41 protein-coding genes (2 of these 41 cut by a window edge) are annotated in these 57,671 nt (G+C 31.9%); 3 read left to right on the top strand and 38 right to left on the bottom strand.

Features of this window, described 5'->3' with window-relative positions; genetic code table 11:
• On the bottom strand, positions 1–920 hold the 5' portion of the coding sequence (locus ACJJVY_RS10265) for a GntR family transcriptional regulator (RefSeq protein WP_405607835.1). It extends 97 nt beyond the left edge of the window; the window shows 920 of its 1,017 coding nt (coding positions 1–920); the start codon lies at positions 918–920; its stop codon lies off the left edge, out of view.
• Between the two features lie 896 nt (positions 921–1,816).
• Here ACJJVY_RS10265 and ACJJVY_RS10260 point away from each other — a divergent pair.
• Together ACJJVY_RS10260 and ACJJVY_RS10255 are read left to right on the top strand one after the other, a co-directional pair.
• On the top strand, positions 1,817–5,068 hold the full coding sequence (locus ACJJVY_RS10260; protein ID WP_405607832.1) for a SusC/RagA family TonB-linked outer membrane protein: 3,252 nt from the start codon (positions 1,817–1,819) through the stop codon (positions 5,066–5,068).
• 31 nt (positions 5,069–5,099) lie between these two features.
• Positions 5,100–7,007, top strand: coding sequence for a RagB/SusD family nutrient uptake outer membrane protein (locus ACJJVY_RS10255; RefSeq protein WP_405607829.1), 1,908 nt, complete (start codon positions 5,100–5,102; stop codon positions 7,005–7,007).
• Positions 7,008–7,787: 780 nt separating this feature from the next.
• Here the strand turns inward: ACJJVY_RS10255 and ACJJVY_RS10250 are convergent.
• The 26 genes from ACJJVY_RS10250 to ACJJVY_RS10125 all read right to left on the bottom strand — a co-directional run bounded on the left by ACJJVY_RS10250 (position 7,788) and on the right by ACJJVY_RS10125 (position 37,117).
• The gene (locus ACJJVY_RS10250) at positions 7,788–9,086 is read right to left on the bottom strand and encodes a TRAP transporter large permease (RefSeq protein ID WP_405607826.1); all 1,299 of its coding nucleotides are present in this window, start codon (positions 9,084–9,086) and stop codon (positions 7,788–7,790) included.
• A gap of 5 nt (positions 9,087–9,091) precedes the next feature.
• The gene (locus ACJJVY_RS10245) at positions 9,092–9,562 is read right to left on the bottom strand and encodes a TRAP transporter small permease (protein ID WP_405607823.1); all 471 of its coding nucleotides are present in this window, start codon (positions 9,560–9,562) and stop codon (positions 9,092–9,094) included.
• Entirely contained in the window at positions 9,562–10,548 is a 987-nt protein-coding gene (locus ACJJVY_RS10240; protein ID WP_405607820.1) for a TRAP transporter substrate-binding protein, read from the bottom strand. The genes ACJJVY_RS10245 and ACJJVY_RS10240 overlap by 1 nt, the downstream gene beginning before the upstream one ends.
• Positions 10,549–11,065: 517 nt before the next feature.
• Positions 11,066–13,450: a GumC family protein gene (locus ACJJVY_RS10235; protein WP_405607817.1), complete on the bottom strand. Its 2,385-nt coding sequence runs from the start codon at positions 13,448–13,450 to the stop codon at positions 11,066–11,068.
• A gap of 24 nt (positions 13,451–13,474) precedes the next feature.
• Positions 13,475–14,293, bottom strand: a complete 819-nt coding sequence (locus ACJJVY_RS10230; RefSeq protein ID WP_405607815.1) for a polysaccharide biosynthesis/export family protein — start codon at positions 14,291–14,293, stop codon at positions 13,475–13,477.
• Positions 14,277–15,668, bottom strand: coding sequence for an undecaprenyl-phosphate glucose phosphotransferase (locus ACJJVY_RS10225; protein ID WP_405607813.1), 1,392 nt, complete (start codon positions 15,666–15,668; stop codon positions 14,277–14,279). The genes ACJJVY_RS10230 and ACJJVY_RS10225 overlap by 17 nt, the downstream gene beginning before the upstream one ends.
• A gap of 40 nt (positions 15,669–15,708) precedes the next feature.
• Positions 15,709–16,479 carry a glycosyltransferase family 2 protein gene (locus ACJJVY_RS10220; protein WP_405607811.1) on the bottom strand — a complete coding sequence of 257 codons (771 nt, stop codon included), beginning with the start codon at positions 16,477–16,479 and terminating at the stop codon, positions 15,709–15,711.
• 91 nt (positions 16,480–16,570) lie between these two features.
• Positions 16,571–17,710, bottom strand: a complete 1,140-nt coding sequence (locus ACJJVY_RS10215) for an acyltransferase family protein (RefSeq protein ID WP_405607808.1) — start codon at positions 17,708–17,710, stop codon at positions 16,571–16,573.
• Positions 17,711–17,736: 26 nt separating this feature from the next.
• Complete coding sequence (locus ACJJVY_RS10210; protein ID WP_405607805.1) at positions 17,737–18,627, bottom strand: glycosyltransferase family 2 protein; 891 nt, start codon at positions 18,625–18,627, stop codon at positions 17,737–17,739.
• Positions 18,628–18,630: 3 nt separating this feature from the next.
• Positions 18,631–19,641 (bottom strand): acyltransferase family protein, encoded by a 1,011-nt coding sequence (locus ACJJVY_RS10205; protein ID WP_405607802.1) that lies wholly within the window; start codon positions 19,639–19,641, stop codon positions 18,631–18,633.
• Complete coding sequence (locus ACJJVY_RS10200) at positions 19,634–20,194, bottom strand: putative colanic acid biosynthesis acetyltransferase (protein ID WP_405607799.1); 561 nt, start codon at positions 20,192–20,194, stop codon at positions 19,634–19,636. The genes ACJJVY_RS10205 and ACJJVY_RS10200 overlap by 8 nt, the downstream gene beginning before the upstream one ends.
• A 19-nt stretch (positions 20,195–20,213) precedes the next feature.
• On the bottom strand, positions 20,214–21,353 hold the full coding sequence (locus ACJJVY_RS10195) for a polysaccharide pyruvyl transferase family protein (RefSeq protein WP_405607796.1): 1,140 nt from the start codon (positions 21,351–21,353) through the stop codon (positions 20,214–20,216).
• A gap of 228 nt (positions 21,354–21,581) precedes the next feature.
• Positions 21,582–22,634 carry an acyltransferase gene (locus ACJJVY_RS10190; protein WP_405607793.1) on the bottom strand — a complete coding sequence of 351 codons (1,053 nt, stop codon included), beginning with the start codon at positions 22,632–22,634 and terminating at the stop codon, positions 21,582–21,584.
• Between the two features lie 6 nt (positions 22,635–22,640).
• A complete protein-coding gene (locus ACJJVY_RS10185; RefSeq protein ID WP_405607790.1) occupies positions 22,641–23,798 on the bottom strand; it encodes a glycosyltransferase in 1,158 nt (385 codons plus the stop codon).
• Complete coding sequence (locus tag ACJJVY_RS10180; RefSeq protein ID WP_405607787.1) at positions 23,798–24,592, bottom strand: hypothetical protein; 795 nt, start codon at positions 24,590–24,592, stop codon at positions 23,798–23,800. The genes ACJJVY_RS10185 and ACJJVY_RS10180 overlap by 1 nt, the downstream gene beginning before the upstream one ends.
• A 1-nt stretch (position 24,593) precedes the next feature.
• On the bottom strand, positions 24,594–25,556 hold the full coding sequence (locus ACJJVY_RS10175) for a glycosyltransferase family 4 protein (RefSeq protein WP_405607784.1): 963 nt from the start codon (positions 25,554–25,556) through the stop codon (positions 24,594–24,596).
• A gap of 102 nt (positions 25,557–25,658) precedes the next feature.
• Positions 25,659–27,197, bottom strand: a complete 1,539-nt coding sequence (locus ACJJVY_RS10170) for a hypothetical protein (protein ID WP_405607781.1) — start codon at positions 27,195–27,197, stop codon at positions 25,659–25,661.
• Positions 27,190–28,230, bottom strand: coding sequence for a glycosyltransferase (locus ACJJVY_RS10165; RefSeq protein WP_405607778.1), 1,041 nt, complete (start codon positions 28,228–28,230; stop codon positions 27,190–27,192). Before ACJJVY_RS10165 ends, ACJJVY_RS10170 begins: the two co-directional genes overlap by 8 nt.
• A gap of 5 nt (positions 28,231–28,235) precedes the next feature.
• Positions 28,236–28,844 carry a hypothetical protein gene (locus tag ACJJVY_RS10160; RefSeq protein WP_405607775.1) on the bottom strand — a complete coding sequence of 203 codons (609 nt, stop codon included), beginning with the start codon at positions 28,842–28,844 and terminating at the stop codon, positions 28,236–28,238.
• A 212-nt stretch (positions 28,845–29,056) separates the two neighbouring features.
• Entirely contained in the window at positions 29,057–30,208 is a 1,152-nt protein-coding gene (locus tag ACJJVY_RS10155; RefSeq protein ID WP_405607772.1) for a glycosyltransferase family 4 protein, read from the bottom strand.
• The gene (locus ACJJVY_RS10150) at positions 30,205–31,578 is read right to left on the bottom strand and encodes a lipopolysaccharide biosynthesis protein (RefSeq protein WP_405607769.1); all 1,374 of its coding nucleotides are present in this window, start codon (positions 31,576–31,578) and stop codon (positions 30,205–30,207) included. The genes ACJJVY_RS10155 and ACJJVY_RS10150 overlap by 4 nt, the downstream gene beginning before the upstream one ends.
• A gap of 12 nt (positions 31,579–31,590) precedes the next feature.
• Positions 31,591–32,223: an HAD family hydrolase gene (locus ACJJVY_RS10145; protein ID WP_405607766.1), complete on the bottom strand. Its 633-nt coding sequence runs from the start codon at positions 32,221–32,223 to the stop codon at positions 31,591–31,593.
• The gene (locus tag ACJJVY_RS10140) at positions 32,213–32,902 is read right to left on the bottom strand and encodes a cytidylyltransferase domain-containing protein (RefSeq protein ID WP_405607763.1); all 690 of its coding nucleotides are present in this window, start codon (positions 32,900–32,902) and stop codon (positions 32,213–32,215) included. Before ACJJVY_RS10140 ends, ACJJVY_RS10145 begins: the two co-directional genes overlap by 11 nt.
• A 70-nt stretch (positions 32,903–32,972) precedes the next feature.
• Positions 32,973–33,740 carry an HpcH/HpaI aldolase/citrate lyase family protein gene (locus tag ACJJVY_RS10135; protein ID WP_405607760.1) on the bottom strand — a complete coding sequence of 256 codons (768 nt, stop codon included), beginning with the start codon at positions 33,738–33,740 and terminating at the stop codon, positions 32,973–32,975.
• A gap of 60 nt (positions 33,741–33,800) precedes the next feature.
• A complete protein-coding gene (locus ACJJVY_RS10130; protein WP_405607757.1) occupies positions 33,801–35,342 on the bottom strand; it encodes an aldolase catalytic domain-containing protein in 1,542 nt (513 codons plus the stop codon).
• A gap of 452 nt (positions 35,343–35,794) precedes the next feature.
• On the bottom strand, positions 35,795–37,117 hold the full coding sequence (locus ACJJVY_RS10125) for a UDP-glucose dehydrogenase family protein (protein WP_405607754.1): 1,323 nt from the start codon (positions 37,115–37,117) through the stop codon (positions 35,795–35,797).
• Positions 37,118–37,911: 794 nt separating this feature from the next.
• On the opposite strand from ACJJVY_RS10125, the gene ACJJVY_RS10120 reads away from it, so the two are divergent.
• Positions 37,912–38,295, top strand: coding sequence for a DNA-binding protein (locus tag ACJJVY_RS10120; RefSeq protein WP_405607751.1), 384 nt, complete (start codon positions 37,912–37,914; stop codon positions 38,293–38,295).
• Between the two features lie 948 nt (positions 38,296–39,243).
• Here ACJJVY_RS10120 and ACJJVY_RS10115 read toward each other — a convergent pair.
• From ACJJVY_RS10115 to ACJJVY_RS10065, 11 genes are all read right to left on the bottom strand, one after another.
• The gene (locus ACJJVY_RS10115) at positions 39,244–39,549 is read right to left on the bottom strand and encodes a GIY-YIG nuclease family protein (protein WP_405607748.1); all 306 of its coding nucleotides are present in this window, start codon (positions 39,547–39,549) and stop codon (positions 39,244–39,246) included.
• Positions 39,550–39,921: 372 nt separating this feature from the next.
• Positions 39,922–40,851 (bottom strand): phosphatase PAP2 family protein, encoded by a 930-nt coding sequence (locus tag ACJJVY_RS10110; RefSeq protein ID WP_405607745.1) that lies wholly within the window; start codon positions 40,849–40,851, stop codon positions 39,922–39,924.
• Positions 40,852–42,219: 1,368 nt separating this feature from the next.
• A complete protein-coding gene (locus ACJJVY_RS10105) occupies positions 42,220–43,635 on the bottom strand; it encodes an MFS transporter (protein ID WP_405607742.1) in 1,416 nt (471 codons plus the stop codon).
• Between the two features lie 6 nt (positions 43,636–43,641).
• Positions 43,642–45,093 (bottom strand): glycoside hydrolase family 30 protein, encoded by a 1,452-nt coding sequence (locus tag ACJJVY_RS10100; RefSeq protein ID WP_405611638.1) that lies wholly within the window; start codon positions 45,091–45,093, stop codon positions 43,642–43,644.
• A 53-nt stretch (positions 45,094–45,146) separates the two neighbouring features.
• Entirely contained in the window at positions 45,147–46,424 is a 1,278-nt protein-coding gene (locus ACJJVY_RS10095; protein ID WP_405607739.1) for a glycosyl hydrolase family 17, read from the bottom strand.
• An 88-nt stretch (positions 46,425–46,512) separates the two neighbouring features.
• The gene (locus ACJJVY_RS10090) at positions 46,513–48,054 is read right to left on the bottom strand and encodes a glycoside hydrolase family 30 protein (RefSeq protein ID WP_405607736.1); all 1,542 of its coding nucleotides are present in this window, start codon (positions 48,052–48,054) and stop codon (positions 46,513–46,515) included.
• A 117-nt stretch (positions 48,055–48,171) separates the two neighbouring features.
• Positions 48,172–51,630 (bottom strand): hypothetical protein, encoded by a 3,459-nt coding sequence (locus tag ACJJVY_RS10085; protein ID WP_405607733.1) that lies wholly within the window; start codon positions 51,628–51,630, stop codon positions 48,172–48,174.
• A gap of 90 nt (positions 51,631–51,720) precedes the next feature.
• A complete protein-coding gene (locus tag ACJJVY_RS10080) occupies positions 51,721–53,025 on the bottom strand; it encodes a glycoside hydrolase family 2 TIM barrel-domain containing protein (protein ID WP_405607730.1) in 1,305 nt (434 codons plus the stop codon).
• A gap of 78 nt (positions 53,026–53,103) precedes the next feature.
• A complete protein-coding gene (locus ACJJVY_RS10075) occupies positions 53,104–54,792 on the bottom strand; it encodes a family 16 glycosylhydrolase (RefSeq protein ID WP_405607727.1) in 1,689 nt (562 codons plus the stop codon).
• Positions 54,793–54,802: 10 nt separating this feature from the next.
• Positions 54,803–56,830, bottom strand: a complete 2,028-nt coding sequence (locus ACJJVY_RS10070; RefSeq protein ID WP_405607724.1) for a PKD domain protein — start codon at positions 56,828–56,830, stop codon at positions 54,803–54,805.
• 17 nt (positions 56,831–56,847) lie between these two features.
• Positions 56,848–57,671, bottom strand: the 3' portion of a protein-coding gene (locus tag ACJJVY_RS10065) for a RagB/SusD family nutrient uptake outer membrane protein (protein ID WP_405607721.1). Its footprint extends 679 nt past the window's final position; the window shows 824 of its 1,503 coding nt (coding positions 680–1,503); its start codon lies off the right edge, out of view — the gene reads right to left on this strand; it ends in the stop codon at positions 56,848–56,850.

Below are 57,671 nucleotides of genomic sequence, written 5' to 3'. Positions count from 1 at the left end.
AAATCTGTAGAAACTACGGTAATCCCTTTGTAGATAAATTTTTTCATAGGAGTTTCGTTATAAGAAAGTATGCCTACTTCTTTTCCTGGTTCTAAATTATTATCCTTACACTTTTCTAAAAATAGACCTAAAAAACGATCGCTTGTACTTATATATGCATACTCTTTTTGAATCTTAAAATCTTTTAAATCTCTAATCGTCTTACTTTCAATATTAAAATCTCTGCAAAATCTTATAAAAAATTCTAAAGTTTCTTTTGGGTGATCTGAGTAATTAGGGTAAACAAAAACAAGTTCTTTGTATTTTTTAAACAGATGAAGGCTCTCTTTTAAAACATTATAAAAAGCATTACCAAAATCTTGAAAAACATAATTATTAGTAGGTCTAGCATAAATGTTCCAATCAATTAATAAGAGTTTGTCATTAGGAATCTTAGTTAGAATATTTGGAATACTTTCATTTTCAAAGTTCATTATTACATACTTGTAATATTTACCAATACTATTGTTAACTATGGTTTTAAAATTATCGATATTGTAATGATGAAATTGAAGATCTACAATGATATTATTTGATATATTATTCACAAAAGAATGATACAACACCTCTTTATATGCTTTAAAAGTGTCCAATACTAGTAACACCCTTTTTGTTTCATTGGCTACATAATACCCTTTATTGGGTACTGATTCTATCACTCCGTTTTCTTTTAAAATTGAATAGGCTTTAAATACCGTATCCCTTGATAATGCATTTGCTTTACAAATTTTATTCACAGAAGGCAAAACATCTCCTCTCTGTAATACATTTTCTGCTATGGCATTATTAATCGCATTTACCAATTGTTGATATTTGGGAATATCACTTTCATGATGAATATCGAAGAAAGTTTCATTTTTACCTATACTGTTCTGTTCCATTCTGTAAATTTAAAAAACAAAGATGATAAAACAAACTATTTTCTACTTTTTAAAAATTAATTCACACTTATAAAACACCAAAATATAACAACTACACAATATTTAAGTATTTATTTTAATAAATAAATAATTTAAACTCACTTATCAACTGATTTCATAAATTTATATTTCATAAATTTTATCTTTATAATTAAGAAAAGTAAGCTTAAAATCTTGGTGTATTTCAAATACAAGTATAATAACTATTATCAATTCTCTAAATAACTTATAATTCAAACACTATAAAATATTGTTCTTTTGATAAATATATAGAGGATTTTAATTCTCGTAATCAAAAAAAGAGATGGACTGGTTATTATAGCCAATTTTATATGTACATTCTTTTATTTATCAACTTTTATATTTATTACAAGGTATTTTTTAAGAGATATTATTAAGACTGGTATTTTAGATCCTTAATAAAAATCAAAAGAATTCTTATTTATTGGTAATAATCAAACCTTATTAAAGTATTTATTCAATATACCTTATAGATTTAAAAAAGTAACTATTTAACTATAAGAACTTTAATACAAAAACCACAACACTCTTCTATTAATTATCTATAGAAACAAATTTTCTTCTGTTTTAAAAAGAAAAAATAGACTCTTTTTAAAGATTAAATAAATATGTATAATTTTAAGTTAAAAAAAGATTACATTCATTGTATTTTTAATAAAAAAAAAGAATAAAAAAACCATATTAATGATTTAACAGGGAGAAAATTATTAAATGAACGATATTTTATGAGGTTTGAATATTAATTTATAACCTCTTCTTTTAATAATTTTTAACATTGTTTAACGATTTGGACACAAACAAATCAATGAAACATAATTAACTAAAAAAATAATTTTATGACTAAACTAAGACAATGTCAGATGAATCTGAAAATTTTTGCAAGTTTATTTTGGATAGTGGGCTTTGTATTTTGCGGCTCTTTTGCAGAATTGCACGCAGCCACTCCAACTTATTCTATAGATAACAATCAAAATAGAACAATAACCGGACAAGTTTTAGCGGCAGACGACAATTCTCCTCTACCTGGTGTTAATATCATAGTAGAAGGTAAATCTATTGGGGCAACTACTGATTTTGATGGACAATATAGTATTAATGTACCGGAAGGAGCAACCTTAGTATTCTCTTATTTAGGCTTTGTCACTAAAAAAGTTCTTGTAGGTAATAAAAATGTTATTAACGTATCATTAGTATACGACTCTACGACTTTAGATGAAATCGTTGTAGTTGGATTCGGTACTGCTAAAAAAGAAACATTATCTGGTTCTGTAGCTCAAGTAAAAGGAGATGAAATTCTTAGAAGTAAAGGTACTTCTAATGCAGCTTTAGCCTTACAAGGAGAAGTTGCTGGTGTCGTTGTTACACGTACCTCATCTCGTCCTGGTAACGATGGATCTAGTATTCAAATTAGAGGAGATATTTCTGTAAATAATATTAGCCCTCTTATTTTATTAGATGGTTTAGAAATTCCTCAATGGCAACTTGCCACCATTAATGCGAATGATATAGAAAGTTATTCTGTTTTAAAAGATGGTGCAGCCGCAATATTTGGTACCAAAGCAGCCGGTGGTGTTATTTTGGTAACCACTAAAAAAGGTAAAAGTGGTAAAATGAAAGTAGATTACAAAAGTGAAGTTCAATTTAATATACCAGGAGACATGCCGGTTGCTGGTATACAAGAATGGGCAGATATTTGGTTATTAGCAGGAGCAAATGATACTTTTGAATATCAAGATGTAAATGGAGGCACGCAACAATCTACAGCTACCTATCGTTTTTTTACGGAAGATGAAACTAGATTAATCTCTAACGGAACTTTCCCTATGGTACCAGAATCTTATATTTGGTGGGATGGTAAAGAACACCGTTTTGCAGATGCAAACCAATACGATGCTGTTTATGGTACCACTGTTTCAGAAAGACATAACTTGTCTCTATCTGGAGGAAATGAGAATACTACTTATAGAACTTCTTTTGGTTATGCTAACGAACGTTCTCCTATTAAATTTGTTTATGATGGTGTAAAACGTTATAATTTTAGAACAAATTTAACACATAAAGTAAACGATTTAATTAAGACAGAATTTAATGTTTCTTATGATAATCGAGTGGTTAATGAACCAACGCAAGGTGTAGGTGACGGAGTACAAGATATGTATGTTTTTCCTTTATACAACGATCAAGGTCAATACTATGATATCTTTGGAGGAAACAACTTATTAGCGAAATTAGATGAAGGTGGTAGAACTATTAATACGGAACAAATATTTAGATTAGGAGGTAAAATAACTTTAGATTTAGATAAATTTGTAAAAGGTTTAAACTTTTCTTACTTCGGTAATATGAGTTCTCGTAATGGTCATAAAATGACAAGAAATACTTCTATTACAATGTATGATTGGGAAGGTAATGTATCATACACACCAACTACATTAGCTAGTTCTGGCGTTAAATATGAAGATTCTGATCGTTTTTTCCAAAATCATGTATTTCAAGGAAACTATAACTTCTCTATCGACAAACACAACTTTGGTATTTTAGCAGGTATGACTGCAGAACAAGATCAACGTAATAATTATAGTATGTCTAGAACTAATATGTTATCTGATGAATTAGATGATATTAGTACAGGAGACATCACAACGCAAACTACAGACGGATCTAGTTATGCTGTTGGGTTGATGTCTTACATTGGTAAATTTAATTATGATTATGATGGAATTTATTTATTAGAACTTTTAGGACGTAGAGATGGATCTTCTCGTTTACACCCAGATTATAGATGGGCAAATTTCTTTAGTGGTTCTACAGGTATAAATCTTCATAAATTAAAGTTTATTGAAAATTTAAATTTCTTTGATAATTTAAAAATACGTGCATCTTATGGTGAAACAGGTTCTGTAACAGGTATTGGAGCCTATGATTATTTATCTAGTATTGGAACGGGTTCTACAATATTTGGAGCAGACCCTTCATTAGCAAATACTTCTTGGATTAGTGGTTTAACAACTACAGAACGTTCTTGGGAACGTGTTCAAAACACCAATTTTGGTTTAGATTTTACATTTTTAGACAGAAGGTTAAGTGGTTCTTTAGATATTTTTCATAGAGAAAATAACGACATGTTAGTTTCTGTAACCTATCCTCAATTATTAGGAGCAGGAGCCCCTAAAACAAATAGTGGGAATTTTAAAAGTGATGGTTTTGAATTCGGTTTAAACTGGAAAGATAACATTGGTGAATTGAAGTATAATCTAGGTGTAATGTTTTGGGATAGTAGAAGTGAAGTTTCTAAAATGGAAGGATCAACTGCAATCTCTTATGGTGTAAATGGTGTTGTTGAAGGCAAACCTTTAAATGCAATCTACACATATAAAACAGATGGATTGCTACAAAATGAAAGCGAAGTATTAGAATATTACAACCAAGTAGGTTTTGACAATACCTCTAACCAAGCAGTTATGAAGTCTGGAACATTATTACCTGCATATACAAGTGCTAACCGTTTAACACCTGGTAGTGTAAGACGTGTAGATGCAGATGGTGATGGTAAAATAACTACAGATGACCTTGTATATTATGGAGATGCTAGTGCACACAATAATTATAGTTTTAGACTTGGTTTAGAGTATAAAGGATTTGATTTTAGCGCATTTTTTCAAGGTGTAGGACAACAATACATTGTTAGAGACGGTGCTTTGGCCTACCCTATGAGAAGTTGGTGGACCAACCAAAACCCTACCTACCTTACTTCTTCATGGACACCAACAAATACTGGTGCTTCTAACCCTGCTATCTCTTATAACGGATCTAGAAATAATTGGAATTATAGACATATTAACGATATAAACGTTATTAAAGCATCTTATTTACGTGCTAAAATATTGTCTTTAGGATATAGTTTACCTTCTAATTTAATTGATAAAATAGGAGTAGATAGGTTACGTTTATCAGTTACAGGAAATGATTTATTTGTAATAGATAACATTAAAGATGGTTTTGATCCAGAAAAAGGAAGTGCAGCCAGTCAAGGAGCAACAGTTCCTTATACTTCTACGATGTTGTTTGGCTTAGAACTTTCATTTTAATAATTAATTAATATATAGAAATATTCAACATATGAAAATTAGAAATATAAAAATAGTAAGTCTTTCTCTTGCTTTAATAGCATTAGCTTTTACAAGCTGCCAAGAGCAATACTTAGACCAAGAACCTCAAGATTCAGTTACAGAAGCTGTATATTTTGAGACACCAGAACATTTTGAAAATGCTGCAAACAATCTATATTCAAGGTTAGGTTTTGACTATGAAGGAGACCAAGATTCTCAAGGTGATACTTCTTCAGATTTATCAGGAAATTTAGGAGGTTCTCCATCTTATTCTTCTGGAAACATCACTACACCTGCCACAGATAATATATGGTCTAATAATTACACATATATGCGTGCAGCAAATCAAATCATCGAAAAAGCAGTTGATTATACTGGAGAAATTAGCGAAATTCAAGTTTCTATAGGAACTGCTTATTTCTTTAGAGCTTGGCATCATTATAACTTATTAACACGTTTTGGAGGCGTGCCTCTTGCAAATATTGCTTTTGATGTAGATTCTCCAGAATTGTATGCGGCAAGAAATAGTCGTTATGAAGTTGCTTCTCTAATTTTTTCTGATTTAGAAGCAGCCATCTCAAGATTACCATCAGCAGTCTCTATGGGTACAGCAGATCAAGGAAAATTATCGTTAGAAGCTGCAAAAGCTTTTAAAGCACGTGTATTACTTTACGAAGCTACTTGGGAAAAATATGTAGGTACTAGTACAGATGGAGATGGTGTTAGTGAAGGTGCAGGTTCTGCAAAGCCTAGCGATTATCCTAGTGTACAAAGTATGTTAACAGATGCTAAACAATATTCTATAGAGGTGATGAATAGCGGAGCCTTTGAATTATGGGATCATAGAGCGGAATTAGGTGAAGATCATTTATATTATCTATACAATTTAGAAGATGGGGGTTCTAATCCTGCTGGCTTAAGTAAAGCCAATAATAAAGAGTTTATTTTTCAAACTGTTTATGATTACTCTTTAAGACAAATTCGTAAAAACTTAACACATGCAAAAGGAGTGACTCCTTCTCGTAAAATGATGGATATGTATTTGTGTGAAGATGGTTTACCAGTACAATATTCAAGTGTTTTTGAAGGGTATGACACCATGACTTCAGAATTTGAAAATCGTGATTATCGTTTAAAAAGTTTTGTACATACTCCTTTAAGAGAATACTGGGGTTGGGGAGCAAATACCAATGGTGGTGGTGCCCAATACGATGCAGATTTTGCAACGAGCGGTGTTGTTTTCGACTATAGATATGTACCTCAATTATTGTCTCCAGGAGCGGGACGTAATATTGGTTACTTAGGGCGCAAGTTTGCCACAGAATATCGTTTACGTGAAACTAGAGAAGAATCGTTTAATTACCCACAAATACGTTTAGCAGAAGTGATGTTAATTTATGCAGAGTCTACAGTAGAATTAGGCAATGGTACTATTTCTGATGCTGATCTTGATATTTCTATCAATAAAATTAGAGCACGTGCTAATGTAGCACCTCTTACAAATGCTTTAATTGCTCCATATTCAGACTTAACAATGTTAGGTGAAATAAGAAGAGAAAGAGCTATCGAATTGGAAGGAGAAAATTTCAGATTTGATGATTTAAAACGTTGGGCAATTGCAGAGGTAGAATTAAACCAGGATTTATGTGTTGTGTATATAGAAGGTACAGAATATGAAACAGCAGATAACCCTAAAAATCCAGGTACTACTATCTATAATGCTGATGCATTTCCTTTAGGTTTAACAACAACGGAACAACAAGTATCTTCTTATGCAGGTATTGCTACAACTAAAGCAGGGGCCTTAATATTAGACCCTGCAGGAAATAGAAACTTTGCACTAAAAAACTATTTAGATGCAATACCAACAAATCAAATAGGTCTTAATGAGAGCTTGTTACAAAATCCTGGATGGTAAAAACGATTATTTAATTTGATTTGATTTTTTAAGTAGTAGTTAATTTCAGCTGCAGATATTTTTATCTGCAGCTATTTTTTTTACTCAAATTCATTCCTTCATAAAAATTCTTTAGTAACAAACAGAATAATTCCTACCTTAAGAAAGGTATTAAATTAATAAATTACAGATTTTTTAGACCAGCAAAAATTAGAATTATTATCCACGAAAATAGTAACAACATCATCATCTTTAAAACAAATAAGAGTGTGATAGAACTCTTTTCTTTACCTATTGAACGCTGATCGTTTGCATTAAAAAAACAATACTATAGAAGGCTTATTTTAAAATACAGGAATAGTTATAAGTCTTTATACATAAAGTGTATAAGTGTGATTTTACAATGAACAGTCATTAAGAAAATCACCATTTAAATTACAGTTTTGTAATTAAAAAGCAATGATATATAGAAACATTTTGTTTTTAAAAAAGAAGTAATTTTTAACTCTATACCTAACCTAATAACTTAAAAGTATACTTCTTTAACCATTATAAAGACTAAATTAAATGTTAGCAAGCATAACTTAAAACTGTATAGATAACTAATTTAGAAGCAACGATTCTCATCCTCAATACAACTGTATGAATTTAAATCACCTCTATTATAAAATTCATTAGAATTGACATCATTTTATCAAAATACACAACAGGTATTTGAATGAACATTAAAACATTGTTCTACAAAAAACCCAGTATATTTTAACAAAAGATACTGAGGTCATTTAATAGAAACAAATCAAACTATATCAAATCAAACTGTCTGGGCAACCATAAAGTCAGTTCCGGAAAATAGGTAATTATCAACAATACCGCTATCAATATTAAAAATAAAGGCAAAAGTGGTTTGATTACTTGCTGAATCTTTAAATCTGCCACACTACACCCCACAAAGAGTACGGAACCAACAGGAGGAGTACAAAGTCCAATGCACAAATTCATAATCATAATAATTCCAAAATGTACCGGGTGCATCCCCAATTCAGTCACTATCGGTAAAAAAATCGGTGTAAAGATTAAAACAGCTGGAGTGATGTCCATAAAAACACCTACAAATAATAAGATTAAATTGATGATGATTAAGATAACGATCGGATTGTCACTAATTGCCAATAAAGTACTACTAATTTCTTGCGGAATGTTTTCATAACTCATTACCCAAGACATGGCAATCGAAGTTGCTATTAAAAACAATACAATGGCCGAGGTTTTTATAGTTTCTATCAAAATTGGAGAAAGATCTTTTAACGTAATCTCTTTATACACAAAACCCAATACCAAGGTATACACCACCGCAATGGCAGAAGCTTCTGTTGCTGTAAAAATACCCGCAACAATTCCGCCAATCACCAGTACCAGCAGCATCAAACTAGGGAAAGCCGCTATAAAACGTTTTAAAAACTCTTTAAAAGAAACCAACTTATCTGTCGGATATTTTTTAATGATGGCATAAATTAAAGCCACTAACATTAAAGCAAGTCCCATTAACAAACCAGGCACATAACCTGCTATAAATAAGGCAGCGATGGAAACGCCACCACTTGCCAAAGAATATACAATTAATACATTACTTGGCGGAATGATCAATCCCGTAGTGGCACTGGTTATATTTACAGCAGCACTAAACGATTTGTCATAACCATCTTTTTCCATCATTGGGTTCATAAACCCTCCAATGGCAGAAGCTGCAGCAACTGCCGAACCAGAAATGGCACCAAACAACATACAAGAAATAATATTTACAAAAGCCAAACCTCCAGGAAGTGGTCCTACAATGGCCTTTGCAAAATTGATTAACCGGACGGCAATTCCTCCTCTGTTCATAATTTGTCCTGCCAAAATAAAAAAGGGTATCGCAGAAAGTGTAAAACTATCTAACGAAGTTGCCATTCTTTGCGCTAAGGTTGTTACCGTAGGTAAAAACGGCATTGAGCTCAATAAAGTTAATAAAGCTGCCAAACCAACAGCATAAGCAATAGGAACTCTTAGTGATAAGAAAATTAAAAAGCTAGTTACCAAAATTAATACTTCTACTAAATTCATCTCTTTTATACTTTATTTAATTTTCTTTTATGAATCAAGGTGTCTATGGTATAATAGCAAATTAGACTTCCAGAGATAGGAACCACTAAATACACCAATCCCAAAGGGATTTCTAACGTTGCTGATGTTTGTCCGAATTGAAAACTTAATTGACACAACCGAATGCCTCCAATTACCATCACTATAAAAGCAAAAGTAAAAGTAGCTACGTACACAATGCCATCAAACAAATCTTGTTTTTTTGCCACTATAGGTTCTGGTATCAAATCAATGGCCAGATGTAAATATTTTCCTGTGGCGTAAGCCGCTCCTAATAATCCAACCCAAATTAAAGAAAAACTAGAAATTTCATCCGTAATCGTACTTGGTGATTTTAAAACAAACCGAGAAAACACTTGCCAAACAACACTTAATAACATCATTCCTAAAATAAAAAGCATTAATTTTTCTAAAACGGTATCTATTTTTGCCCTCATTATTTTATATTTTTTATAGATTTAATCAAAGATTTCATTTCTTCATCATCCGCAAACATTTCTAAAACACCTTGTGTTTGTGTTTCAAATGGTTTTTTCTCTGGATAAAAAATTTCAACTCCTGCTGTTTTTACAGCTTCTAAAGATTCCTTTTCTGATGCCGCCCATAATTGTCTTTGTGCAATGGTACTTTCTGCCACTGCTTCTTTTAACCAACCTTTTTCTTCTTCGTTTAAACGACTCCAAGTATCGGTACCGATTAATAAAACATCGGGGATAGAAGTATGTTCATCTAAAGAAAAAAACTTACAAACCTCATAATGTTTAGACGAATAAAAACTCGGTGGATTGTTTTCTGCGCCATCCACCACTCCTTGTTGCAAAGCAGTATATAGTTCTCCCCAAGAAATTGGTGTTGGCGATCCTCCTAAATCATTTACCATAGCAACTGCCATGTTACTTTTTTGAACTCTTATTTTCTTTCCTTTTAAGTCTATAGGTAGTTTAATCGGATTTTCTTTCATGTAAAAGCTTCTACTACCAGCGTCATAGAACGTTAACCCTCTTAATCGAAATTTTTCTCCTTTTAATAAGAGTTCTTGTCCTATTTCACTATCAAAAACACTAAAAAAATGTTTCTTATCTCTAAACATGTAAGGCACACTAAACACCTTGTATTCTGGTATAAAATTCTCTAAAACCGCTGCAGAAACTTTGGTAATGTCTAAACTCCCAATTTGTAAGAGTTCTAAACATTCTCGTTCTCCACCTAATTGACTACTTGGGTAAATAGTTACCGTTAATTTTCCGCCCGATTTCTCTTTCAATCTTTCACCTAAAATTAACATGGCTTTGTGCACCGGGTGTTGGGTATCTAAGGCATGGGCCAGCTTTAAAACTTTGGTTTCTTCTTCGGATTTACATCCTGATAAAAACAAGAAAACTATAATAACAAAAGTTGGAAAGAGAGGATTCTTTTTTATCATTTTATACTGATTTATATTTTGTAATTCATCAACGAATCAATGGTTTTATAGACTTAAAATCATTATAACTTCAACTCTATTTCAAAATGTAAATCTAGAAAATCAAGCTCTGTATTATATATAAAATATAATCCATTCTGTATAAGATATAACCCATTTTAAAAAATAAGAAAATAACAAATACTATAACATTCAGTATTTATTTTTGAAATACATTTTTTATGATAAAAAAATTTGAGTTGAAAAAACAAGTCTTAATGTTATTTAAAAATAAATTTTATTTATTTCTCAAATGTTTAACTATTTAAAAAAAAAAAAGAAATTTTTAAGTATGATACTTTTTAAATGAATTCTATCTATTCATTTCAATGATAATCTAGTTATATTTAAATATTACTATACTTTATAATAGTAATTACTCTTCTATTTAGAAATAATGACAAAAAAAAAGAAGAAATTACAAATGTAATTTCTTCTTTTTTTTACTCTTTTTTAAATATAATTTATAAAAAAGCTTTTATTTCTTAAACAGTTTCTTCCACCAAGGTAATACTTCTTCTACATCATCACCATAGCCTCCTTGGTTACCATAACCATAACCATAACCATAACCATAACCATAACCATAACCACGTTGTATGTCTACATCATTCAATAAGACCGCCATATTTGGCAAACGCTTGTCTTCATAAATTTTTGCAGGAATGTCTAACAATCTTTTGTGGGTATAATCTGCCCTTACCGTATATACAAACAAATCCGCATCTTTTCCTAATAACATGGTATCGGTTACCAGTTTTACAGGAGCTGTATCTACTACCACATAATCATAATGTTCTTTACCATAAGCCAAAAGGTCTTCAAAACGTCCATTACTTAAAAGCTCTGCAGGATTCGGAGCAATGATTCCCGAGTGTAAAATATCCACATTAATATCCTCTAAATGATGGATCAATTCGGGGATCTGTATGGAATCATCGGTTAAATAATGGGTAATTCCTTTCCCTAGTTTTACGTCTAAATATTCTTCCAAACGTGGCTTTCTTATATCTGCCCCAATCAACAATACCTTTTTCTTGTCCGCAAGTGCCAGTACCGAAGACAAGTTTACGGCAATAAAGGTCTTTCCTTCTCCAGGTACGGTAGAGGTTACAAAAATCAGTTTTCCCACCCCTTCTTTGCCTTTTGGGATCATAAAGTCTAAGTTGGTACGTAGCATCCTGAAGGATTCTGCAATCCCAGATCGATCATTTTTGCTGACTACTACTTTTTGTTCATTTGAACCTCTAGGAATCTCTCCCAAATAAGGTGCTTTTACCACGGCTTCTACATCTTTATTCCCTTGTACCTTATTGTCTAATAAAAACATTAGATAAATAACACCAAAAGGAATTAAAAAACCTAATACTAAAGCCACTAGATACACCATTTTTCTTCTGGGACTCACCGGAGCACTACCTGCTTGGGCTGCATCCAACAATTTGGCATTGGCTACATTTAAAGACATAGAAATGGCATTTTCCTCTCTCTTCTGTAATAAGTACAAATACAAAGTTTCAATGATTTCTTGTTGACGTTGTATGTCTCTGTACTCTCTCTCCTGAGTAGGTACCGAGATCATTTTAGAACTTGACAACTGCTCCGCTTTTTGTGCATCCTTTAAAGAGATTTGCAAAGAAGATTGTAAATTCACCAAACTTTGGGTAATACTAGCACGCAATTGAGCAATTTGCGAATTTAAGTTTTGTACCACAGGGTTTTTAGTACTAGAACCTTTTAAGATTCGGTTGCGTTCTAAAATCAATTCGTTGTATTGGGCACTGTTGGCATTTACAGAACCATCTTGCAAGCCCAAATTGGCAGGAATCAAATTGTCCTCATTTTCTCTAATATAATCTGCTACATATTGGGTCAAACGCAATTGGGTATTCAGTTCGGTGATTTTCTTTTCTAACTCAGCATTATTTTCGAGAGCCAAAGTAGCTACAGAAGAAATGTCGGTCAAACTATTGGTTGCCTTAAACTCTTCAACTCCCTTGTCTACATCATTCAAATCTTTTTCAATTACCGCCAAACGCTCGTTGATAAACTTTTTGGTATTGTTTCCTACCAAATTTTTATCTGCCACTGCGTTTTCATTATACTGCTGTACCAATTTGTTTAAAATAGCTATGGCCTTTGCTCGGTTCTCGGCAGTTAAACTTAATTCTATGATACTAGAACCATCATATTTTATAGAGACTCCTAGTTTCCCTCTTAATCCATTGACTACATTTTTTAATGAGCTAATTTTCACTTTAACCCCTCCATCTTTTTTTAAGGGTAATTCATCTCTTGGGGTGATCGTGATATCTCCAAAGGCTGTGCTAATTTTTTCACCAAATAAATGTATGGAACTACTCCCATCTCCTAAAATCATGGTAAACTGGGTAGGAGTTTCTGTTACAATGGTAAAAATTGTACTTACATCATATATCTGCTCTTTGTTTGCAAACACCACATTATAAGGAGGCTTTTCATCATAAATTTCTACATCTCGGACATTTCCTTTGTGATGAAAAGTCATATTAATTCCCAAATCTTTAACCACCGTTTCCATCAAAGAATAAGATTTTAAAATCCCAATTTCGTTTTCAATGGAATTTTTATTATCTCCCATCAAGCCCAAGTCTTCAAAAGCCGACAATTCATTAGACAGTCCGCCACTATCCTCATCATCAATCAAAATGGAAGACGCTACTTGGTATTGGTTGGGTGTATATCTCAAGTACATATACCCTCCTAAAGAGGCAATAAGGATACATAGTACAAACCATTTCCAATAATACAGGTACTTGCCCAATATTTCTTGTAAATTGATTGACTCTTCTTCTTCAAATAGGTGACTGTTTTCTTGTTGCATAATTAAACTAAGATTAATTGGCTTTTAAAATAAAATAGCAATGATGGATAATAAGGATGATATCGCTGAAAAAATAATACTGGTATTGGCCCCTACTACCGATGAATTTATCTGCGCCTTGTTCGGTTCTACATAAATCACATCATTTTGAGATAAATAATAGTAAGGCGAATTAAACAATTCTTTGTTGGTCAAATCAATTGGAATAAAAATACGTTTACCATCTTTTTCTCTAACTAATGTAATGTTTTTTCTATTTGCTTTGATGGTCAAATCCCCTGCCAAACCTAAAGCTTCTACCACAGTAATCCGTTGGTTGGACACCGTAAAAGCTCCCGGTCTATTTACCTCTCCAACTACGGTTACCTTAAAGTTGACCGTACGAATATTAACGATGGGGTCTGCAATATATTCTTTGAGTTTTTTTATCAATAACAAACTCAATTCATTATTGGTCATCCCCTCCACTTTTAGAGTTCCTAAAATAGGAAAGTTAATTTCTCCTTGAGCATTCACTAGATAAGGTATCGGCTTTAAATTTCCTAACGAATTTCCTAAAATAGGACTTTCATAAATATTAAATGGTAAGACAGCTTCGGAATTGGTTGCCGACACATAGATGGTAATCATGTCGTCTTTTTGAATGGTCGGTTCATAATTTTGCAAGTCATTGTTAATGACAGACCATTCTCTTTCCCCGAAATACACCATCTTTTTCTTAGAAACACAAGAAGTGATTCCTAAGGAAACCAAGATTAAGAATAGGTAAGCGTACTTCATTTGTTTTTTTGTTTTTTTGATTTGATTCATGCTGCTAAATTTTGTTTTAAAATGCGTTTTCATCTTTTTTAAAGAACATGGAAAAAGCGGTATTAAAGATAATCTTTATGTCTAACATAAAGCTCCAATTTTCTAAATACCAAATATCAGCTTCGGCTCGGTTTGCCATGTCACTTACTTCTTTGGTTTCTCCTCTGTATCCATTTATTTGTGCCCAACCGGTAACACCTGGTTTTGCAAAATGTCGTACCATAAATTTGTCTACCAACCCTCGGTATTCTTCCGTATGTTTTAACATATGGGGTCTGGGTCCTACCAACGACATGTTGTTGAACAATACATTTAAAATCTGTGGCAACTCGTCAATACTAGTTCTGCGCATAAAGGCCCCAAAAGGGGTTACCCTTTTGTCTCCTTTGGTAGCTTGTTTGGCATCGCTTTCTGTATTTACCACCATGCTTCTAAATTTTAAACAAGAGAAAGGTTCGTCATCTTTCCCCGTTCTTAACTGTTTAAAAAACACAGGGCCTTTACTGGTCAATTTAATGATGATGGCAATGATAGGAAATAACCATGAAAAAATCAGTAAAATCACTCCCAAAGAAAAGACAATGTCAAAAACCCGTTTGATTACCCGATTGGATAATTTGTTCAAAGGTTCGTTACGCAACTTCATTACTGGGATGTTGTGTACATAATCAATGGTAAATACCTGTGATAAGTATTCCGAAAACTCTGGAATGATGCGGACCCGGATCATATTATTATCCGCATATCGAAATAAATCATTGATCAACTTGCTTTGTGTATAGGGCAAACTGATGATGATTTCATCTAATTTTTGCTGGTCTAAAAACTCTGTCACATCTGCCAGTTTTCCCTTGTAAAATTCTTTAAAGTCTGGCGTTACCTTGGCATCGGTCAATACCCCTTTTATTTGAAAACCATAGCTTTTGTTCTTATATATTTTTTCTATGAGCTTAGTTACATTCTCATTCATCCCAATGATCACTATGCTATTGTTTCTATTCCCTTTTTTTCGGGTATGCTTTAACCAATACATCACAAACATGCGAAAAGCCGTCATACTCATCACAAAGAAAAGTAATACCAACAATACAAATTTTCTAGAAAACTCATATTCGGTGACTATAAAGAACAAACCCGTACTGATAAAAAAGAAGATTAAAAAGGCTTTTAAATTTTTTGCCACCACTTTGTGCATTTGTATGATTCTTGGCACATCATACAAACCTTGTTTCAATCCTATAATAGCCCACAATAAAGACCAAGATAAAAACAACAAGACAAACTCTAGCTTTAAGGAAATTAGTAAATTGAACATGCTTAATTTGGCAACAACAAAGCAACTCAATAGCAATGTGATGTCTACCAGCAGTAGCATCAAGGATATTTTTTTATTTTTTGGCTTAAACATTTTCTTTTACTCTTTTAGGGGATATACAGCGTCTTATGGTTTATGTACTGCTTTTGATTGAATACATTTTAGGGATCAAGTATTGTGGTACTTTTCTCGCGATTTTGCTGGCTAAAGTAAAAAATCCTAACAACTTATGCTTCTTTATGATGGTAAAATCTTCCGAAGACTTCTTTTTTTGCAAACTAGCGGTGGTACTTTTCCCCCCCAAACGCATTTTTACTACCCATTCATTTAAAAAGTACTTTTTAATCGCGGTGTTTTTAAACCATCTTAAGGAAATTTCATAATCACTGGCAATTCGGTAAGACTCATCATATAAACCATATTCTTCAAAAATAGTCTTGGTAGTATAAATGGTGGTGTGCAAAGGAATCCATCCAAAATTTAAAAAGCGTTTTTTATAAGGTTTCGCTTTGTAAATACGTTTTACATTTTTTATATCCGCTCTTTCTACATATAATCCGTTGGCATAGACCAAATCTGCTTTACTTTGCAAAAAAGCTTCAGCTATTTTTGCCACCGAAGTAGTTTCATAAAACAAATCATCTGAATGCAAAATCCCAATAACATCACCTGTTGCTACATTAATCCCTTTATTTAAGGCATTGTACAACCCTTTGTCTTTTTCAGACAAATAATATCCTAGTTGCGGAATATAAGGTTGGATCTTATCTTGGGTGCCATCTGTAGAGCCACCATCGATGATGATGTGTTCGATATCATTATAAGTTTGACTCAATACAGATTCTATACAGCTTTCTATACAAACTGCATTGTTATATACAATAGTGATTATGGATACTTTCATTTAATATTTTGTTTGGTCAAAGTTATTTTACTATTAAAATCATCTTTATTATCAAAGGTACATTTTAATAATATTATTACCCACTATAAAATTATTTCGTTATTTTTTGCTTAATGTACTTTTTTACTTTATCAGTATTTCTTTCAAATAAATACCAAAAGAAATAACTAAAAACAATTAATACAATTGAAATGGTACTAAATTCAATGAAACTATTTAAAGATAAAACTTGCATATTATCTTTGTAAAATAATGCAAAAATTAACATCAACAAGGGAAAATGAATTACATATAAAGTGAAAGAAATATTAGACAACCATATAGAAAACTTAGAAAGGTATTTATTTTCAATAATAAAAAAACTTGAATCTTTTATAGAAAAAATGAATATACTAAAACAAACACCAATAAATAAATCATTAGATATTAAAGAAACACCTGCAAAATAATCTTTTTTAGAAACGACTATAGAAATTAAGAAAAGTATCATAGAAAATAAAATTATAAGATTGCTAATGGATTTATTTCTGATTTTAATATTACTTTGATACAATGCAAAAACTAGAACTCCCATTAACCAAATTAAATACCCTTCAAGTTTATCATATATCATTATAGAAAAACCTATTAATAAAAAAAATGATAAAACTCTAATATAAAAATTATAAGTTGATTTATTTTTTAAAACAATAAACATTAAAGGAAATAGAATATAATACCAAAATTCGTTTGCCAAACTCCATAAAGGACTATTACTACCATAAACAGGAGTATATATCGTTTGAAAAAAGAATATGTTTGCAATAAATGTTTTTATGGACAAAGAGTAAGATTCTTTAGGACCACTATTCAATATTTTTAAGTAAGTTCCTTCAATAATATCAGGTGATAAGAAATCAACTAAAAGATCTAAACCTAATGTAAAGATAAGAGCAGGTATTAAAACAACCCATAACCTTGTAAGTCTAGACAGTAAATAATCAGAAAATTTAAATATTCTTCTCTTATTTATAACTGCTCCTCCTACAAAAAAACCACTCAAAACAAAGAAAATCATAACTGCCTGATGCCCTAAACCTGTAAAAAAATAAAATATTTTTGTACTTATATTTCCTGTACCTTTTAACTCTGAATAATCAATAAACATCGTATTTCTAAGATGACTAAACATTACTACGAGCGCACTTACACCTCTAATTAAATCAAATAATACATTTCTCTTAGTTACCATTTAAAAATATTTTAATAATTTATTTTCTAATTGAAATAGGTTTCTTTGAGATAAGCTTTGATAGCTGTTTCATCTTTGTTAAAACGTCTATTTAATTCATACAATTTGGCATCTACTAAATAACGATACCAAAAGCCTTGCAATACATGCCATATAAATCCAGGTTTCCCGTCTAAAAATCCCAAACGAAAGATATAGCGATAGACAAAGTTAAGAAAAGGACGGACAAATAAAGGAATATTGGCATATTTCATTTTCATAAACCTTTTACGTTGCTCGCTCGTTCCAAAAATCTTCGATTCTACTTCTTTTTGAGATCCCAATTGGTATTTGATGCTTAACATGTCTACCATTTCTCTGGTTGCATAATGGTTGTGCTTATCTGTCCACCAAGTAAAATCATTCAAATTGGCATCAATTTGGCAACCTTCTACTTGTATGGTTTCACCATGTGATAAAATAATATGTTCGTCCATCCAACGGTTTTCACAACTTCCTACTTGATGTCTAAAAATTTTTAAATTCCAGCGAGGTGCCCAAGTGCCGTATTGTAATAACCTATCTAAAAAGACAATCCCCCTGCGTACATAAATCCCTGTTACCTCTTTACCTACCGTTGGTAATTGTTGTTTTAAATTGGCGATCAAAGCTTCATCGGCATATTCATCGGCATCAATACGCCAAACCCAATCAGAAGTAATGTTACAATTTTCTAAGGCCCAATTAAATTGAGTGGCATAGTTGACCCATGGATTTTGAAAAACCTTGGTTCCTAATTCTTTGGCAATCTCAACAGTATTGTCTTTGCTAAAGGAATCGATGATATAAATTTCATCAACTAAATCTTTTAAAGAAGTAATGCAACGAGCAATATGCTGTTCTTCGTTATACGTTAATATTATTGCTGCTAAACTCATAAACTAAATTTTAATGATGTCTTTACCACCTACAAAATGAGGTAAAAAACGATTTAAAAAATTAATAATAAATATTTCTATAACAACTATACACAATAAATTAATAATTAATGCAGAAACATTATTTAAGAAAGAAAATTGATTTAAAATTAATTTAAAGAGCACTATTAAAACTTGATGAGTTCCTAATATAATAAGGGAATTTTTACCAAGAAAATTAATAATTTTTATTTTATTAATTTTTACACATATTAAAAAATGGCTAAAAATACCTATAATAGCTGTTAACACAATAACAAAATAATTACCATCAATATAATTTTTCATTAACAAAAGCTCATCATCAAAAATAAAAATAGAAACAATAAACAAAGCATAAAAAATTAACAATAAATAAGTTTGGCTATACTTATTTATAATTGTGTCTATATTATTTTTTAAAATAGTTCCTAAATAAAAGAATAAAATAACAGTTAAAGATGAATCTATAAAATAAGGTAAATCTATTTTATTTACTCCTAAATAATAACCAATTAATGAGAGGCTTATAACCACTAAAAATTTTAAAACTTCATTTTTGATTAGAAAAATCAGATACATTAAAAAATAAGCATTTGTTAGGCATGCCAAAAACCACAAAGCTCCAGAATATGTAAAATATTCATTTCCGTTAAATAAATCTAAAAGAGAAGCATAAGAGAATTCATCTACAAGTGGGCTTGATGAGAAAAAATAAGAAGCTAAAAAACCTACAAAATAATTTAAAAGATAAAAGAAAAGTAATGGAATAATTAATCTATTTACTTTATTCCAAAAAAACAATTTAAAAGATTTTTTTGTTGAAAAGAAGAGTCCAGATACAAAAAAAAACAATTGCATAAAAAATGGACCAACATACATTCTAATAATATCTGATAAACCATAAAATATACCCAAATGATAAATTACAACCAATAAAATAGTAATCCCTTTTAGTAAATCAACACCTTCAATTCTATTTTTATTTTCAGCCATTTTTCAGAACTCTTTTTTTAATTAATTTTGCTGGATTTCCTCCTACTACAGTCCAATCTTCTACATTTTTAAATACCGCTGCTTTAGCCCCAACTATAGCACCTTCTTTTATAGTAACCCCAGGCCCTATAAAAGCACCTGCTGCTACCCAAACGTTATTTGCTATATGTATGGGAGCTAAAAAAAGTTCGTTCTTTACAGAAGTAAAATCGTGGCTAGATGCACATAAATAACTTTTTTGAGAAATTGTGGTGTTGGCTTCTATGGTAATATGCCCTTGATTGTAACAATCTACATTAGGGCCTAAACATGCATAATCACCCATGGTAAGATTCCATGGAGCCCATATTTTTACATTGGCATTTACCATGGCTTTCCAACTTACATTAGCCCCAAAACAACGCAATACAAATACGCGCCATTTTTTAAACAATCTAGGTTTAAAAGGTTTAAAGAAAAATATGGAACACAACATCCACAAAACCCTAGAAATTTTATTCTTTAGAGAAAATTTATGCCGTGTTGTTGTATTGTTTATATTAGATTCTTCCATAATAATTAGTCTCCTAAATTTATTTGTTGATAGCGTTTGTCAAAAAGTTTAAGGATTTTTGTCTTTGTCTTTCTAGTTCTTCTGATGGAAAGGTAAAATCGATCTCTAATGCATCTGTTGGAAAAGGACTTCCTTCTTTAACTAACCTATTTTCTAAGCCCACCATTTTTAATAAATTCTCTTGCCTAGCATTGTTGTTTTTTGTTGCTGGTGCAATTGTATAAAATGGTTTTTCGAATATTAAAGAAAACACCGAACCATGAAAAGAATTGGTTAAAACAAAAGAAGCTCCCGCATATAAGCCTAAAAACTCTGAAGGACCTGCATCTACTATGTTTAGGATCGTTGGGTCTTTTTCTACATTTACAGAATTAAAACATACTCTAATAATTTTATAACCTGTTTGTTTTTGAATTTCTTTGGCTAAGTTTGTAATGTAGGGTGAATACGTTAAAATATACATTAGAATGTATGGCTCTTTACTTTCATATTTAACCATTTTAGATTCCCATTCAGTCTTGGTTAAAAGCAAAGTTGGATCTACTACTTGAGTAGCCTCTCTACCTGTAATCTCTTTGATTAAATCGACCCCCGATCCTTCTCTACAAGAAATTGTATCTAGGCTCTCAAAACATTTTTTATAAGTGGGATAAAAATCCTTATTTAGACTACCTACACCAAAACTAGAAGCAAAAGAGATTCTTTTCTTATCTTTAGGAGCAAATGTTAAAAAATAAGGTTCTATAGAAGTTCTAGTATTCGGGTTCCATACTTGATCACTTCCTACAATAAACACATCATAGTCTAAATTTGCATTGTACAATTCTGAAATACTTTTATAAGGCTTAGAAATATTGGTGTTTTCTGCATGAAATTTATCAAAGCGTTCTTTTCTTATTTTAGTATTTGCTGCATGGGTTACTTTATTGTATTTATCTATCCATTTTAAAGCAATACCTTTCATGTTGGTAATTGTATCTATTTTTACAATGGGTTTCGATTTTTTTTCTGGCTTATAATCTTTATGCTTATAGTACAGGTAATTGATAATTTCATTATCATATCCCATATCTCGCAACTTTATATTTAAGGCAGAGGCTTGCAATTCTGCTCCGTAATTATTTACATTTAGTATGGTGATGATTCCTATTTTTTTCATTTTTTAGTTTTTTTTTTAAATAAATTTTTAGAAATATATTTTATTTGTTTTTATCAATTAATACCTTATTACCTTTTTTTATGTATTGTTTTCATAAAATCCTTAAACCTGACAATTTTCCATACTTAATTGTTTTAATTGTTTGATTATCTAATTTTTTCTTCCACAATCAATTATATTCTGTTTATCTTAATTAATAAGTTTATAAAACTTATTTTTTGACAATTACTACCTGCCACCTGCGGCATAACCATATGCTCTAGGCAATATTTTTTTAAAAATTAAACCAACTATTGTTCCTGTAAAGAAAAATAACCAAGGTGATAATAAATAAGAAATTAAATAACCCAAACTATTTTTACCTATAAGAAATACGATAATCTTTCTTACAACATTTAATGAAGGTTCATGAAAAAGGTAAATAAAAAAAGTAAATGAAGTGGCGTAAACCAAATAGCGATGTGATTCTAAGTTAAAATCATCAGGAACCAATACATCATACGCATACCAAATAGCCATTACTCCTATAAAAATAATAGGGATTTTTAAAGACAGCCACCCTACCCATGTTATGGTACATAATTGTACTATACATAAAATCAAAAATAATAGTATTACTATAATCTTTCTTACGGAGCTACTTCTATCCAAAACTTTAAAAGTTGTTAATGGCAATGCCCCCCCCAATGCAAACCAAAATAATGCATAAACCTGAGGAGTTTTGGAAAAATAAAAAGCCAATATTGCAACCAAAGGTACCCAATACCAACGCAAATACTTAAATGCAAAATACCAAATTGGGGCAGTTAGTACTAATAAGATTAAATCGCGTAAAAACCATAAATGAAAAGCTAATGGTGTACCACTTCCTGAGTTTATAAACGTTTTGTATAACATAACCTTAGGAGACTCTTTAAAGAATTCAGAAAGATTACTATTCATAAACTGAGAGACTCCAGGAACATATCTTAAAATAAAAAAAACAGAAACAAAAAAAAGACAACCAATTAAATAAGGAATTACCAAGGATTTAAACCTCTTTTTCATTTTATCAAAAACACTTTGGATATTTTTTGCCGTAAAATAGAATAAGTAACCAGAGATTACATAAAATAAAGGTACCGCACATCTCCCTAACATCTTACCCAAAGCACGTTGCACATAAAAATTAATGCCCATTCCTGCAATTTCATCTAGATGAAAACCTGAATGTATGTACAATACCAACAAAATCAATACAAATGAAATTACTTTAATCTTTTCGCTTAATTTTTTATCCATGATAGGCTACCTTTTAATTGCTTTTACAAATTGTTTCGACACCTCTTTTACATCAAAATATTTTTGATATACTTTTAAAGTTTCTTCAGCATAATTTTCCTTAGCAACATTATTAAGTCTAAACCATTTACTTAATAGCTCGTAAGCTCCTTTTTTAGTATCTACTTCTACCATGCCTACATTTCCATTCTTAATCTCTCTCCAAATATTCACTTTATCAGAAATTAAAACTGGAGTTCCGCAAGAAATCGCTTCTACCACCGCAAAACCAAAATTTTCTTGATGACTTGTTAAAACAAATGCTTCTGCTTTGTAAAAAGCACCCCAACGTGCATCTCCAGACAACATTCCCGGAAAATAAATATGTTTAGAACCCTTTGCCTTTTCAAAAACCATCTGACCATACTCTGTCTCACCCCCTGGTCCAGCAATAATTAACTGCGGCAATACAGAATGTTCTTTTTCTAATTTTATATAGGCATCTATTAAAAGGTCTACGCCTTTTTTTGGGTGAATACGACTTAAAAATAACCAAAAAGGGTTTTCATTCCATTCGGGTACTTTGGCTTTTAATGCCTTTTCCATCTCAATGGTTTCTTTAGGAGGTACATCTACCCCTAAACCAACTACTTTTTCAGAATTAGGTCGATATCCTTTAAACGTGGTTCTTGCCAGTTGCTTCTCTTCTTCACATGTAAACAACAAACCCTCCGCGCTGTTTACCAAATTACGTTCTACAACCTCCCAAAACACCCTATTTCTAATCGCTTTTAATTTTCGCTCTTTGGCTTTTTGAAAATAAGGATCTAGCATCCCGTGCGGCATTACATAATAAGGTACTTGTGTTGCTTTAGCTGCTTTACAGACAGCAAAACTTTGATATTGCCATAAACCATGAACTATTAATAAATCATAGTTTTTTACGTGTTTTTTTAACCAAGGCATTAATGCTTTACTATAACTCCATCCTGTTCTGTTATCTTCAAGAGCTATTACAGTAAAAGGATCTTCTTTAAGATAGGAAGCATCTTTAGGATCTAGACACAGAACGCTATTGATAATGTCTGATTTTAAAATTTTCATCCCATCAATAATATCTCTTACTGCTTTACAAACCCCTCCGGTTTCTGGGTTCATGCTCCCTATTACATGTAATACTTTCATTACTTTGATGCTTTTACAGATTCTTCTATAGTCTTCCTTGGAAACATATCTAACAAGCCTCCCTCTGTTAAATTTATAATTTCTACTCCCTTTTTCTTAGAACTTTCTGCTAATCTTTGTAAATCTCTTAAATGCCTACTATGCATTAACAAGTCTAATACATAATTTTTACTAGTTTTTGTGTTGTTCTCTTCGTTAGCGCCGTAAAAATGGCTTTGATGATTGATTAGTTCGTAAGCTAACCCATTGGCATCAAATCCAGTAAAATAAATTTGTTTATAACCGCAAAACATGGCTGCTTTAAAACAATATCCAGATACCCCTATACAATTTAAAGGCGTATTTGATAACATCCAAAGAAATTTTACACCTCTCTTCTTATAAGGCTTTAGTTTTTCTAAATGAAACCAATTTACAGGCATTATAAAAATAACTTCGGGTGTCATTTCCAAAATTTCATCTAACCATGTAATTGGCCAAACTCCAGATTTTAGCTTGGGATCTACAAATACATGAAATTTAGGTTGTAACTCTTTATATAATTCATGTTTAAACCCTCTGTTTACAAACATTAGATCTTTTCCTTTTAACAAGGATAAATTTTGTTTTTTTAAAGAAGGACCATTCAAAACAACATATACTTCATCTCCTTTATCTATATTTTGATATGTTTTTTTCATCGATTTTACAATTCTTTGTTTTCCAAATGAAAATCGATTTTTTACAGCCACTAAACCATTGATTCCTTGTATGATAAAATCATCTTTTTGAATCATTAAATCCCAAAATCCCATATTATATATTATCTAAATCTTTTGTTAATTGTTTGTATAAATTTACATATTTATCTGCAACTGTGGTCACCGAAAAACGTTTTAAATTAGCATTTCCCTTTTCTAAGAGATTTTTTCTAAACTCTGTCTTTGTCTTTAATTTTTGCAATGCCTTTTTAATTTCATCTATACTTGTTGGGTTCACTAACAAAGCCCCTTCACCCGCCACATCATTCATAGGCAATATATTACTTGTAATTACCGGACGCCCTACTTGCTGTGCCTCAAGAATGGGAACTCCAAATCCTTCATGTTCAGAAGCAAAAAATACAAGATCACAATCACAATAACATTGATATACTTCTCCCCTAGTTAAATTGTATCGAAACTCGTAAGTAATATTTGCTTCATCCAATTGTCTTTTTAACTCTGCAGTAGGCTTACGCAAAAGCAACAAACGAAAAGGAGTACCTTGTACCGCTTTTATTAACCTAGGTAAGTTTTTTACCGAACTTCCTCCAATTTGTAATACTAACGGCTGTTCTTCATTAAAATCTTTTTTATTAGGTTTAAAATCGGTACTAGCTGGATTGGGGATTACTTTTATCTTTTTTGCTTCAATTTGGCAGGTATCAATCAACTTTTGTTTGGTGAATTCTGAAATGGTAGTAACATATGCCACTTTTTTTAATGGCCATTGCAACCATAAATATTTTATAATTAATTTACGTATCCCGGTTAAATTACGTTCATACCTACCAATATCATGTACAGTTAAAATCGTTTTATTTCCTTTTAAAAATAAGGCAATGGTATGAATATCTCCTGTTATGTGATTGATGCTCCCTTGAAATTTACGCGCTTTCAAAAAACTACGATAACGTTTCCATTCAGGAGTACAAACATATTCTTGTTTTTCAACCTCTTTTGGTAGCAACTGAAAAAGTTGTTCAAACACCATTTCTATACTAAAAACTCCATCCATTTTTGGACGAAAAAAATAAGTTAGCTTCATTCTTTATTTATTATTTTCTTCTCATCTAAGTTTTATAAAAGTAGCTAAGCTAGATTCTATTTTTGTTTTAATTTATTTTTTAAATAGCACTTTTTGTATTAAACCCACAATAGTTAATACAATTAAATAAGTGATAATACCCTGCCAATATCTTCTAATACAATACCCCAAGTCTACAATCATACCGTTCGCATTACGAAACATTCCTAAAAAAACAAATACATTCATCAAACCAAAAGCAGAATAAATTACCTTCTTCCCTTTAAAATATAGAAAAGTGTTTAGTAAGAAAAACACACATATATTTAATATAAATTGAAAAGGGAAATACCAATATCCAAAGGTTGCCAAACCATCACCTACATGACTAGTTACCACTAAACTCCCCAAACTACCACCTGACAACAAATCTCCTCTACTAAAACGATAATCATTTTTATTATAGTTAATGTTTAAAAATTTTAAGACAGGGTTAGGGAGAATTAATATTAATTGAATCCAAAAATGTTCTTGCATTACAGGGTCTCCATAACCTCTTCTATCTGCATGGTATATAGTTTCATCTGTTATACGCAAATTGGCATAACGGTTTAACATAAAATTATCAATATAAGCTTCCGTCCACCCTTGAGTATAATTTTCAACACTTCTTGTTTTTTTGCTCCTATCTGTTTTAATTTTTTGCATCAAACTCTTATTTTGATAAGTAGCAATGGTTTGTTGAAACAATTCTACTTTTGAAACGCTCGATCTCCCCCCTCTTGTATACAACATCGCATAAGACAAGTCTGACAGCATATTTAAACCAAATACTAAAAATAACATCAAGATGAAAAACTTTCGAGGAGAAATAATTTCCTTTATCTGAATATTGTTTTTTACCGCATGTAAAAAGAATAAAAGCCCAAAGATAGCAATAGGAGTAATCATGGCAGCCCTACTATTAGAGGCTATATTTATCAAAAATACTATCGTAAGATAAATCCATACTTTATTTGTTTTTCTATATTTAGGCAGGCCAGTTAAATCAAGAAAAAGCAATACCATAGGGGCGTATAATAAGTACTTAACTCCATCTAAAAACTTTCCACCCACATCCCCATATTCTGCACCTCCTGTGCTAAAGGTATATAAACGTACTGCAAAGCCTATAAAACCTAAAAACCAAATGGTTTGTACTTTAATTTTAAAAAAATCAAATTTAAACAAGAGTTTCTGTAGGGTACTGTTCTTAACCCGCTGTTTGGGGTTGCAAACCAAATAATAAGCCAATGAACTTAAAATAAACACCAAAGATTCATAAATAAACGTTTCATAAGGCCTTTCAAAACCAACAGAAATTGGATTGCCTTCTGTTAAAGTAGCCAATAATGGCAAATACCTATACATAAACATCGATAGATACATAAAAAAAGCAAATGGAGACCTTAGTATATATTTTTGTTTTAAAAAATAACGAAATATCAAATAACTTAAAAGCGTCATTAAACACCCAAACAGATTGGGTAAAGATGGAAACATGAGTATTTCCAAAGGTATGGCTATCATCAATAAAATACCCAACCACTTACTAAGTTGTTCTAATATATATATTTTTTGTTTCTTAATCATTCTTACCCAATGCAATATTTAACATTTTTGCCACTGTTTTTTCATTAGAATAGCCAGATGTTTGACAGCGTTTCCATCCCGCTTCTGATATAGTTAAACGTTCTTTTTCATTTTCTAAATAGTAAACACATTGTTGTAACAACTCTTCGTTAGAATTAAAAAAAACGGCTTCTTCTTTTTCTTTAAACAACATCTGATGTTCTTCAGTTCTTTCGGCCATCATAAAACCTTTACATGCAGGTATTTCTACAGAACGTGTCGTTTGTTGATCGAAATTAATTTTACGCAGAAAGCATAAAGATATTTTTAATGCTTGCAGAGCTTTGGAATAATCTTCTGAATAAACTCCAGGTACAATTTCTAAATGAGGACTATAATCTTTGTAATCATTCCATTTACCTCCTCCAAAAACTTTTACAGGCACTCCATGGTCTACCAAATATAAAATACTTTTACAACGCTCTTCTTCCCAGGTACCTATAAAACCAATATCACCTCCTAGCCTTTTAATATCTTCTTTAGATAAACTTCTAGGATAATGAAAAGCTGCCTCATAACTATTATTAACAAACTGTATACTTTTAGCTCCTAAACTTTTCATGTCTTCTAAAATGTATGATTTGTTAGTAAAAATATAATCATACAATGGTATACATTCTAAATAATTTTGACTTTGGTTATGCCTCAATGCCATGTTGTCTGGAGAGTAACTAACTATTTTAGTTTTTGGAGAGTTTTTTTTAATAAAGTTTAAAGTGCCTTTATTAATGACAATTCCCTTGTCTATCCATATTACATCGTAATAATTTTCTTTAATTTTTTTTAGAATGTTTTTATTAGCCAATACTCCATCTGGTAATTTAATTGGTAATCCTAATTGAAATAAATGGTAGGCTATTTTAAAAAATAAAGATGTAGCTCCTTTAGATGTTTCAACCCTATCTACTTTGTCTGCGTATTTTTCTAATGCCCAGTTTCTGTGCAAACAGGTATTGCTTTCTCCTCTGAAAGTTCCTACTGAAAGTATTTTCATAACATCTATTTATCTAACTGTAAAAAAGACAACTTTATATCTTCTTTCCAACTCTCTGGGATATTAGTCCCTCCTTCTTCGAAAAAATGTGCCAATCGTTTCTCTAAATCAATATCATATATACGTCTGATATTTTTTACAACTAATTTAGCTGGTTGTCCTGCCAAAACTGGATAGGGTTCATCTATTCTTGTATAATTTTTATTTAAAATAGAAGAGGCTGCAGCAATAGTAAAATCTCCTGTTATGGTTCCTTTAGAGATGGTTGTTCTATTACCAATCCAATTATAATCACCAATTATAATCCTCTTTTCCCTAGGTTTTGTTATTTCTCTATCAAGGTCATAAGTGTAGTGAAAATCAGAATCAATTAATTGAGATTCAAATGCGATTCTACTTGACTTCCCAACACTTATACTGTTGATGCAAATTACCTTAACACCACTCCCAAAAAAGACACCTTCTCTTAGACTTAGTGTTGCTTGAACACCTATTCTAATTAAAAAATTATTACTAAGCTGACAAGGTCCGTAGAATATTAATTTTGAACTTGGATCCATAACGATTAATGAAGCCCCTTTAGTAGTGCCTAAATATTCTTTATTACTTCCCATTTTTATCATGCCTTTAGAAATTTCACAATTCCGAAACTCCACCGTACCTTTTAAAAAATAAAAATCTACTTTACCATATAAATAAATAGGTAATTTTAGAGCTTCCTTGAAAGGTAAGACCTTAAAATTAAATATAATCGTCTTTACTATGTTTAATTTTGTAAAATGCCAATGATAAATTAGTTTATCTATTATAGTCATAATTAAGAATTTTATAGTGATTTAATTAATGTTTCAAAATGGTCACCAAATTCATCCCATCCTCCAAGTGAAGCAACCCTTCTTTGTCCCATTATTCCCATTTGTTCACGAAGGTCAGGATTGTCAGTAAGTTTTTCAAAACTTAGTGTTAGTGCTTTTGAATCTCGAATAGGCACGATAAAGCCTTCTTTTCCATCTTCAAACAGATCTACAGAACCAGAATTTGGTGTGGCTATTACAGGACAACCAGATGCCAATGCTTCGCTTAACACAATACCAAAACCATCTTCTATAGAAGGCATTACAAATGCAGTGGCACTATTATAATAATCTATCAAAGTGGCATTTGGTACTGTTCCTTTGAACACAACATTATCTAAATTTTGTCCATTTAGTAAGGATTTTAATTCATGGGACATTACCCCTATAACTATAAATTCTTTGTTAGGATGTTTGAATTTTTGGAACGCTTCTAACGCGTACATAAATCCTTTTCGTAGAGAAATACCCCCTACCCATAAAAGTCTAAAAACATCAGTATCAGGTGTAGATTTTTTATAAAAACGGTCTAAACGTCCTCCGTAAGGAATTTTCATCATTTTTTCTTCAGGAATTCCCATTTTTATAAATGATTGTAGTGCATATTCTGAAGGAACTGTAATTTTATCTGCTTGTTCGTATTCAGAGGTTACATAATCTTTAATTTTAGGATTAATTCCTTTCCACTTGAATCCCCAACGATCATATTCATCTGCCAAAATATCATTTTGATAGATAATATGTGTAGAACCTCTTTGGCATATGTGTTTACCTCCTAAACTTTGCATCTTTTTACCACAATTTAAACCGCTACCAGACATAGAGATTAAATAACCTGGTTCTTTTATACGCGATGTAACATGATTGTCTAAAGTAGTAGAAGTTTTATATTCCCATAGATTATTTAACCATTCGTATTTACTTAGTCCAAATTTTCTACGTCCCATGTATGGAGTAATAACATAAGGAAAAGTTTTAATTTTGTCCTTAGGTATTCCTAATTCATCTTTTAGTTTACTCTTAGGATAACCAGAATAAATTTCATTTAACAATCCTTTTTTTTCCAATTGTCTAGCCAAATGAAAAAATTGAAATCTTGATTTTACAACTAATGTAGCCTTCATGCAATTTTTTTTATTTTTTTAAGAAAAGTTCCAAATATTTCTTTAATATCTTCCCAACCATGTGTAAATAAATCCCATGCGTTTATATTTAATAATTTACATACACGAGGCATTATTAATACAGCCATTAAAACATCTAACGTTACACTACCAATAGCAGCTCCTGTAAGACCAATGTAACTTGATGCAAAATAGGTTACTATCACCGATATAGCGGCACAAACCACCCCTAGTATTGCAAATTGGTATGGTTTATTAACCGCTTTGTATGCTACACTTGCTGTCCACCAAAATGCATTAAATAAAATACCAATTACAAATATATACCACATTAATGGAGGTAGGTCTAATTCATTATGAGTCCAAATTTTATAAAACCACAACCCAAAAAACGCCAAAAAAAGAGCCCCCACAAAGGCCACTAACAAAGAACTAAAAATTGCTACTCTAAAAATTTTCTGTGCTTTTTTAATATTTCCTGCTCCAATTTCAAATTGCAATTCTGGAAATATACTAGAACTAATGATATTTAACAATTGATTTACAGACCTACTTAAAGTACGTACGGTGTTAAAAACAGCAACAGCTTCTGGTCCTAAAACAATACGAATAGCAAAAGTACTCCCTTGAAAATACAATGCTTGCCATACCGGAGACATTAGATAGCCCAAACCTTTGTTAGTAATTACTTTTAACTCTTGTTTATCTCTCTGTCCTTGGTGTGTTTTAAACAAGCCAATAACACTTCTTCCTTTGATGAAATAAAAGATATTAAAACAAAAAATTACTATTAACTGAGATAAAGCAAAACCAACAATACCATAACCTAACAACAACACCAACAAACCAGCACCAATATTTAATGCGGCTCTTATTGTTAATAAATTAATACTTAAAGCAGCTTTTTGGGCAGCTCTGTAATAAGATTCTATAAGTTGAGAATAAAAAGCAAGTAAACGTGCTAAAATTAAAATAGAAACAGCCCAAATAGCATCTTCTTTCTGAATTAAAGACTTTTCAAACACATTAAACTCACCTAAAATTACAATTGCAGCAATACTTATTAACACTGCAAGAGTAATCATAATTGTGATTATAAATATTCCGCTTTTGCTAATATTAGCAGCTTTTTGCTTATCGCCAGAGGCATATGCCAATACAAAACTATTGGCTGCAGCTGTTCCAAAACCCAAGTCTGAAAAAGCAATAACACTAGGTATAATGGTAAGTGTTAACCACTCTCCATAATAAGCTGCTCCCCAAGCCGTAATAAAAAAGGGAACTAAAAACAATTGCTGTAAAACTTTTATCCCCTTTTGGAATACAGTAGCAATACCATTTTTTAAAATATTTTTTTTAACTTTTGACATATAACGTCAATATTATTTTATATAATTAAATCCCTCTAACTTTTCAATATACCCATTACCAATGCCTTTTAATTGTAAATTATTGTATCCATAAAATTCAATTTCATTAAATTCAGCAGCATCATAATCATTCATAGAGTCTCCAATTAAACAGGTAGAAGCTTTGTTATAATTATGCTTTTCTAACAGTGTTTCTACCAACTGTTTTTTGGGAGTAGGAGATCCATGTATGGATATAAAATATGAAGATAAACCAAGTTCTTTACATAAAAACCTTAACTCTTCTCCATCAGACCCTGAAACAATATGAAAATGATACTTTTGATAATTTGATTTGATAAATGATACAGCATCTAATATTAGATTTTTAGGGTTTGTTAATTCCTTTTTCATTAACACAGAAAATTTTTCTGCATAAAGCATTACTTTTTCTTCTGTAATACTTTCACCCAAAATATTTTCATAAAAATATCTGATTTTCACATATCTAGACAGTCCTCCATTAGCACGATGGTACTTTAGTAATTCTGCAACTTGTTCAGTATCAAAATCTTTAAAAATTTCTTCGAAACCCCAATCTCGAACTGGCATAGAATCTAAAATGACACCATCAAAATCCCACAATATATTTTTATTAGTTATCATCTAACTTATACTTTAATTTATAAACCATTTCTGCTAATAGAAAATCATCTGGCCAATCTACATCAATTTTTTCATAACCTTCTGATTGTAATAAAAAAGGTTTTACTCCAATTCTATCTTTTAACTCAATATAATTAGTTCTACTGCTGATAAAAAAACCACTATTTAATTCGTAAAGTGGTGGTAAAGTTTGTGTTCTTGGCCATTTTTCAACAGCTCTATCGTAATTATAAGCTTGTCCATTTTCGCCCCATAAAAAAGTTTGAATTTTATTTACTGTCATTAAACTATCAAAACCTTGGTCTAAGTTTTCATAGTATTTTTTAATTCCTCTATTTATTGAATCTGAGGTTATAAACGGAGAAGTAACATGCGTCCATAATATGTGTTCATCCTCGATAATTGTTGGTACATAATCTACTACATCATCTGTACTAGTTGAAGACTGTGCTAAATGATCTGGACGAACATCTATTACAATTTTCTTATGATTCATAGACTCTGCGATATCTATCACTTTTTGATCATTTGTAGAAACAACAATTTTATCTACTAAAGATGCTTTCGTTAAGCTCTCTAATTTAACTTGTAATAAGCCTCCTTCAACTCCAGCAAACTCTTTTGTGTTTTTGTTTGGGATTCTTTGACTACCTGCTCTACATGGTAAAAATACGGTCATAATAATGTGATATTTGTTTACTTTATAACAAAAAAAAATGTCTTAGATTTTTTATTATTGATTATATATTCTATTTCTTATTTAACTCAGTTACCACCTTTTTAAATGCATCTAAAACAATACCCACATCTACTGCATAAGAAATATATTGTACCCCTATTTCTTTCCACATCTTTGCATCTTCAAAAGATTCTGTAAAAGTACCTATCATTTTTCCATTTTCCTGTGCAATACTTATTGCTTTTTTCATTGTTTCTATAACTTTAGGGTGATTTATTTCACCAGGAACACCACATGATTGCGATAAATCATAACATCCTATAAAAATAATATCGATTCCTTCTACTTGAACAATTTCTTTCAAGTTTTCTATACCTTTTAAACCTTCAATATGAATAATGGTGGCTATAGAATTGTTTGAATTTTTAAAATAATCTGCACTACTTATATTGGTATATTCAGCAGCACGAACGTATCTACACATTCCCCTATTTCCTATCGGATAAAATTTGGTACACTCAACTACCTTTTGAGCATCTTTTACCGTTGATACTTGTGGCACTTGAATACATTTTACACCTATATCTAACAATCGTAAAATAAGTGTTTCATTATTTTCCGTTACACGAACTACAGGTACAATTCCCTTAGCTTCAGCTGCTCTTATCATATTTTGTACCGAAGCAATATCATGTGGCCCATGTTCCATATCAATAATAATAAAATCAAAGCCGCTTAAAGCAGCTAGTTCTATCATTGTAGGATCTTGCATTTTACAAAAAGGTCCATAAACATAATTTTGCTTAGTTATTTTTTCGATAAGAATGTTCTTTTTCATATTTTATTTTAAAACTCGTCAATAGGCAACGTCTTATTTATTTATCTGATACCTCGTTATCTATATTAAACTATAAATAGAGGATACATTTACATTTTTATACTTAGTTGGTGTTAAAAATTCTATTTGAACACCTTCCATATTCATAATATCATCTAATATAATTTGATTTTCTCTTGCCATTACAAATTGATTTTGATTTAAACTTAAATCATATCCATCAAAACCAATATAGTACAAATGAGTCACCCCTAAATCAATGGCTATTTGAGTTGCTATAGCCATAGGTGATTCTGTATCTAAATCAGTAAAAGTAATTCTTTCCAACTCTTTTGATACTTTTATTATACTATCAGGGATAGTTGTTCCCATTTTACGAGGAAAAGGAGGATACACACAAACTTGTGTTACTTTAGAAAAATCTCCAATTTGTTTTAATAACTTCTCACTTTCAAAACCTACCAAACCATAATACTGGTCACAGTCAATATCTAAATATTCTGTTACTTGGCGTGTACCAGCATGAATTAAACATGCATCTTGCCCTGATTCTTCAAAAAATTTCTTTACAGCCGTTTTGTGTTCTTTGGCAGTTTTACCCCCTCCTAAAATTATAGCTTTACTATATTTAGTTTCTTTTTTTAATGTAGTTAACTTTAAATTATCTGCTACCTCTTGTTTTTTATTATTTAATGCATTGATAATACTTCCCAAAGGATAACGATTCATCCCTACCCATTCCATCACTTGTTTTTGAGGTAAAGATTTAGCACCAGAAAACATATAAGGCAAACTTGTACCCCATTGATAATGCTTACGCATCTCTTCAAATTCACTAACTACATTACTTAACTCATTGTATGCAATTGGCATGTTTTCTGCACTCTCTAAATAGGTAAGTAGTAACTCAGTTTTTAAATTACCTGCTCCACGTCCCATACCAGTAATTGTTGCATCTAAAATCTCACATCCAGCCTCTTTTGCCGTAATAGTATTAATAAGCGCCATTTCTAAATTATCATGCCCATGGAAACCAATTGGCACATTTGTTTTACTACGTACCAAAGCGATAGTATCCTTTACATCTTGTGGCAGTACCCCACCATAAGAATCTACCATATAAAAATAATCAATCACATCATCTACACCTACCAGCGCATCTAAAAAAGAAGGATCTAACTTCCAATTAGACATGTACATTACATTAAACGCCACTTCAAAACCAGCTGCTTTTACTGTTTTTGCTAATTCAATTGCACGAACCATATTTTTAGGATCAATTGCCATACGCACCATAGTAACATAAGGCTTACAAGGATCTAACAATCCTTCGTCTATATGCGAAGACCTAATGTCTTTTTCGTTTAAGATAATAACTAACTTTTTATTAGGCATTAAACTTTTTAAGCGTTTTAAAACATATTCTGGACAATAAAAGTACTCTCCTAAATACCCTTTCATTGCCATACTACGATATCCTACCTCAACATAATCAATTGGTAAAGCCTCCATTGCAGCAGCATACTCAGCCACTAAAGCTTCATCAAAATCCCAATTAGTATAATAACCTCCATCTCTTAGTGTACAATCTAATAATTTCATTTTTATATTTTTTTTTAAAAAAATTTTATGAATAAATACCTACTCTTATTGCAATAAAAACAATTTACTCTGCCTTCTTTATAATTTCATGACCTACTTTTAGCAAGTCCACATCCTTTCTCATCAATTTCAAATCACCTTTCGTCATACTTCTCAATTCCAGCTTTTAAAGCACTATCTATCATTTTTTTTTGATTTTAAACCCCTTTATAAAAAACTGATAAAGGTAATCGTCATTCACTAAAAAAGCTCCAACTCCTGCTACTGTTTTTTATGACTGCTGACTTTTTTCTTCAAAAAAGCAGCAATTGCTTCTTAACTCTTTAAATCTAACCTTTACTGGTTTTACCTACTAAATTCGTATATCGTTTCTTTTCTAAAGTTCGTCACACATCAGAACCAACCATACTACGGTGATCTGCTATGTAGATTTTTAATTTTTTATCCAGTATTTATTTTCCTATTTGAAAGTACTCAAAACCTTGCTCTTCTAAATTAAAAGCATTGTATTGGTTTCTACCATCAAAAATAACAGGACTCTTTAATTGTTGTTTGATTTCAACAAAATCTGGAGATCTAAACTCTTTCCATTCCGTTAACAATATTAATGCATCTGCATCTTGTAAAACTTCATATTTAGAACCATAGTAAGTAATATTTTTAGCCTCTTTTAAGTAAAACTCTTGTGCTTCTTCAATTGCTTTTGGATCATAGGCTTTTACTTTTGCGCCTCTTTTTTCTAATTCTTTTACGATATAAATGGCAGGTGCTTCTCTCATATCATCTGTACCTGGTTTAAAAGCCAATCCCCATAAACCAAAAGTCATTCCTGTTAAGTCTTCACCAAATCTTTTTACAATTTTATGGGCAATGACTAACTTTTGGGCATCATTCACATTCTCAACAGATTCTATTAAACCTGCTTTGTAACCATGCTCTTCTGCAATTTTCTTTAAAGCTTTTACATCTTTAGGAAAACAAGACCCTCCATAACCTGCTCCTGGATAAATAAAACTGTAACCAATTCTTTTGTCTGAACCAATACCGATTCTAACCATATTGGCATCGGCACCTACACGTTCGCAAATGTTTGCTATCTCATTCATAAATGAAATTTTTGTTGCTAACATCGTGTTTGCTGCATATTTTGTCATTTCCGCAGAACGGATGTCCATAGTAATAAAACGATCGTGAGTTCTAAAAAATGGTGAATATAGTTGTTTCATTTTATCAAAGGCATACTCAGAATCTGCCCCGATAACAACTCTATCTGGCTTCATAAAATCATCAATGGCTGCCCCTTCTTTTAAAAACTCTGGATTGGAAACTACATCAAACTCAAATTCAACACCTCTTTCATCTAATGCAGCCTGAATTGTGGCTTTTACTTTGTCTGCTGTACCAATAGGAACTGTCGATTTATCTACAACAATTAACCTCTTTTGCATCGTTTCTCCAATAGATTTTGCAACTGCTAAAACATATTGTAAATCTGCAGAACCATCATCTCCCATAGGAGTCCCTACAGCAATAAAAACAATCTCTGCGTCCGCAATAGCTTCTGACAAATTAGTTGTAAAAAATAAATTTTTATTCTTTACATTTTTCAACACCATTTGCTCTAATCCTGGTTCAAAAATAGGTATAATACCTTCTTCTAACTTTTGAATCTTTTTCTGGTCTATATCTACACAAGTTACTTTATTTCCCATCTCCGAAAAACAAGTTCCTGACACTAAACCTACATACCCTGAACCTACTACAGCAATATTCATATCTTTTTTAATTTATTTATTTCTTATTTCCGATTTTTATTTAATAAGCAACGTCATCCACTGACTACCAGTACTTTATTTTTACATAAAGGCTTTCAAAGAGATCAACATATTCCCCCTCTTCTTTTCTATTTCTAAAACGACTACTTAACACCTAAAGATAGATATCAATCCCTCTAGAATCACACGTTATCATTGAAACAAATGTACACTTTTCAAATTAACATCCAAATCATTTGTGCTTAAAAACATTAGCAAGTTTTTAATAGAAAGTTAACAATTTATTAAGAGAATATAGCTTTCACCACGACGAAAACAACCTAAAAAACTGAAAACAAGACAATTACGATAAACAACTGTTATTACTAAACAATTCTATCCTAAAAAGTTTAAAAATAAAAAGGCCCTATAAAAAACCCTTTTCTCACTATCTTTTTCAAAACTTTCAGAACAATTATAGGTATTTATACCTAGTAGCACCCCCTACTCTAAACAGATCATTTTTTTTTAAAAGATTCTTCTTCAAAGAAGTGTACAGAATTGTATCCCGAAAAAAATAATTGTATAAAAATTACCAACAAATTACCAAATCTTTACTAAATTAAATTTAAATAAAAAATAAAAAAATCTTTTTTAACACAGACACAAACATAAACCATTGTAAATCAATGTTTTTTAGATTTATTTACAAATTATGTTGAAAGCTTTTTAATAACTAATAAAGTAAATAACACATTTAATACCTAATTTTGTAACCATTGCTTCAACGAAGAAGCATGTTAATATTTTATAATATGATTTATATTAAATCAATAGAACGTAGAAATCCGCAGGACGTTGACGCGGATAACAAGTATTATGCCAAAGCAATCTCTCAAGGAGTGATAGATTTTGAACGTTTGGCTTATTTAGTTTCTAACCAATGTACGGTTCGAGAATCGGATTGCTATGCAGTGCTCCGTGCCCTAGAACACAACATTATTGATGAGCTTAAACAAGGCAAGGTAGTGCAGTTAGGGGGCATTGGTAATTTACAGATGGGTGTTAAATCGAATGGAGAAATACTCTCTGAAGATGTTAGTAGCAACTCTGTTAAAAATGCACACATGAATTTTAGAGCTGGCACTAAATTACGAGAGATGCTAGGCATTTTAAAATACAAATTAATAACAGGTTAGGACCCCTAATTATTGAATTGTATCTTTAAGAAAATCCCGAACTGTTCCCGCAGTTTGGGTTTTTTTATGCCCTAAAATCACGTTTATTTATTAGTATAAATGTTGTAATCTATTAAATAGATGCTACAAACTCTATTAATAATTGATTAAAACTATTAAATACATCCGACAAAGCATTTAATAAATCTCAATACGACTCTTTTTGTGGTTCTGGCGGATTTCTTTTCGCCAAAAGCCCTACTTTTTTGACCCTTTCTGTTGATTTACAGCACTAAAACCTTTCTCTAAAAACCGAATTTATCAACAAAAACAGCTAATTATAAACAATTTGGGTACTTGTAAGGCACTTTCCTTTCATTACTACCTGCAAACCGCATACATATAGGTATAAAAAAACTCAATAACAGACGGTTAGGACCCCTAATTATTGAGCTGTATGTTAAGAAAATCCCGATCAGTTCCCGCCAATCGCAATCTAATACGTTGTAAAAATACTACTTAGTTTCTTTAAAATCTCATAATTTTTATTTTTTTTTATCCAAAATTTCACCATCGCTAATGAGGTCGAGATCCTTTTGATATAGCTTCCTACACTTCTCGAGGCTGTTCTTCTATTTTGTAATTAAGTGAGATTGTTAATGCTTTCTAACCTTCTCGACTCCGCTCGAAGACCATCGTATTCTGTTGGGATTGTTAGTACTCAAAAACTCTTCTTGGATTTGATTGGATTTCTCACTGGAACTGGTGATCGAGCGGAGTCGAGATCCTTTTTATATTACTTCCTACACTTATCGAGGCTGTTTTTCTATTTTGGAGTTAAGTGAAATTGTTAATGCTTTTTATGCTTCTCAACTTCGCTCGAAGACCCTAGCCTTGTGTTGTGTTAATACTTGAAAATCCTTCTTAACTTTGTGCTAGTGCATATATATGACTTATAGTTAAGTTTATCTACTTCTTCTTTTTAAAATGGGTCTCATTTTTGCATTCGGAAAGTATTGGTAGTAATTCCCAGTTATTTTCAATCATGGCCTTTTTCTTTGCATGTGACCATTTTTTAATTTTCTTCTCATAATAAAAGGCATCTGCAATATTTAAAAAGGACTTTTCAAAAACCAATTTTACGGGTAGTCTTGTTTTTGTATAATTGGCTCCCATACTTGACTGATGCTCTGAAAACCGTTTCTCCAAATACCTTGTACTTCCAGTGTAGTAAGTTCCATCCGAACATAATAATATATATAAATAACCTGCCATTTAATGAGAAAGATACGTTTTTTTTGCTTCTCGACTCCGCTCGAAGACCGCTATTCAATATTGCTAAGGAGAAGATTTAAAAGTTTTCTTTTTAAATACCATCAAAATTAATAACATCTCTTAACAAAATTAGATGAATATAACGGTAATCGAGCTACCTGCACTGAGCAGAGTCGAAGTGGAGTCGAGATCCTTTACTTTACTAGAATGTAAAACTTAAAAGAGATCTCTGGAGTACCTCGACTTGTCATTTGGATATCTTGTTCTTATTTTTGATTATTGGTAATAAAAGGTATGGTACATAGCTTCTTACTGCCTAAAACTGTAATTCTTGTATGAGTTCCACTAGTTTTGTATAAAAAAATTATAAATTTAAAAAGTAGCTACAATCCTTAACCCTGTAAATTCAGAAGATATTCTCGGAATATAGTTCAAAGAAAATTCAGTTTCTTTTTTCTTTAAAAGCCCTCTTGCTTTCCAACTACTTCTAACAATAGAACGTCCTATTAAAGTTCCTAAAATTCCTCCCGCAACCATATCACTTATCCAATGTTCGTGGCTTTTAATGTCTGATAAAAACGTAATGGCCATAATACCGTAAGGAATCCAGTAATTATCAAACTCCATTTGTATTACTTTGGCAATGGCAAAATACCCTGTAGCATGCATTGATGGCAAAGACGTACCATAAGGTCCACTTAATATATAAGTACCATTTCTACTGTTGAAAAAATCCCAGTTGTTATTTGTAAAAGTCCCAGTATCTTCTGCTCCCAATGGTCTAACTGGTCTATTTCTACCAAAAATTGTTTTTAAAGTAATCTGTGAAATAATCGTAGAGTATGCAATTGCTTTAAAGGAGTTTACTGCCGCAAACTGTCCTTTTTCTTTATTTGCAAACAAAGAACCTACATAAATACCTATAATGGGATAGGTTAAATAAGTATTTTCTCCATTAATCCACATATTTTTTGAATTTCTTAAAAAAATAGGTGTAATTGTTGGTAAAGTATAATCAATCTTTGGCTCAACGTGTTGCTGATAGAATTTTGTGGTTATTTTATCAGTAGCAATCAAACCTAAAATACCTGCTACATAATACCCTGTTTTTTTCCAATCATCAGAAAATTCTTTTCCTAAATACACAAAATCACTAGGAATTGTATTAAAACTTGTTTTAAAAACATGACCCGCCGTTTGTAAATGATTTCGTTCTGTAGGTTGATCTGCCCCTGGTTCTTGTGCTAACAGTGCTAAGGAAAAGGCAAGGAAAGTACTTAGTAATAACTGTTTCAGTTTCATAGTTTGGTTGTTAGGGTTGGTTGTTGGTGCTAAAAATACAATTATTACTTTATATTTTTTAGCTAAAGTGGTAATTTTTAAAGAGTTGTTTTGAGCTGGTGCTTTTTACGCTATTTGATTTTTATGACTTTGTAGGGTTTTAGAATTGGAGAGAAATGATTATTAGCATATAAAGCTTCTCGACTCCGCTCGAAGACCATCTCTTTGTGAGTAGGTACTGAAATTGTGAAAATTATTAATGCTTGCAGTGCTTCTCGACTCCGCTCGAAGACCCTAGCCTTGTGTTGGGCTTGTTAATACTCAAAAATTCTTCTTGGATTTAATTGGTTTTTGCTCTGCAATGGTGATCGAGGTGCCAGCGTTGAGTGGTGATCGAACGGAGTCGAGATCCATTGTTTTACTTGATAATTTAAAGAGATGTCTCGAGTATCTCGACATGACATTCGGAGTTTTTTTTGTAGGTATATCTAAAAAGTTCTCGATACAATTTTTCGTACCTCTAAATTACTCGAATTGACAGATAGGATTGTTCTATTTAAATATAACAGAACACCTATAATACCTCTTAAAGAAATTGACTTAACACGACGGTGATTGAGCGGCGTCGAGATCCTTTACTTTACTTGACAAGATAACTTAAAGAGGTGTTTCTAGTACATCTACATGACATTCGGAAGTTTTTTGTAGGTATATCTAAAAAGTTCTCAATACAATTTTTCGTACCTCTAAATTACTCGAACTGACGGATAGGATTATTCTATTTAAATATAACAGAACACCTATAATACCTCTTAAAGAAATTGGCTTAACACGACGGTGATTGAGCGGAGTCGAGATCCTTTACTTTACTTGACCAGATAACTTAAAGAGGTGTTTCTAGTACATCTACATGACATTCGGAGTTTTTTTTGCAGATATATCTAAAAAGTTCTCGATACAATTTTTCGTACCTCCAAATTACTCGAACTGACAGATAGGATTGTTATATGATAGGGTATAAAAAACAAAACAATAGAGATCGAAGTACCTGTGCTGAGCGGAGTCGAAGTGTCTGTATCGAGCCTGTAGAAGTGGAGGAGGAATCTTAGGGTTATTACTCCCTACCCTTCTCGACTCCGCTCGTAGACCATCTTTTTGTGGGTGGGTAATGAAATTTTGAAAATGTTAATGCTTGCCATAATTCTCAACTCCGCTCGAAGACCTTAACTCTATGTGGGCTTTGGAATTGGAGGATTTGGTTATATATTACCTACCTTTCTCGAGGTCACTCTAAGACCATTTTTGTGTGTTAGAATTGTTAAGTTCAAATAACAGACTTTACTGTGTGTTTTTTTTAAATTAACTAACAAAAATAAAAGAGTTAGTACTTTATGGTTTTCTTCTTTTTTCTAATTGGTTACTTACTGCTTCGGCTTTTTCTTCGGTAAGATCGTAGCTTTTCATGATCCACATGGCCGCTAGGGTTCCTAAAATGGGTAAACCTGAGTAAAATAATCTTATCCCCGTTATAGATGCTTCCGAGTTTACAGTGTCTGGCACAAAACCAACCAACCCCATAATTGCCCCCGTTAACAAACCTGCAATGGCAAAACCAAATTTTACCATCCACCAATAAATGGCACCAAAAACCCCTTCTCTACGTTTGCCGGTATTTAGTTCATCAATATCAATCACATCCGAAGTCATAGACATCATTAAGGTAAACAAGCTTCCGATACCAAAAGAGAAAAAAGGCAATGCAAATAGAAATAAGTAAGGTTTACCGGGTACAAATAAAAACCAAAGTAGGATGTAGCCAAAAACCGAAATTCCTTGCGAAACCATAAAGGCTTTCTTTTTCCCCATTTCTTTAGACAATTTTGCCACCACTGGTATCACTAAAAAAGTAGTTGCCAAAGCACCTACACTCCCTAAAAGCGTTGGCCAAAGTCCGGCTGCCGCGGCATCTCCAGCAAATAAGTAATAGACAACAATAAAAAAAGAAAAACCCGCTACCACATTAAATGCATTGTAAATTAAAAAAGTAGCAAAACAGAGTTTTTTAAACTGTTCTATTTTAAAGGCTTCTTTAAAATTAGCAATGATTTCTTTAAAACTGCCTCCAATGGTTTTTAAGGTCAACGGACGCAAGTTTTCATCGTTTTTGGTAGATTTGCTTTTGATAAAAACCGCAGGAACTATCGCCAAAATCGCAAAGACCGTACCTACCCATATCCCTAAGGTTCTGGTGGTTTCTGTAGTAGTACCAAACCAACCATCATCATACATTACCACCCAAAACCAAGGTGCAATTACCCAAGCCCATTGCCCAATCCATTGCGCCACCGCCATAATACTCGTACGTTCATGAAAGTCATCACTCATCTCATAACCCATGGCTACATAAGGCACCGAAAAAATAGTGAGCCCTAAATAAAATGCCAAAGACAAAACTAAAAAATAGATAAAATTATAATTGAGTCCGTTTGCGATATATAATTGCCACAAAAAAGCAAAAGAAACCCCCATAATAATGGCGCCTAAAAACACATATTGTCTACGCCTACCCCAAACAGATTTTGTATTGTCTGAGATAAACCCCATAATAGGATCTGTTATGGAATCGAAAATACGAGGTAGAAAAAATAAAATTGCCCACATCCAAGTTGGAAAGCCATAATTTTGAACCAAAACCACCATAAATATACTTAGTGCAGCCGGAAACATTTGATTGGAAAGCATACCAATACCAAAGGCTACTTTTTGACCAAACGATACTTTAGATGAAGAACCTACCTGAGACATGATTTTTTATTTTTTTGTTGAAATTAAGATGGTTTGCAATGCTTGTGCATCAATATTTATCAATGTTTCTTTTTTATCCAACTGTATTTTAAAGTTCTTTTTTATTTTTCCTTCATTAAAAACGATTACTGCAATGGTGCCATCAGTATTTTCTGCGGCTGTTACTTGCAACTCTTTATCCGAATTTTCGATTCCAATTACTTTTGCTTCTGGTCTTATGTACTTGCTAAAATGTGCCATTGTATAGTACAATGGTGTAAAATAAACTTCGTCTTTGGCAGGATCTACAATTACTGGAGCCACACACCAATTCTCGAACCAATTAGGCCCTCCTTGGGTATCTAAAACCATGTTCCAATCTACCCAACCGTCTACCCAATTGTTTAAACAACCAATAATATCTCTTGCATATCGGTTTACTGGCGCATATTTTGGGTGCAAATGTTTGTCTTCTTCTGGTGCCCAATCATAGCCCCAATCTGTGGCTTTCTTTTGCCAATACCAAGCGTCATTATTCCATTCTGGAACTTGAGAATCGATACAGCCTTCGGTTTCTATTAAATACTTTTCTGGTGCTTTATCATGTGCATATTGCAACGCTTCTGGAAAAACTTCAAAAGTACTTTCATACCAATGGATTGCTGTACCATCAAAATATTTTGAGGAAGCTTCATCTCGATACATCTCGTCTACCCATTCTTTTAAACCTTCTCTATTTTGGTCATATCCTAAAATAATTTTATCTCCATAACCGTCTTTTTCTAATTTCGGCCCTAAGTGAAACTCTACAAAATCCGTCATTTCTTTTGGAGAAAAATGCATGCTTTCCCAATTATTACCATTTCCGTGTGGTTCATTTTCTACCGTAAAACCCCAAATATCAATTCCTTCTTTGTCATAAGCATCTATGTATTTAGAAAAAAATAATGCCCAGGTATCGTAATACTTTGGTAATAATTTACCGCCAACCCACTCATTATTATCTTTCATCCACGGAGCAGCTGTCCAGGGAGAAGCAAATATTTTAAATCCATCTTTAGACGCGTTCATAGCATCTTTAATCATCGGGATTAAATCATCCATATCATCTTTAATGGTAAAATGCGCTAGGTTTACATCCTCTACTACTGGAGAATATGAATACTGATTCAAAGAAAAATCACACGAGTTCATGTGCGTTCTTGTTAATGAGTAATTTGCGCCTTCTTCTGAGAAATATGCCTGAATAATGGTATCTCTATTTTTCTGACTCAATTTATTTAATAAATAAGCAGATGATTCTGTAAATGCACCACCAAAACCTGTAATTGTTTGAAAAGTTTTTTTAGGATTTAGTGTTATGGTAGCTGCATTTTCAACAGGAACAAAATCTGTAATTTGGGTTAACTTATTCCCTGCTTCCGAAGTTTCATAAACCTCTACAGATAATTTATTATCCTTTTGATTACAACTAATCATCACTACTAAAAATAGCGTGTAAAAAAAATAGTTTGTTTTCATTTTTATTATTTTTATCTATTATACTCTGTATTCGGAACCAAAACATCATTCATTAATACGTCTTTATCTCCATTATATGTTTTTGTAATTGACTTTCCTCCTCTTGTTAATCCGTTAAAAACCCCTTTGTCAACTAAATTCCAAATTGGGAATTTTGCTTCTCCTTTTAAAGTGATCAATCCAAAGTGATTTTCCGATCCATTTGGGTTTTCTACATCTTTCCATTGTTCATCAAAAGCTTCAAAATAAAAGCAAGAAATCCCTTCTTTATTCGTCCATTCTCTAAGATGATTGTAATACAACCCTTGCTTATATTCATCACTAGCCCTAGAACCGTTTACGCCATAATATCCGTTAGAAATAGTTGACCAACCTGTTTCACCAATATGAATAGGTTTGTTTACTCCCAAACTTTCCATATAGCTTTTTACAGCATTATATTGCTTTATGGCAAAATTTTTAGACCTTAACATGGCTGCATCAATTTTTTCTTTGTCTGATAAATGAAACTCATTATCGGGTACTTTCCAAAATTCTGAATTGTGGTGAGAATTATGATATGGATATGTATGTGTTGAAATATAATCTACCGCCTTTATTAAATCTTCTAAATCTTTAGTGTGATACAAAGAATCTCCGCCACCCCAACAAGAAAAATCATCTGAACTTGTAATCCAAACATCTTTAGACAACTCTCCCTTTTTCTTTAAATTCTGAAGATAATTTACCCATTTTAAAATCACATTCGGTTGCACAAAATAACTTGCCGCCCATTTTACCATTGCTTCATTACCAACAGCTATTACTTTTACAATGTCTGGGTATTTATTTGCCAAGGCTACAGCTCTTGCTATTTCTCCTTCATTTTCTGGACTTTCAAGATTATGATTTGGCTCTTTCTCTGTCCATGCATTTAAACAATCTATCCAAGCACCCAACATTACATACATTTCAAAATTGGCATCTTCTTTTTTAAGTTGATGGATGGCTTCTAAAACATTGGCAGCATGTGGCAATTTTGGTTGTACGTTATAAGTTCTTAAAATACGAATCCCCATTGCATGCATCAACTTTAAATCTTCTTTTAGTTGAAGAATTGTTGGCTGATTATCTTCTCTTGATTTTCCTCGATAGCCACCATAAGAAATGGCCAAATAATCCGGATTCCCTAAAATTTCTGCAGCAGTTATATTTTTTTCTACTGCTGGTTTAGTTTCTTTTTTAGAATTGCAACTCACACCAAAAGACAATACAATTATTGCAATACCTATATTTAAAATTGATTTCATTTTTTGATGATTAAATGTTGTTTATACATAAATAATTTGAACACCGATTTGTATATGAATCTGTATTTAGACAATTATATTTAGTTTTTTACTTACTACGTAAATGAATCGTTTGAACAGACCTAGGTGCAATTCTAGATGTAAAAGTCTTTGTTTCTAATGCAATCGATACTTCTTTAATTTCTTCATTTTTGTTAAAAATAACAACAGCAATTGAACCATCAGTATTTTTAGCAGCAGTGTATATCAATCCATCTACCTCTTCTCCTTTTACACCTATTCTATGTGCATTAGGGCGAATGAACTTACTAAAGTGACTAAGCAAGTAATAAAGTGGCGTGTATATTACCTCATCAGTAACAGGATTAATAAGTACCGGAGCACTATTAAAGTTGTCGTAAGGATTTGGTTGTCCTTTGTTACTCAAAATACTACACCATTCAATGTATCCTTGAGTTCCATGATTTAAATCTGTAATAATATCGTAAGCATAGGTTTCAAAAGGCACAAAAGTACCTGCATAGTCTGTACTTGCTCTCCAATATTGCCCAATCGGATCATTAGCGTCAATATCGATACTGGATTCCGTATGAATCATCCCTTTGTTTGGCCAAGTTTTTTCTAACTCAGCTAATTCATTTGCATACCAGTTATTTTCTTTTAATTCAGAATTTGTATACCAATGAAAAGCAGTTCCCCAAGCATATTTAGATGCTTTTGGATCTCGGTAGGTTGCTGCAACATAGTCGTTCATTGTCGATTTATTATGATCATAAATCAATACGCGTAATCCAGCATCCAAATCATCAAGCTTAAGATGGCCATCTTTTACAAGTTGAGGACCAAGATGGTCTCTTAAAAAGTCTCTACCTTGTTCAGGAGTAAACCCATTACTATCCCATGCTGCATCATGAGCATGTAGTGGTTCATTCTGTGGTGTTAGCCCCCAAAGAGTAATCCCTTTTTCTTTATAAGCACTTACATATTTTGATAAATATTTAGCCCACAGACCATAATATTTAGGAAGCAAGGTACCATTCGTCATTTTAGCTGTTTCTCCTGTTTTCATCCACGATGGAGGACTCCAAGGCGAAGCAATAATTTTAAAATCTGCACCAGGAATGCTAGATGCTTCTAAAATCATTGGGATAAGATCATAATTTGGATCTATCAATTCAATACCACGTACCTGATCATTTTCATCACCAGAAAACCCTTTTACATCTTCTTGAATACTGAATGTTGAAAGATCTTCATCTCCCTCTTCAATGTATGTGTAGTGGTTGTTTGAATAATCACTACTATTAATATGAGTTCGTGTAAGGGTGAATCCTGCACCTTCAGTTGGACTGAACATTTTAGTTAATACTTCTTTACGTAATTCTACAGGGATAGTAGCCAAATTCCATGCAGATGATTCTGTAAATGAAGCTCCAAAACCGTAATACTTTTGAAATTCTTGATTAGGAAGAAGTTCTATTGTTACTTTTTTTACTTTGGAAGAAGTTGTCTTAGCAACATCACTTACTATTAATTTTAGGTTGTCTCCAGCTTGAGATGTTTGATACACATCTGATACGTACTCTTGATAAGCACTTTTTTGTGAGCAGCTCACAAGTACAATAGACATAACCAGAAATTGTAACCAAGTAATCTTTAGAAAATTCGATTGATTACTCCCTCCTTTATAATTTTCTCTTTTCTTTTTGAAATTAAATATGGTCATTCTTTTCTATATTTCTTTAAATTATTTTTTAACAGCAACTTCTATACGGTCTATTTCACCTGTTCTATCAAACATCTTTTTTGAAATACTTTTATCAAGAATTAAGTTTTCTGTTGTTACTGTTTCTCCATTAATAAAAAATATTTTCACGCTTTCTTCTTCCGATTTTTTATAGATCACTGGTACTTGACAATACGTAAAACAAAGAGAACCTTCTTCCAATTTAATTACCTTAGATTCTTTATTTATTGCTAAATATTTAAAATCTTTAGAACTCTCTATAAATTCACTTGCTCTTAAAAGTCTTGGATTAAAATTGATTTTTCCGTCTTTTACAAAAACACCTAACTCACCAATTCTACTTAAAACATCTTCTTTTACCTGACCCGTCATTCCTGGCTGTTGCGCTCCTTTACCCCCAGGTGTATGAGAATAAGGATCGGTTGGAAATGCACCATACAATTTCGGTGATTTATGTACACCAATTCCGGCTTGTATTTCGTAATAGTGATCTAACAATTGACCAATTAAAGCGTCGTCTTCCTTATTTTTAATTGCCAACAAGCAATTTTCTTGTACGGCTAATAATAATTTAGAAACCATGTGCCAGTATATAGACCCTAAACCTTCGTAACCAAAGAAAGTTCCCGAACGACCTGTAAACGCTTTGTGATTAAAGACTTCTTCGAAGATATTTAGCAACAAATCTGATTCTTTTTCAACCAATTCTGCATATCTTTTAGGTAAAGTCTCTAAGGTTTTTAATAAGCTATTTGCATTATTGAAATTTGCATTGAAATGAAATTTCCCTAAAACGTCTTTAGTAATGATTTGACTATTTTTATCACCCAATAACTTTAACAATAATTCAGAACTTTCTACAGAAGCTTTCGGAATTATATTTTTTTCATCAAAACGTGGTAAATCTTTATTTGGATATAAAATATAACTGTATTGATCTTCTCTAAACAGCGCACTAGCTTTCATACCGTCTAACACTTTTAACGTTTCTTTAGGCGATAAATAACCAGCACTTAAAACGGCCACTTGTCCTTCTAACATTTCCGACAGATAAGAAATAGATACTTCTGTATCCTTTTCTATCGTCATTAAATTATAAGCGTGGTATAAATTATCTGTTCGTTTGTTGGCTTTAATGGTATGCTCTAAATACGCTTTTGTAATGGTAAAAAAGTCTAAAAGTGCTTCTTTTTTTAACGCTGTTTTGTCGCTAGAAAATCCGTTTTGATAAATAGAAGTTCTAAATTTACTTGCCGCTTCACCTAAACCATCTAAAACAGTTTTTCTTTCTGTATCTGAAACTTTACCTGATAATATATTTTTATTCTGATGAAAGGTGGTAACAACTTCATTAAAAAATGTTACCAATTCTGATGAAACCTCAACTTCTTCTGCAGAGGATTTTATCACTACTTTTTCGAAGAAATTAATAAAACGATTTAAGTAATTTAAAGTAACCATAGAAACTCCGTTACCCACCAAAGCATTGTTAGCATCATTCCATTCTGGTCTTTGTGTATTCATCCAAATACCCCCTTCAGGGATAAAGTTAGATACCTTAGCCAAAACGGTTGCTAATAATTTTTCGATTAAATTTACTGTATAAATAGCGTCGTTTTTAGTAGTTAACAAAGCACCATCTACACCTACAATTCCTCTTCTTTCTTCTATACTTGTTTGCGCTTCAAAATCAAAATCAATCGTATCTTTTGGATTCTTTAAAATACTTTGATAGTCTTTTATTTTATAAGGCACATTTGCGTACACAAAAACAGCCTCAGAAAAACGTTTTTCTAATTGATTTGGATAATGATTCTCTATAAATTCTAAAAATTTTAATAAGTAAATTATTTGATGATCTCCCCAATAACCAATGTAAGACCAAGGATCATTTTCTTCAATTACTTCCCAGTCAAAACCACCTTTGGTTACTCTGTAAGGATTGTATCCATCAAAAGTAGTTGCATTTAAGAATTTATGAATCATGCTTTCTATAAACGCAGGATAAGAATGTGCTAAAGTTTCCCAATTTTGAAAAATATCTCGCCAATTCCCCTCGTAATCTAAAATTTTAGAACCATCAATTTCATTTTTAGTATTGATAGAAAACTTGTTCCAAGGTCTACTAGGGTCTCCATGTCTTCTACTAAATTTTAATGGTAAATATTCAAAACACAGTCTTTTAAAGTTTTTATCGGCATCCTTTTCTGCAATTTCTAAAATGGTATTTAGCGTAAATAATGTTGGTAAAGTCCCTAAAACAGTTTCTTTATTCTTGAAAACATTTTTATTTGCTGCACTTATGTATTTTAAAAAATCTTCTTTTTCTATCTTATAATCATCATCAAAAGTACCACCCCTCATTAAATTAAAAAGTGTATTTGCAAAATGTCTTGTATTTATTAAAGAATCATTAGATACCTGTACACCATCGGCAGCACCCGTTAAAGCAATTAAGTTTTTAGTACCAGCCTCTATATTCTTTAGAATGTCTTCTAATAAATTTTCCTCTTTTTTAATCGCTTTAGAAAGCGCTTGAATATCACTAATTGTTTGATTTACGTTGGCTATAAAACACCAATCTTTAGACCCCTTGCTTTCTAAAACAAGATCTGCACTTATAAAATAAGCTCCTTTTTCTGCCTTTACATCTTCTTCTTGATAAATTGCTAACCCTCTCCTAAAATTATCTAATTGCAATGATGACAATAAATAAGTTGGATTTTTAATCCCTAAAGACCAAACAATGTTTGATTTTAAAGCTTCACTTGGTTCTGCTTTATCAACAATAATTGCACTTAAAGCGTAAATACCTAAACCAACTTCTTTTTGTAATTCGCTCTTTTTATAGGCATCTACTAAATTACTATAAGAGTTTTGCAAATCTGTAGTTATATCTGAAGGAATAATATTTTGCAATCCATCTAAAAAAGTAATCTCCACTTTTTCTAGTGAATTATTCACTAAAGTAGATTTTTTCACAAAACCATATTGATCAGAAGAACTCCATTGATATCTAAAAGTGATCTCTAAATCTTCATTAATTTCTTCGAAAATGACCTTATTACCAAAACTGTTTTTATACAAATTTTGTTTTGTTTGATATAAACCAATTTGCCTATGAGAAAAAGGTTCCCATAAATAAGTTTTTCCGTTTTTAGTTACCTGAAAAATAGATTTACTCCCTGTTGTATCTGTAGATTCTGTAATTTTATCATCTGTGTAATAAGGGAATAATGAATGATCACTGTTTTTTCTACCAGCTGTTAAACCTCCGTTACTAGAAATAAACATCCAATGGTTAGAGTCTGAAACAATACTCATAAAAAAAGGTCTCATTTCATTACTATTTGTAATTTTATAATAAACCTCATTTTCGAAATTTATCATTTCTCCTTTTACTTCATGAGTTTGAAAATCTGCTTTATTTTCTCCTAAAAAAATAGTCTTTTTTGTCATCAAAATTATTTTTTATCCTCTGATAATATTCGTTAGAGGTCTTTTATTAGTTGTTATTTTTTTTAGAATATTTTATAATATTCCAATTAGTTAGTCTTTTTTACTTAAACCTTTTTCTGCCTTTAAAACCGCATCGTTTAAATTTATTTTACTAAAATGTTTGGTAATTTTTTTTTGATTAAATCCTTTTGCATAAGGGTTTAGTTGATGAACTTCTTTTAAAGCATAATAAGCTGCTCTTGGCTGTAAACTATAAAAACCTTCTGAATCAGTGGGATTTTTTGCAGTAATACCAAACCATTCTTCATTCATGTTATTACCGCCTTCTTTATAATCAAATTTATAAGCTTTGGTAGCCCAAGATGCATTTTGATCATGTTTATCTAAACCTGTAGTTTGCCCAAATTTCCACCAACCATCACTAAACTGAAAAGTAAAACCTCCAATAGCATTTGATGATTTATCTAAACCTGAAGTATTTTCATAAATTTCTTGCCAGTTTTTAACCATATAAAAGGCTTGCATTTTTTGGTCTTCTTTACCCGTAATAGCATTAAAAGCATCCGCACCAAATTCTGTAAAAAGAATCGGTTTGTTTAATTTCTTTTTTACGGTTTCGAATGCATCTACAAAAGATGCACCTCTGTACATATTGGTACCAAAAACATCTATGTCTTTGCATTCTTCTGCAATAATATCTATATACAAAAGATCTCCATTACAAATAGCTATCGGATGATTTTGATCGATATTTTTTATTTTTAAAGCGGCAGCATTCATTAATTGATACAACGCTCTACCTCTCGTTTCTCCTACTTTTTTCTTGTCTGCTTCATCATCCGGAAAATCTTCCGTTTCTGATCCTGCCCAAAAAAGTCCGTAGTTATTTTCGTTTCCTAAAAGATATAACAACAAACCAGGAGTGTTTTTGTATGCTTTTGCCAAGGCTTCTACCTCACTTAACAAAACACTTTGTGCCTTTTTATCTGCATAGTCTGTTGCTTCTATCCAATTTCCATTTAAAGAATATCCATATCTACCAAAAGAGTGATTTAACATGGTATAAATACCATGATTTTTATAGATATAAGAAATCCATTTGGGTTGAATTCCACTGTAAACACGAATTGTATTTACTCCCATTTCTTTTAACAAAGACATTTCTGTATCCAATGCTATTTTAATAAAATCATCTGGTTGCTCCCATAAGCTGTATGTAAAATTGGTTCCTATTGGAAAATAATCCCAATTCATTCCATTAATCATAAAATCTTTTTCATTTACAACTAATTTTATTCCTTCTTCATTATTTAGAATAGAAACAGTGTCCTCTTTTTGTGCACAAGCATTAAAGGTGAATAAAAAAAGAAAAGTTGATACTAGAATGCTTTTCATAACTGAAATTTGTGGTTAGATAAAAGAAAAGGTCAGCCAAATAAAACTGACCTTAACGAAACAATTAACAAAAATGTTTTATTGATACACTTTAACGTAATCAATTTCCATAGTATCTTCTGTAAATATATCTGGTATTTCTCCTCCTAAAGTACCCCCCATGGCAACATTTAGAATTAAAAAGAAATCTGTATTAAAAGGCAAATCTGAACTATTTGTCATTTCATAAAACTGTACATCATCTAAATAGATTTTAATAGCAGCATCTGTCCATTCTAAAGTATATAAATGAAACTCAGAAGATGCGTTTGCAACGGAAGTAGTTTCACCATAACTTGCATTTGAAGAACTTGCTGCATCTAACCAATGCAAAGTACCTAAAGATGTATTTTTATCTGCACCTGTTTGTTCCATAATATCGATTTCTCCACATGTTGGCCATCCAACAGTTGGAAAATTAGAACCTAACATCCAAATTGCTGGCCAAGTTCCTTGAGAAGCTGGTAATTTTGCTCTTACTTCTACTCTACCATAAGTAAACTTATACAATCCTTGAGATTTTAATCTTGCAGAAGTATAACCTCCATTTCCATCTGCTTTAGCAGTAATAATTAAGGAACCATTTTCTACTTTTGCATTTTCTGTAGCATCTGTATACGTTTGAGACTCTCCATTACCCCAACCACCTGCACCTAGGTCGTAAGTCCAATTTGCTACATCTGGAGCTCCATCTGTATTAAAATCATCTTCCCAAACTAAGTTATTGTATTCATAATCTACAGACACAACACCTTCTACGGGTTTTGTAGACGTAAATCTATGATACCAAGCTGCACCAGTACCAGTTGCAGGGTCTTCTATAACTCTAACAATCATTTCATCGTCCGTTAAAGAAATAATATCATAAGTACTTGTACCTACATACCATCCCATAAAACCTCCATCAGATATTTCAAATGTAGTTTGTCTATATGGTTCATCATCAAAAGACCCTTCTAAAGCAGCTTTAGATGATGATGGTGCAAAAGTTACATTTTTAACACCATACATAGTAGTTACTACCGTTTCATCATAACATTGATCTCCATCAATTCCAATATAACCAGCATAAGTACCTGGTATAAATGCAGGACCCGCAGTTTGCTCAAAAGTCATTCCATCTTGTGTTGTTGTAAACACAAACTCATTATTTTCAGAGAAACAACTTCTATCTTCTGCCCATGCATCAGGTCCTGGCCACCAAGCTCCGTATGCAAATTCTCCATTTCCATAATCATCTGTTACTGGACCCATACTAATAAAACCTGATTCATTTGCTTGCCAATACCAAGTTTTACGATCACCTATTTCTGAACCTGCCAAAAACTTTACAGCTTCTAAGTCTTCAAATGCGCTATAAACGGTAAGATCTACTGAAGTTGTAGAAGTTGAACCCCCTGTACCAATAGCTGTTACTATTACTGTATAGGTATTTATATCTGTAAGACTAAATCTTTTTGTTACTACTCCAGAAGGAACAGACTCTATCTCTGTACCATCACCATAATTAAATTTATAACTTATAGCATTTTCTGCTGTTACTTTAAAATCTACAAACCCAGTACCATCTCCATAAGGATTATTGTCGTCTACACCCATAATATCAGTAGATACAACAATATTGGAAGGTGCAATTATATCTCCAAATTCATACTCTTTTTCTTGACAACCAAAGAAAGCTGTCATAACAGAAAATAGAACTATATAAATATTTTTCATTTTTTTCATTATTATTATTTTAGAATTGTGATATATCGTCTAAATAAATGGTATAATTAGAAGAACCATCTCCTGCAGTACCATTATCCATTATTAAAACCAAGTTTGTAAAATCTACAGAAGTACTTATTCCTGAAAAATCAAAAGTTAACTCTTCCCATTCATTTGCAACAGTAGTTGTTGCTGTTATTTCTGCAGAAGCCACTGTGTTTGGCCACGGAGTAGCATCCTCAAATTTTAGTAATAAATTTAAACCTGCTCTTGGAGACCAAACTTTAACCTTAACACTGGTTTCTCCTGTAAAACTAAATGGTGTAGGAACTGTAATTTTAGATCCTGCCCAAGTTTGTCCTGCATTTTTAACAAGTTGCGCAACCATAGAAGATGAATTTCCATTTATATCTGGATTTGCAACTACAGAGAGCTCGCCTCCATCAAAAGAACTAAATTCATAATCGGGTTCAAAATCTAATTTTGGGCTTGTAGAAATATCATCTATATATATTGTATAATCTGAAGAACCATCTCCTGCAGTACCATTATCCATTATTAAAACTAAATTGGTAAAATCTACTGAAGTGCTTATTCCAGAAAAATCAAAAGTTAACTCTTCCCATCCATTTGCAACGGTAGTTGTTGCTGTTATTTCTGCAGAGGCAACTGTATTTGGCCACGGAGTAGCGTCTTCAAATTTTAGTAATAAATTTAAACCTGCTCTTGGAGACCAAACTTTGGCTGTTACTGTTGTATTAGACACATCAAATGGAGTAGGAACGGTGATCTTAGATCCTGCCCAAGTTTGTCCTGCATTTTTAACAAGTTGTGCAACCATAGAAGATGAATTTCCATTTGTATCTGGATTTGCAACTATAGAAATATCTCCTCCATCAAAAGAACTTAATTCAAAATCACTTTCAAAAGTTAATGGAGTAACACCTGTAACAGGAGTTGATGATGCTTTATAGAAATATAAATTATCTATAAAAACCGATCCTGCTCCCACAAATTTAAATTGCTTTAAATCTGAAATAACTAATCCTTGATCTGTAAATTCTGCTAAAGGAATTTCAAAACTATTCCATTGATCAGCTACTAATTCTTTAGTTACAAAATATTCTGCTGATGAAGAACTAATTGGATAAATATCTATTGAAGTAGCATCTGCTGTCCAAACATCTATATGAAGTGTTTCCATAGAAGAAACATCTTGTACATTTGTAGCAAAATCAATTCCTTGATAGTTTAAATTACTATATTGAATCATAGCATCTCCATTTAAGTCAAATGCTGTATAAATAGTTTGCTGCCCCCAATTAGGGTTGTAATCGATATCTGAAATATCTGTATAAGCATCACTAAAAAGAGATATTACATCTGAAGCATTTCTTGGTGAAGGGGTACTTGCAGAAGACAATGGAGCTAAAATTGCAGTTACTTCAAATTCTGTGGTATATTCAGTAGTTTCAATTGCTCCACCCATTGCTACAACTTTTACAGAATAAGTTCCTGCCTCTGTATATTGATAAGAAAGTGCGTCTGCTATATTACCAGAAATCACGGGTTGATCTACACCTGTTTCTCCAGAATAAAACTCATAAGTTACAGCAAAATCTGCATTTGCTGTAATATTTACCAATTTTGAAATGGCAAGATCATTTTCTATTGTTACTACAAGATTTTCTGGTGCCTTAAAAGAAACTACCAAATCTTGTGTAACTTCAGCTGTATCTGCTTTGGCATTATAAGCTACAACTTTTACCTGGTAACTTCCTTCATCATATGTATGCTGTACATTGCTACCAGCTATCACATTTTCTGGCTCTGTTGTTGTGTCTCCAAAATAAATATCAAAAGAAGACGCCCCTTCTGCTGTTGGAGTTATTGTAACCAAACCACTATTGTCTTGTGTAATAGTATACACAGCTGCAACGTTGGTTGGTACAGCAATACTATCTAAAAAACTAGTATCGCCAAAATCTTCTTCATTACAACTCCAAATTAAAGCAGTAACAAGTATAAGACTTAAAATATATTTAAATGTTTTCATAATTTGTTTTTATTTTTTTAGTACCCTTCGTTTTGCGATAAACCAGAAATATCAATTTCTCTTTGTGGAATAGGGAACAAACCTTTAGTTGCTGTACTATAACCACTACCTAAAACACTAGAGGCTTGACCAGTTCTTACTAAATCGAAAAAACGATCTCCTTCCATACCTAATTCTAATCTTCTTTCATCCCAAATAGCTTGCACAGTTGCTGGAACTCTATGATCAACATCTCCAAAAGCTCTATCTCTTACTAAATCTAAATAGGTTTGAGCTTTTGCTGCACTACCTGAAGATCCACGTAAATTTGCTTCAGCCGCCATTAACAAAACATCTGCATAACGAATTATTCTTTGATTATTTTCATAATTTAATTCGATTTGACCACTAGTTTGTCCTTTTCTTGGTAAATACTTTTTATTATACAAATCTGTATTTTTGTATGGGGCAACTTGGTAGGTTACATTAAGACTTGGGTTATTAGCTGCATAAGCTGCTACATCAAAACAAGTAGCGTCTTTTCTTTGATCTCCTTCTTCATAAGCGGCTGCTAAATCTTGGGTTGGTAAATTTGTACTCCAACCAGAATTATAAGGCATATCTGCAGAACCATTTATACCTCTAACGCCACATTGTTGAACCGCATAATTTCCTTGACCTCTTGTTTGTCCACCCCAATTATAATAAGGCGAACCATTTGAATATTGAATTTCGTACACAGATTCTGGTCCATTTTCTCCTTCTAATAAGAAAATATCATCAAAATTTGAAACTAAACTAAAAGGACCGTTGACAACGTTTTCTAACATAGGAGCTGCTAAATCAAATTTTTCTTGATATA

The organism is Polaribacter sp. Asnod1-A03, assembly GCF_045063585.1.
GTDB lineage: Bacteria > Bacteroidota > Bacteroidia > Flavobacteriales > Flavobacteriaceae > Polaribacter.
Note: the sequence above shows the minus strand (reverse complement) of the source record. Positions and strands in the feature narration are given on the sequence as shown.

What these genes read in the sequence shown, in the direction of transcription:
- ACJJVY_RS10260 (WP_405607832.1), top strand. Translation starts at nt 1,817, where the DNA reads ATGACTAAACTAAGACAATGTCAGATGAATCTGAAAATTTTTGCAAGT.
- ACJJVY_RS10255 (WP_405607829.1), top strand. Translation starts at nt 5,100, where the DNA reads ATGAAAATTAGAAATATAAAAATAGTAAGTCTTTCTCTTGCTTTAATA.
- ACJJVY_RS10250 (WP_405607826.1), bottom strand. Translation starts at nt 9,086, where the DNA reads ATGAATTTAGTAGAAGTATTAATTTTGGTAACTAGCTTTTTAATTTTC.
- ACJJVY_RS10245 (WP_405607823.1), bottom strand. Translation starts at nt 9,562, where the DNA reads ATGAGGGCAAAAATAGATACCGTTTTAGAAAAATTAATGCTTTTTATT.
- ACJJVY_RS10240 (WP_405607820.1), bottom strand. Translation starts at nt 10,548, where the DNA reads ATGATAAAAAAGAATCCTCTCTTTCCAACTTTTGTTATTATAGTTTTC.
- ACJJVY_RS10235 (WP_405607817.1), bottom strand. Translation starts at nt 13,450, where the DNA reads ATGCAACAAGAAAACAGTCACCTATTTGAAGAAGAAGAGTCAATCAAT.
- ACJJVY_RS10230 (WP_405607815.1), bottom strand. Translation starts at nt 14,293, where the DNA reads ATGAAAACGCATTTTAAAACAAAATTTAGCAGCATGAATCAAATCAAA.
- ACJJVY_RS10225 (WP_405607813.1), bottom strand. Translation starts at nt 15,668, where the DNA reads ATGTTTAAGCCAAAAAATAAAAAAATATCCTTGATGCTACTGCTGGTA.
- ACJJVY_RS10220 (WP_405607811.1), bottom strand. Translation starts at nt 16,479, where the DNA reads ATGAAAGTATCCATAATCACTATTGTATATAACAATGCAGTTTGTATA.
- ACJJVY_RS10215 (WP_405607808.1), bottom strand. Translation starts at nt 17,710, where the DNA reads ATGGTAACTAAGAGAAATGTATTATTTGATTTAATTAGAGGTGTAAGT.
- ACJJVY_RS10210 (WP_405607805.1), bottom strand. Translation starts at nt 18,627, where the DNA reads ATGAGTTTAGCAGCAATAATATTAACGTATAACGAAGAACAGCATATT.
- ACJJVY_RS10205 (WP_405607802.1), bottom strand. Translation starts at nt 19,641, where the DNA reads ATGGCTGAAAATAAAAATAGAATTGAAGGTGTTGATTTACTAAAAGGG.
- ACJJVY_RS10200 (WP_405607799.1), bottom strand. Translation starts at nt 20,194, where the DNA reads ATGGAAGAATCTAATATAAACAATACAACAACACGGCATAAATTTTCT.
- ACJJVY_RS10195 (WP_405607796.1), bottom strand. Translation starts at nt 21,353, where the DNA reads ATGAAAAAAATAGGAATCATCACCATACTAAATGTAAATAATTACGGA.
- ACJJVY_RS10190 (WP_405607793.1), bottom strand. Translation starts at nt 22,634, where the DNA reads ATGGATAAAAAATTAAGCGAAAAGATTAAAGTAATTTCATTTGTATTG.
- ACJJVY_RS10185 (WP_405607790.1), bottom strand. Translation starts at nt 23,798, where the DNA reads ATGAAAGTATTACATGTAATAGGGAGCATGAACCCAGAAACCGGAGGG.
- ACJJVY_RS10180 (WP_405607787.1), bottom strand. Translation starts at nt 24,592, where the DNA reads ATGGGATTTTGGGATTTAATGATTCAAAAAGATGATTTTATCATACAA.
- ACJJVY_RS10175 (WP_405607784.1), bottom strand. Translation starts at nt 25,556, where the DNA reads ATGGATGGAGTTTTTAGTATAGAAATGGTGTTTGAACAACTTTTTCAG.
- ACJJVY_RS10170 (WP_405607781.1), bottom strand. Translation starts at nt 27,197, where the DNA reads ATGATTAAGAAACAAAAAATATATATATTAGAACAACTTAGTAAGTGG.
- ACJJVY_RS10165 (WP_405607778.1), bottom strand. Translation starts at nt 28,230, where the DNA reads ATGAAAATACTTTCAGTAGGAACTTTCAGAGGAGAAAGCAATACCTGT.
- ACJJVY_RS10160 (WP_405607775.1), bottom strand. Translation starts at nt 28,844, where the DNA reads ATGGGAAGTAATAAAGAATATTTAGGCACTACTAAAGGGGCTTCATTA.
- ACJJVY_RS10155 (WP_405607772.1), bottom strand. Translation starts at nt 30,208, where the DNA reads ATGAAGGCTACATTAGTTGTAAAATCAAGATTTCAATTTTTTCATTTG.
- ACJJVY_RS10150 (WP_405607769.1), bottom strand. Translation starts at nt 31,578, where the DNA reads ATGTCAAAAGTTAAAAAAAATATTTTAAAAAATGGTATTGCTACTGTA.
- ACJJVY_RS10145 (WP_405607766.1), bottom strand. Translation starts at nt 32,223, where the DNA reads ATGATAACTAATAAAAATATATTGTGGGATTTTGATGGTGTCATTTTA.
- ACJJVY_RS10140 (WP_405607763.1), bottom strand. Translation starts at nt 32,902, where the DNA reads ATGACCGTATTTTTACCATGTAGAGCAGGTAGTCAAAGAATCCCAAAC.
- ACJJVY_RS10135 (WP_405607760.1), bottom strand. Translation starts at nt 33,740, where the DNA reads ATGAAAAAGAACATTCTTATCGAAAAAATAACTAAGCAAAATTATGTT.
- ACJJVY_RS10130 (WP_405607757.1), bottom strand. Translation starts at nt 35,342, where the DNA reads ATGAAATTATTAGATTGTACACTAAGAGATGGAGGTTATTATACTAAT.
- ACJJVY_RS10125 (WP_405607754.1), bottom strand. Translation starts at nt 37,117, where the DNA reads ATGAATATTGCTGTAGTAGGTTCAGGGTATGTAGGTTTAGTGTCAGGA.
- ACJJVY_RS10120 (WP_405607751.1), top strand. Translation starts at nt 37,912, where the DNA reads ATGATTTATATTAAATCAATAGAACGTAGAAATCCGCAGGACGTTGAC.
- ACJJVY_RS10115 (WP_405607748.1), bottom strand. Translation starts at nt 39,549, where the DNA reads ATGGCAGGTTATTTATATATATTATTATGTTCGGATGGAACTTACTAC.
- ACJJVY_RS10110 (WP_405607745.1), bottom strand. Translation starts at nt 40,851, where the DNA reads ATGAAACTGAAACAGTTATTACTAAGTACTTTCCTTGCCTTTTCCTTA.
- ACJJVY_RS10105 (WP_405607742.1), bottom strand. Translation starts at nt 43,635, where the DNA reads ATGTCTCAGGTAGGTTCTTCATCTAAAGTATCGTTTGGTCAAAAAGTA.
- ACJJVY_RS10100 (WP_405611638.1), bottom strand. Translation starts at nt 45,093, where the DNA reads ATGATTAGTTGTAATCAAAAGGATAATAAATTATCTGTAGAGGTTTAT.
- ACJJVY_RS10095 (WP_405607739.1), bottom strand. Translation starts at nt 46,424, where the DNA reads ATGAAATCAATTTTAAATATAGGTATTGCAATAATTGTATTGTCTTTT.
- ACJJVY_RS10090 (WP_405607736.1), bottom strand. Translation starts at nt 48,054, where the DNA reads ATGTCTATTGTACTTGTGAGCTGCTCACAAAAAAGTGCTTATCAAGAG.
- ACJJVY_RS10085 (WP_405607733.1), bottom strand. Translation starts at nt 51,630, where the DNA reads ATGACAAAAAAGACTATTTTTTTAGGAGAAAATAAAGCAGATTTTCAA.
- ACJJVY_RS10080 (WP_405607730.1), bottom strand. Translation starts at nt 53,025, where the DNA reads ATGAAAAGCATTCTAGTATCAACTTTTCTTTTTTTATTCACCTTTAAT.
- ACJJVY_RS10075 (WP_405607727.1), bottom strand. Translation starts at nt 54,792, where the DNA reads ATGAAAAAAATGAAAAATATTTATATAGTTCTATTTTCTGTTATGACA.
- ACJJVY_RS10070 (WP_405607724.1), bottom strand. Translation starts at nt 56,830, where the DNA reads ATGAAAACATTTAAATATATTTTAAGTCTTATACTTGTTACTGCTTTA.